Below are 57,671 nucleotides of genomic sequence, written 5' to 3' on the forward strand. Positions count from 1 at the left end.
AAGGCGCAACTGCACTTTGTTGGCCGCGGCTCGCTGCTGATTCGCTCCGCTTCCGGCACCGTCTATCCGCTGCAGGCGGGCGATGCACTGCTGATTCCGCACGGTAAGCCGCACGCGCTGATCTCCGGCGAAGATGCGGTGTGCGTGCCGATCGCTACCTTTAACAGCAAACCCATCTGCGACAGCGTGTGCGCCATCAACGATGCGCCGGATGCGGATGCCTGCCCGGATGACAGCGATGTGATTTTATTCAGCGCCTGCATGGCGTTTGAGCTGGGCGGCATGCAGCCGCTGGTGCACACCATGCCTGACGTGATGCTGGTCAGCACGCTGCTGGCGCAATACCCGGAAATCCAGCCGATTCTGGATGCCATGGAGCGTGAAACGCGTCAGCGCAAAGCGGGCTTTGCCGGCATTTTGTCGCGGCTGGCCGATGTGGTGGCGGCGCAAATTGTGCGGGGCTGGGTGGAGAATGGCTGTGGTCAGGGCAGCGGGCTGGTGCAGGCCCTGCGCGATCCGCGCCTCAGCCTGGCGATGGCGGCCATGCACCGCGCGCCCGGCGAAAACTGGACGGTGGAGCGGCTGGCGCGCGAATCCGGCAGCTCACGCTCGGTGTTTGCCGCGCGCTTTCAAAACGCCACCGGCATGACGCCGCTGCGCTACCTCACCGAACTGCGCATGCGTCTGGCGGTTGAGCGTATTGTTAACGATGGCGAAGCGGTGGAAAGCGTGGCGTTCCACCTCGGTTACGGTTCACTGGCCGCCTTCAGTCGCGCTTTCAAACGCATTGTCGGCACACCGCCCGGCGCGCTGCGCGCCGGACGTGAAGCGTCGTGAAACTTAGCGAAACACGCTGATCGCTTCAACCAGCCGGTTGGCCTGATGCGCCATTCGGCCGGAGGCTTCTGCGCCTTCCGCCACGCGCGCCGCGTTCTGATGAGTGATGTCGTCGAGATCCTCCACCGCGCTACTGACTTCGCTCAGCGCGATGGATTGTTCGGCCGTCGCCGCGCTGATTTGCGCGATCAGGGCGGTGACATTCTGCACCTGATCGACAATCGCCTGCATCGTGTGGCCGGCCGCATCGGCGTGATCGCTGCCCGACTGCACGCGACCTGCGCTGGTTTCCACCAGGTTTTTGATCTCGCTGGCGGCTTTGGCGCTGCGCTGTGCCAGACTGCGCACCTCGCCCGCCACCACCGCAAAGCCTTTACCCTGCTCACCGGCACGTGCCGCTTCCACCGCCGCGTTCAGCGCCAGAATATTGGTCTGGAAAGCGATGCCGTCGATCACGCTGGTGATGTTGGCGATACGCTTCGAGCTGTCGGCAATTTCTGCCATCATGCCGACCATCTCCTGCATCACTTCACCGCCTTTGATCGCCGCTGCGCTGGTGCTGGCCGACAGCGTATTCACTTCGCTGGCAGTTTCCGTGTTGCTTTTGACCGTGGCGGTCATTTCGTTCATGGTCGCTGCCGTTTGCTGCACGTTCGCCGCCGCCTGCTCGGTGCGACGGCTCAGTTCATCATTGCTGCGCGCGATGGCGTCGCTGGCGCTCAGGACGTTGATCGCCTGGCCGCTGACGTCATCCACCAGCCAGCGGAACATCAGGCCCAGCTGGCCGATAGCGCGCTGCGTCATGCCGATCTCATCCACCCGATCGATGTGCTCGACTTTGTGGCTGGCGCCGGTGGCCACGCTCAGCGCCTGGCGGCACATGCGCTCCATCGGGCGCGAGATTTGATGCTCCAGCCACAGGCTGGCCAGCAGCAGCAGTCCGGCCATGCCGCCGCTGAAGCAGCCGATCGCCAGCGGTGCCATGCCCAGCAGCCAGACGCTCAGCACCGACAGCGGCAGCAGCGCGATCAGCGTACTGCGGATGCGCCAGCGCAGCGGCAGCGTTTTCAGCACTGAGGTCAGCCGCCGCCAGCCGCTGCCAACAATCAGTCCCTTATGAAAGCGACGCCCTTTGGCACGTCCTTCACGAAAATCACGGTACAGCGCCTCGCACTGACGGACCTCCTCCGCCGACGGTTTGGTGCGTACCGACATATAGCCCTGCAGCTTGCCCTCGCGCACCACCGGAATGGCATTGGCGCGCACCCAGTAGTGATCGCCATTCTTGCGCCGGTTCTTGACCAGCGCGGTCCAGGGTTCGCCCTGCTTCAGCGTGCTCCACATATCGGCGAACGCTTCCGGCGGCATATCCGGATGACGCACCATGTTGTGTGGCTGGCCGTTGACCTCCTCCGGGCTGAATCCGCTGACCTCAATAAAGGCGTCGTTGGCGTAGGTAATGTGGCTGTTGAGATCGGTGGTCGACATCAGCGTGGCGCGATCGTCAAAGACGAATTCACGCTGGGTGATGGGCTGGTTATTACGCATGTGTGAGTCCTTGCAAAACGCAGGCTGAAGAGAAATCGATAATACTTTTTTACCTTTTCGGCAGCACAATGGCCTGGCTTTAGCGCGGCTATTTAATTTTTGTTCTTAATAAAGCCGGAGTGCGCGGCGCTTCACAGTTCTGGCCGCGGGCGGGATCGATAAAAAATCATTTAGGGTAAATGAGATCGAGCTTTGGCTGAGTACGATAAGTTTGTCAGTTGAACCTCAAACTGTTCGACAATCGTTGCACATTTGGTAGCGGCGCAATTTATTGCGCGACAAATCGCGCCGCTACAAATTTTGTGCGATTTGCGGCTGCCCTGACCGGTCGGCATTACACCGTTCACGGCGACCGCGTCATGCGCACATACTGTCAGAACTGCCAGCGCACGCCGAGGTTGTAACGCCAGCCTCTGGCGCCGTTGCCGTCGATCTCCTTGCGGTAATCCGCTTCGGCGTACAGCGACACATCCTGCTGCAGCGTCACCGTGCCGCCAGCCCCCACTTCCCACATCTGGCCAAAATTACCGCTGCTGAAGCTGGCCCCGAGCGCCGGGTTATCGGCTGCCGACACCGATGTCTGCGCCGTGCCGCCCCAGCCTTTGTAATAATTCGCGCGCAGATAAGGCGTGTACTGGCGGTTGCTGTCATCGGTCCAGCTGCGGTCGAGACGCGCGCCGAGACGGCCAATCGTCTGGTGATAATCGCCATAGCGCACCTGGTTATTGTCCTCATCCGTGAAATCGTTCATGTTCAGTTTCAGGTACATCAGCTGCGCCTGCGGCTCCAGCTTGTAGCCCTCGCCGAGTTCAAACGGATAACCGCTCTCCAGCGAGGCGGTCCAGCCGTGGCCCTTCAGCTTTGCCTCGCGCTGCTGGCGCGCAATGTCGGTTTCACCACGATGCCAGTCAAACGACAGCACGCCGTCAAGGTAAAAGCCGCTCTGGCGCTGCCAGGTGCCGTACAGCGCCAGGCTGTCGCTGTCAAAACTGGTGCTGCTGTAACCGTCTGCCGCCTGCGGACGGATGCGCGTATTGCCGCGCGTGTAGGCCACGCCGCCGCGCAGGCTGTCCTGCTCACCGTCGAGACGCAGCAGGTTGCCGCCAAGCTGCACCGCGCTGTAGTCGAGGTCAAACCCGTAGCCGTAATCGCTAAAGCTGCGGTCGCTTTTGTATTTCAGATTCGAGCCGATGTAGCGCAGGAACATCTCACCGCCGTTACCCGCCGGGCGCGTCTGCTCGTGACGCAGTTCGCCGAGACGCTTGTGCAGGTCATCAATAATCGCGGCGGTGTAATAGGCGAGGCCAACCGGTGCCGAAATGTACGAAGGCACCTGCGGCACCACCGCCGGACGCGCATTGTAGCGCTGTGGCGTGCCAAATCCGCTGGTCACCAGCGCCGGCTGGCAGCTGTCGCTGTCCTCGCACACGTAGTAGTTTGCCAGCCGGTAATCCCAGTAATTGTTGCCGCTGCCGCTCAGCAGGCGCTGGGCCGGATCGCTGCTGCCCGGCGCGAAGCTATACAGCCGGTACTGCCACGGTCCGGCGCCGAGATAGCCATCCCTGAGCGCAAAGCTGTTCTGGCCGGCGTTGCCGCCCACCTGCGCCAGCGAAATGCCTTCATTGCCCTCAATGCCGCCGTTGCGGTTGCGATCGGTGAGCGCCGCACTGCTTGCCGCATCGAGCCTGACGTTGAGCAGCGTGGTGCCGCTGGCGTTACCGCTGACGTTGATGTGGTCGGTAAACTGGTTGCTCAGCGCGCCGCCGTCATTGAGGCGCGTCACCAGATTCGCCTGACCGCCCATCGACGCCAGCGAGCCGTTGATGTCCAGCGTATTACCCGGCGAACCGCCGCCATTGGTGAGGTCCAGCGTACCGCTGTTATTCACCTGCAGCGAATCCGCTGTGCCGCCCGCCAGTGTGGGATGCACGTTGTCACCGGCGTACAGCGTTGAGCGCCCATCAATGTTGATGGTGCTGTGCGCCAGCTGCAGGTTGTCGGTCAGCGTCCAGCGGCTATCCGCGAAGTTAATGATGCTCCAGCCGCTGCCGAGGTTAACGCCTTTACTCAGGTCATCCGCGCTGAAGCTGCCGCCGCGCGCCGTAATCTGGTCAAAGGTCAGGCTGTTACCGGTGCCGTTGCCGCTGGTGAGATGGTAAGTAGTGCTGAGATCGACGCCGCTGACCTCGGCGATATTGTTGTTGTCTGCGCCCATGGTCAGGCTGCCGTTGAGCGTGCCGCCGGTCCAGCGGAACGTATCGCTGCCGCCGCCAGGATTGATGTCGCCCAGCACGTCACCCTGGGTCAGCAAAATCACATCGTCGGCGTTACTGCCCGCCACCGCCACGCTTTGCGCCGTGGCCGTCACGATAGTACCGAGGTTCTCGAATACCGTTTTGCCGCCGCGCAGATCGACCACCGGTGCCGTCAGGCTGCTGGAGCGCAGCGTGCCGCGGTTGACGATGGTGCCGGCAGTGCTGGAGACCAGTGCCGAACCGCCTGCCGCATTAGTGATATTGACGCTGGCGGCGGTGACGATATTTCCCGTGGTGTTGGCGCGAATCCCGGAGCCGCCGGCGCCGGTGACATTGAAAACGTAACCCGAACCCAGCGTCAGATCGCCGCCGGTGGTCGATCCATCGGCGTTGGCGATAGTCAGGCCGTTACCGCTGCCGGATACATTGGTGGTCACGGTGGAGGCGGGATCGAACGCGACGGCAGTGCGGATGCCGTTGCCATCGCCAACGTTGAGTGTCAGGTTGCTCAGGCTAACGTTGCCCAGCTCCGCGCGGTTTTCGATGCCGTTGCCGCTGCCCAGTACGTTGATGGTGGCGTCGCGCGCGCTGAGCGCCGCCGCGCCGCTGTCGAGCAAAATGCCATGCGCCGTGCCGCGCGTGGTGATCAGCGTATCGCTGCCGGTCAATGCCAGCTGCGCGCCGTCGCTGATGCGCACGCCGGCCACGCCGTTATCGACATTGATGCTGCCGCCCTGCGCCAGCGTGGTGCCGCTGCCGCCGACATCTAACCCGGTGCCGTTGCTGACGTTAACCACGCCATTGTTGGTCAGCGTGCTGCCGGCGCGCGAGCGCATGCCGATGCTGTTGCTGCCGGTCAGCGTCAGTGCGCCATTGTTCTCCAGCGCCGCGCCGTTGGTCAGGTCAAAGCCAACGGCACCGTTGCCAGCGCCGCTGATGCGGGCGTTGCTGGTGACGCGGGTGGCGGCAGCGCTGCCGTCCAGCGCATTACTGAGATCGCTGCGCAGCGTATTCACCAGCACGCCCACCGCGTTGTTGCCGCTGAGCGTGATGGTGCTGCTGCCGTCGAGCGTTGCCGCTGCGCCGCCCTCGACGCGCACGGCGGTGCTCTCCTCGCCGCTGGCGGTCAGATTGAGGTTGGCGCTGTTGAGGCTGCTGCCGCTGCCGGAAACAATCACGCCGGTGCTGCTGGCGGCGCTGGCGCTCAGACTGTTCGGCGTGCTGAAGCTCAGCGCCGCGCCGTCGTCAAGGCGGTAGCCGGTCGAGCCACGTGTGCTGACATCCAGCGCGCTGGTGGCGGCGCGAATGCGCGAACCGTTACCCGCAGCGTGATAGGCGATCTGGTCGCTATTGTTAAAGATCGGCGTCGATCCGGCGGCGATATTCACCAGCGCACCGTCCAGCGCTTCGGCGCCGATGGCACCACTGCCGTTGAGCGTGAGCGTGCCGCCGTTGAGGTTCGCCACCGCCTGGCTACCGCTGGCGCTGACGCCGCGCGTACGGCGGGAGCTGCTGCCGCCATTGACGTCGATGTTGCCGCTGTTGCTGGCGGTGGTAGCGAAGGTGCTGCCCGCGCTGTTCACCGCGATACCGGTGCCGCCGTCGCTGATGCTGATGTTGCCGCTGTTGCTGCCGGTCGCCCCGCTCTCCACGCGCAGGCCGGTGGTATTGGCCCCGCTGAAGTTAATGTTGCCGCTGTTGCTGAGCTGCGCGCGGTTGCGCGCCAGATAGCCGGTGATGCCGTTCTGCGCCGAATTGAGTTCTGCGGCGGAGGTCAGCCGCGTGCTGGCGACCGGCGCACGGCTGTTGGCACCGGTCAGCGTATGTTTCTGCCCGTCGGCAATCGCGCCCGTGGCGTTGCTGCCACTGAGGGTAATGGTGGTCGCCGCGTCAATGTTGCCCTGCGCACCGCCCTCGATATTGACGCCGGTGGCGCCGGTGCCGCTGACGTTAATCGTGGCGTTGTTGGTCTTCACCAATGTTCCGCCACCGCCGGTGCCGTTCACCGCCACCGCACCCGTGCCGGAAGCGGTCAGCGTGGTATTCGTACCGTCAAACGTCGCGCCCTGTTCGATGCGGAAGAGCGTCGAGTTAGTGGTGGTGACGTCAAACGCGTTGTTATCGTCTACGTTGATCAGCGCATTCGGGCCATAGGCAAAAAAACCAATTTGATTGCTGCCGGTGCTGAAGCGGGGAATGGCATTCTGCGTGACGTTAACCGTGGCGTTGCCGCGCGCGTGCACGCCAATCGCGCCGTTGCCGGTGAGGTTAATCGGCCCGTCCACGTTCGCTGCGGCAGTGCCGCTGCCCTGGCCTTCCACCCACACGCCAAAGTTGCGCGTGCCGCTGGCCGGATCGGCTCCGCCTGCCACGTTGATGGTCCCGGTGGAGCTGGCGGCGGCGCTGTTACCACTGGTGGCCAGCACTTTCAAGCCGGTGCCGTTAACGCCGTTGAGGTTGATGGTGCCGCGATTCTCCAGCGTACCGTTGCTGTTAGTGACCAGCATGCCGGCGTTCTCGCGCGGCACGCGCGCAGCGCTGCCGTTGACGTCGATGGTGCCGCTGTTGATCAGCGTGGCATTGCTGGCACCGCTGACCGACATCCCGGCGGCGTTCTGTACGCGCGAGCCAATCACAATCGCCCCGTCGTTGGTGGCGCTACCGTTGGCCAGCAGCGCAATGCCGCTGGTCAGCCCGCTCTGGTTCAGGGCGGTCTCCGCCACGTTGTCGCTCAGGCTGTTCTGCGCGCCTCGCCCGAGATAAATCGTGCCGCCGCTGTTGTTGGTAAATCGGCTGCTGTCGGTGGTGAGCAGCACGCCGGAGGTGGTGCCGCGCGCGCTGGAACCGTTGACGCCCACGTTGATATTGCCGCTGTTGCTGGCCTGCGCATTGGCATCAAGGCGGATGCCCGCCACGCCGTTGGTCAGATTGCTGCCGGTGGTACCGAGGTTAAGCACGCCATTGTTAGTGAAATCGCCGCCGTTTTGCACCGTTACCGCCGTGGCGTTGTTGCTGGCCGCGCCGACGCCGGTGCCATCAATACGGTTGAGGAAGCCACCGTTGATGACGCCACTGCTGCTATTGGTAGCCGTCGCGCCATCCAGCGCCAGCGCGGTGCCGCGGCTCGCCAGTTTCCCGTCGATGGTGGCATTGGCCCCGCTGGCCACGCGTACCGCGCCATCGCTGGCCCCTACCACTTCCAGCGTTTTACCGGTGGCGATAGTAACCTGCGAACCGGCGCCTTCGGCATTGATCACCACGCGGCTACCTATCGGCTGCGTCACTTCATCCGGCGCAGTGGCGCTGACGTTATAGACAATATCGCCGTTGGTGATAGTGACCGCCTGATTGAACGCGCTGAGGTAGCTGGCCGGCGCGAGATTGCCGGCCTGCAGCTGGCTCACCAGCCAGTTATTGTAGCTTTGCAGCTGGCTGGCATTGGTGACGTTGAAGGCGGTGGTTTTGCCGTCCAGCGTCTGCACGCTAAAGCTGCCGTTATAGGTCGCGAGATTTTGTACCGCCAGGCTATCGGTCACCTGGCCGCCGGAGATGTTGGCTGCAGAACCGTTAAAGGTGATGCGGTTGTTGTTGTTCCAGTTGAGGGTGCCGCCGTTACTGACCTGAAACAGCGTGGTGTTTTTGGCCGCCATGGTCCAGGCGTTGGTGCTGGCGCTGCTGTTGGCGTTAGCCTGACCAATGCTGACATCCAGCGAACTGCCGCTGCCGCTGACGTCGGCGATGCGCGCGTCGATATACTGATTGTCATTCACATTTTGCAGATCCGGCACCACCGTGCTGGCGGTAACCGGTGCCTGCGCCACCAGGCTGGCGGAATCAAAAACCTGAAAGGTGGTATTGCCGCCGGTAGTGGGATCCGGCACGGTGATGGCGAGGTTTTGCGGACCGGGATCGAGCCGTGCCTGATTAAGGTATTGTGCGCCCGCCGCGATGGTCACCTGGCCGAGCGTGGTGTTGACCGCCCCGTCAATGCCCGGCTCAAACGCCTGATTACCGGTTAAGGTTGCGCTACCGCCGTTAACGATCAGCGCGCCGCTCTGCTGGTCGTTATCGCGCGGATTATACGCGCCCAGCGTTGCCGCTTCCCCTAAGCCGGGGAAATAAAACACCGCCTGCGCAGCGACGATCCCTAACGCAATGGGATTCAGGGTGAATCTCATACAACCTCCAGTAACAAGCAATCAGCGACGCTGTGAAAGCACAGCGAAAAAAGAACAAAGGGGCAGATGGGCGAACTCTATTTTCACAAAACGAATCAAGTGGTTAATTATGGGCACAGAGGGTGCCGCTGATGCGTGAAAATCAGGAGAAAGCTGTTGCTTATATAGACTTTATGGCTGCACAGATCAAAAGCGAGCCCGGAGATATTTATCGGAATGAAATAAGAATTTCGCAGGAAATGAAAGGATTTAACCCTGGTTTAAATAAGGCTTATAGTGATAACGCATTAATATCACGTCATTTATTTTCAGCCACTCCAGTTAAGTCTGGACGAGTGATAATTCTCACGCTCAATAATAAGCAGCGCTAACGAAATGCTGCAATTGTGAGCCAGCCCACAATTGCAGCAAAATCATCCATTTAATGACATCAGACCTCTTGACGGTCTGCTGACGCAGGCTTTTTTAACTTAAATCGACGTTTTTGGTGCCGCCCCACCAGGTAAAGACAAAGCCGCCGATCCACGCCACGATCAGCCCCACCAGATAGACCGCCATACCGGCAAAGATGCCCTGCGATGAGGTCATCAGCGGCAGCGTCACCAGTCCTGACGGGCCAAACACCGTGTTCATGCCCACCGGCAGACCGAGCCACGCCACCAGCCCGATAAAGAAGCCGCCCAGCGCACCGCCGAAGCAGGCGGTGATAAACGGTTTAAGACGCGGCAGCGTCACACCATAGATAAGCGGCTCACCGACGCCCAGCAGACCTGGCACGATGGCGCCTTTAATCTGGCTGCGCAGCAGCGAGTGCTTGTCGGCTTTGCACCACAGCGCCAGCGAAGCGCCGACCTGACCGGCACCGGCCATGGCGAGTATCGGGAACAGCGAATTGAAACCCTGGGTTTCCATCAGCGCAAAATAGACCGGAATAAAGCCCTGATGAATGCCGAACATCACCGCGATCAGGAATAAGCCGGCCAGAATGGCACAGCCGAACGGGTTATTGTTCAGGTGGATAAACAGCCACGACATGCCTTTAAACAGCTCGCCGCCAATCGGCATGATCACCAGGAACGTCACCGCGCCGGTAATTAACAGCGTCAGCAGCGAGGTGAGGATCATATCAAGATTATCCGGGATAATTTTGCGCAGCTGTTTCTCCAGCCAGGCACCAAATATCGCCGCCAGCAGCACGCCAATAATATTGCCGCGCGGATCGATGGTCAGGCCAAAGAAATCCTGCATGCCGCTGTAATAGCCAACGGTCGCGTTCGGGACATAACCCAGCACAAACAGCGAGGCGATGATCGCACCGTTCACGCCGGTGCCGCCAAACGCTTTCTGCGCGTTATAGCCGATTAAGATGCTGAGGAAGGTGAACAACCCTTTGCCGAACACCTTCATATAAGCCACGGTATCCAGCAGCCAGCGGGCGTGTTCCCCGGGCTGATTAAGATGGCACACCTGCTCAATCAGCGTGGCAAACCCCAGCAGTAATCCGGCACCGATAAAGCCCGGGATCAGCGGGGTAAAAATGGTGGCAAAGCAGGAGAGAAAACGGTGCAGCGCGCTGGTTTGCTTCGCTTTCATCTGCTGCTTCTGCGCGCTGGCGATGCTGTGCAGATCGCCCGGCACCTCTGGCGTGGCGCTGTTCAGCATCGCCTGCATTTTTTCCGCTGCGGTTTGCGCTTTGCCAGGACCGAGCACAATCTGCAACTGGGCATCGCTGTCAATCACGCCCAACACGCCGGGCAGCGTTTTCAGCCGGGCGCTGTCGACCCGCGCGGCATCGGCCAGCGTCAGACGCAGACGCGTCATGCAGTTACCGCAGTGCACGACGTTGCCTGCGCCGCCCACCGCCTGCAGGATATCGCGTAATAAGCTTTCAGTGATCGCCGCCATCATTGCGCTCCTGCGTGGTGTAATGCCTGGCGGATAAAGCCGTGGTTCTGCGCCAGCAGCGCCTGCGCGTCATCGGCGTTCAGGTCCGCCAGTATCATCACAATGGCGGTTTTACAGTGGCCGCCGCACGCTGCCAGCGCCTGCTGTGCGCGGGCATCGTCACATTCGGTGGCCTGCTTAACGATGTTGATTTGCCGCTGCACCAGTTTCTGATTGGTGGCTTCTACATCGACCATCAGGTTGCCGTACACTTTGCCGCTGCGGATCATGGCACCGGTGGTCAGCATATTGAGCACCAGCTTCTGCGCGGTGCCGGCTTTCATGCGTGACGAGCCGGTGACCACTTCCGGGCCTACCACCGGCGTCAGGGCGACGTCCGCCGCCTTCGACATGGCGCTGTTGGGATTACAGGTCAGCGCGGCGGTGAAGGCGCCCTGCTGCTTCGCCCAGGCCAGCGCACCGAGCACATAAGGTGTGCGGCCGCTGGCAGCAATGCCGACCAGCACATCGCGCGCCGAAAAGTCGATATCTTTTAAATCCTGCGCTCCCTGCTCGCGATTGTCCTCGGCGTTTTCCACCGCCTGTAAAATGGCGGTGTGGCCGCCGGCGATCAGCCCGACCACCTGACTGCGCGGCGTGCCGAACGTGGGCGGGCATTCGCTGGCATCGAGAATACCGAGACGGCCGGAGGTCCCGGCACCGCAGTAAATCAGACGTCCGCCCTGGCTGAATGCCGCCGTGATGGCATCCACCACCTCAGCAATCTGCGGCACGATAGCTTCCACCGCCAGCGCCACTTTTTTGTCTTCATCGTTAATGACGCGCAGCATCGCTTCCGTGTTCAGCTCGTCAATGTTCTGGCTCGCCGGGTTGCGGCCCTCGGTGATCATCTGGCTCAGATCAATGTTCATGTTCGCTCCCTTCAGGAATAATTTATTCTTGAAACTATATATCATATAGAATTGTTAATTCCTCCTGCTCAGGTCAATTTTTTTGCCTTTTGCGGCAGCGGACATAAAAAAACCCGCCAGAAGGCGGGTTCAGTCAGAGAGCGTGTCGCTTAGCTGGCATTTTGCGTGCGCAGCTGCAGCTCGTAGGCGGCGGCCTGTTTGGTATCAAACTGGTTTTCCCAGCGGGCAATAACCAGCACCGCCAGCGCGTTACCGATGACGTTGAGCGCGGTGCGCGCCATGTCCATGATACGGTCGACGCCGGCGATAAACGCCAGACCTTCCAGCGGAATACCAACGCTGCCCAGCGTGGCCAGCAGCACCACAAACGAGACGCCCGGCACACCTGCGATGCCTTTCGACGTCACCATCAGGGTCAGCACCAGAATGATTTCATCGGTCAGCGACAGGTCAATGCCGTACAGCTGGGCGATAAAGATCGCCGCAATGCTCTGATACAGCGTTGAACCATCCAGATTGAACGAATAGCCGGTTGGCACCACGAAACTGGTGATCGCCTTCGGCGCGCCGTAGGCTTCCATCTTCTGCATGATGCGCGGCAGCACGGTCTCTGAGCTGGAGGTGGAATACGCCAGAATCAGCTCATCTTTCAGAATGCGCATCAGGGTCGTAATACGCAACTTGCAGAAGCGCGCCACCGCACCCAGCACCACGAACGCAAAGAACAGAATCGCCACGTACACCAGCAGCACCAGCTTGGCCAGCGGATAGAGCGAGGCAAAACCGAAGTTAGCAATGGTGACGGCAATCAGCGCAAACACCCCGACCGGCGCATAGCGCATGATCATGTGCGTCACTTTAAACATGGTTTCGGAAATGGAACGGAATACGGTCACCAGCGGATCGCGATGCTCCGACGGCAGCGCCGACAGCCCCATGCCAAACAGCACCGAGAAGAAGATGATCGGCAGCATGTCGCCTTTGACCAGCGAGGCAAAAATATTCTGCGGGATCAGCGACAGAATGGTGGTCACCAGGCCATGTGGCGCACCCTGCACCGCTTCCGTTGTGGCTTCGTATTTAGAGATGTCCACCGTTGCCAGCGTTGACATATCAATGCCGCTGCCGGGTTGGAATACGTTGGCCAGCGTGATGCCGACCACAATGGCAATGGTGGTAATCACTTCAAAATAGATGATGGTTTTCACACCAATCCGCCCGAGCTTTTTCGCATCACCCACGCCGGCGATGCCGACAATCAGTGAGGAAATAACAATCGGCACCACAATCATCTTGATCAGATGAATAAAGATGTCGCCGGCAGGAGTAAGAATGTTAGTGATTAACCATTCACGATCGTCTGGCTGATTATGCAGCACGGTTCCGACGATAACGCCGAGAATCAGGGCAATCAGAATCTGCCACGCGAGGGTGAGTTTAAAACCTTTCATAACGCGTTATTTCCTCAGTTAAAACCCCTTTGCTCTGCTGCGAAGGTGCAGAAGACATTACACACAGGGAAGTGAGCAAAAGCCCGATAAAATAGAGGGTTATAATGGACTGCATCAATTACCGCTGCGCCGGCATTATGCGCCCGCGCGATGATGCAGCCTGAGTTGATACCTGCTGAACAGGGCCGAGATAAGTACCATTTTCACTACGGTAAATGCAACCCCTGGGGCGATAGCTTAAATCCTGCACAGCCAGGCAGCATAAAATGCTGCTGACATGCGCCTGTCATAACTCGCTGTTATGAAAAGTGTTAATTCGATAATTTTCCGCATAGCTATTCAGGATTGCTGAAAAAACGTGCCGGTCTGTTTGCTGCTTATTTAACCGACTGGTTCATAATTTTATTGATCCAGCCAGTGGTTTTGCCTCATTTCCTGCGCCGGTAAACAGATTGAATTGGGTGACTTTTCAGCCTTACACAAGGTCGTGATCCAGACTGCAAAACAGAAACAAAGCCCGGCCTCACTCTTCAATTAACCTTTGATTGACATATGATTAACATCTTCAAGGAGGTCAGCCATGAGCCAAATACACAAGCATCCCGTACCCGCTGCCATTGCAGCGAATGCCCTGATAAATGCCGATCAGTACGCGGCGCTGTATCAACAGTCGGTTGACGATCCTGAGGCCTTTTGGGGCGAACAGGGCAAAATCCTCGACTGGATGACGCCCTACAGCAAAGTGAAAAATACCTCGTTTGCCCCCGGCAATATTTCGATTCGCTGGTATGAAGATGGCGCGCTGAACCTTGCCGCCAACTGTCTCGATCGCCACCTGGCTACGCGCGGCGATCACCCGGCGATTATCTGGGAAGGCGATGACGCCAGCGAAAGCAAAACCCTGACCTTCCGTGAACTGCACGCCGACGTCTGCCGCTTTGCCAACGTGCTGACCGGCCTTGGTGTGAAGAAAGGCGATGTGGTGGCGATCTACATGCCGATGGTGCCGGAAGCCGCGGTCGCCATGCTGGCCTGCGCGCGCATCGGCGCCGTGCACTCGGTCATTTTTGGCGGCTTCTCACCTGAAGCGGTGGCCGGACGCGTAGTGGATTCCAGTGCAAAACTGGTGATTACCGCTGACGAAGGCGTGCGTGCCGGACGCAGCATTCCGCTGAAGAAAAACGTGGATGATGCGCTGAACAATCCAAACGTCACCAGCGTGAAAAACGTGGTGGTGTTCCAGCGCACCGGCAAAGAGACCGGCTGGCGCGAAGGCCGCGATCTGTGGTGGCATGAACTGATGGCGAAAGCCAGCGATCAGCATCAGCCGGTAGCGGTCGAGGCCGAACATCCGCTGTTTATCCTTTATACCTCCGGCTCCACCGGCAAGCCGAAAGGCGTGCTGCACACCACCGGTGGTTACCTGGTGTATGCTGCCACCACCTTCAAATATGTTTTTGATTATCATGACGATGATGTGTACTGGTGCACCGCCGACGTGGGCTGGATTACCGGGCACAGCTATCTGATCTACGGTCCGCTGGCCTGCGGGGCCACCACGCTGATGTTCGAAGGCGTACCCAACTGGCCCCAGCCCAGCCGCATGGCGGAAGTGGTGGATAAACATAAGGTCACGCTGCTGTACACCGCACCAACCGCTATCCGCGCGCTGATGGCCGAGGGTGATAAAGCGATTGCCGGCACCCAGCGCAGCAGCCTGCGCATCATGGGATCGGTCGGCGAGCCCATCAACCCGGAAGCCTGGGAGTGGTATTACAAAAAGATTGGCGACAGCCGTTGCCCGATCGTCGATACCTGGTGGCAGACCGAAACCGGCGGCTTCATGATTACGCCGCTGCCCGGTGCCACCGAGCTGAAGGCCGGTTCGGCCACCAAACCCTTCTTTGGCGTCCAGCCGGCGCTGGTGGATAACGAAGGTAATACGCTGGACGGTGCCACCGAGGGTAACCTGGTGATCGTCGACTCATGGCCCGGCCAGGCACGCACGCTGTTTGGCGATCACGATCGCTTTGAGCAAACCTACTTCTCGACGTTTAAAAATCGCTACTTCAGCGGCGACGGCGCGCGCCGTGACGACGATGGCTATTACTGGATCACCGGCCGCGTCGATGACGTGCTGAACGTCTCCGGCCACCGGCTTGGCACGGCGGAGATCGAGTCCGCGCTGGTCTCGCATCCGAAAATTGCCGAAGCCGCGGTGGTGGGGATTCCGCACAGCATTAAAGGCCAGGCGATCTATGCTTATATCACGCTGAATCACGGCGAAGAGCCGTCGCCAGAGCTGTACAGTGAGGTGCGCAACTGGGTGCGTAAAGAGATCGGCCCGATTGCCACGCCAGACGTGTTGCACTGGACCGATTCGCTGCCAAAAACCCGCTCCGGCAAAATCATGCGCCGCATTCTGCGCAAGATCGCCGCCGGCGATACCAGCAACTTTGGCGATACTTCAACGCTGGCCGATCCGGGCGTGGTGGAGAAATTGCTCGAGGAGAAACAGTCGATCACCATGCCATAACCGGCATTGACCCGGCGGAGAGTATCAGCCTGTCCCCGGCAGGCAGCTCTCCGCTCTTCCATCCTTACGCCGTATGCTTTTCACCATCGCACAACCTTTATAACTAGAATATTCAGCCAGTTAAATCACGTTGCCGTGAGTTTTCTGTCTGCCTTGCCTCTGGAGAAAATGTGATGAACGAAGCCCTGAACCAACAGGAAGCCGTCTGGCAACAAATCGAAAGCAATCCGCGTTTTCAGGAGCTGGTGCACAAACGTCAGTCGTTTGCGCTGCTGCTCAGCCTTATCATGCTGGTACTGTATGTCGGCTTTATTCTGCTGATTGCCTTCGCGCCCGGCTGGCTCGGCACGCCCTTGCACGCCGGCACTAATGTGACGCGCGGCATCCCCATCGGCGTCGGCCTGATTGTGGTGTCGTTTCTGCTGACCGGCGTTTATGTCTGGCGCGCCAACGGCGAGTTTGATCGTCTGACCAAACAGATTGTCAGCGAGGTGAAATCATGAAGCGCCTGCTCTCCGCCTCGCTGGCTATCGTACCAGCCAGCGTATTTGCCGCCGATGCCATTACCGGCGCGGTGCAAAAACAGGCCACCAACTACGAAGCGATCATCATGTTCGTGGTCTTCGTGGCGGCCACGCTCGGCATTACTTACTGGGCGTCCAAACGCACCCGCTCGCGCAGCGATTACTACACCGCCGGCGGCAACATCACCGGTTTCCAGAATGGCCTGGCGATGGCCGGTGACTTTATGTCGGCCGCCTCGTTTCTCGGTATCTCCGCGCTGGTCTACACCTCCGGCTACGACGGGCTGATCTACTCGCTCGGCTTCCTCGTCGGCTGGCCCATGATTCTGTTCCTGATAGCCGAACGCCTGCGTAACCTGGGCCGCTATACCTTTGCCGATGTGGCGTCCTATCGCCTGCAGCAAAAGCCCATCCGCACCCTCTCCGCCTGCGGTTCGCTGGTGGTGGTGGCGCTGTATCTGATTGCGCAGATGGTGGGTGCCGGTAAGCTGATCCAGCTGCTGTTCGGTCTCGACTACCACATCGCGGTGGTGCTGGTCGGCATTCTGATGGTGCTGTACGTGCTGTTTGGCGGCATGCTCGCCACCACCTGGGTGCAGATTATCAAAGCGGTGCTGCTGCTATTTGGCGCCAGCTTTATGGCCATCATGGTGATGAAAGCCACCGGTTTCAGCTTTAATACGCTGTTTACCGAGGCGATGGCGGTGCATCCGAAAGGAAGCGCAATCATGCAGCCAGGCGGTCTGGTGAAAGACCCGATCTCCGCGCTGTCGCTCGGTCTGGGCCTGATGTTTGGCACCGCCGGCCTGCCGCATATTCTGATGCGTTTCTTCACCGTCGCCGATGCAAGAGAAGCACGCAAAAGCGTGTTCTGGGCCACCGGCTTTATGGGCTACTTCTACTTCCTGACCTTTATTATCGGCTTCGGCGCGATTCTGCTGGTCGGCGCTAATCCGGCCTTTAAAGACGCCAGCGGCGCGCTGATTGGCGGTACTAACATGGCGGCAGTGCATCTCTCCAATGCGGTCGGCGGCAGCCTGTTCCTCGGCTTTATCTCGGCGGTAGCCTTCGCCACCATTCTGGCGGTGGTGGCCGGCCTGACGCTGGCCGGTGCTTCGGCGGTGTCGCATGACCTGTATGCCAGCGTGATCCGCAAAGGCCAGGCCACCGAGCGTGAAGAGCTGCGGGTGTCGAAAATTACCGTGCTGGTGCTGGGCGTGGTGGCGATTGCGCTGGGCATTCTGTTTGAGAAACAGAACATTGCCTTCATGGTCGGCCTGGCGTTCTCAATTGCCGCCAGCTGTAACTTCCCGATTATTTTGCTGTCGATGTACTGGTCAAAGCTGACCACGCGCGGCGCCATGGTGGGAGGCTGGCTGGGCCTGCTGACGGCGGTGGTGCTGATGATTCTCGGCCCGACCATTTGGGTGCAGGTACTGGGACACGCGACGCCAGTCTATCCGTATGAGTATCCGGCGCTGTTCTCGATGCTGGTCGCGTTTGTCGGCACCTGGCTGTTTTCCATTACCGATCATTCCCAGCAGGGGGCGCTGGAGCGGGCGAAATTCCGCGGACAGTTTATCCGTTCACAAACGGGCGTCGGCATTTCGCAGGGGAAAGCGCATTAAGATTGAGAGGGTGCGGTGACTGACCAGGTCGCCATCAACACGGTGCGGTAATTGACCAGGTCGCCATGAACGTAGTGCGGTGATTGACCAGGTCGCCATAAATGGCGACCCTACGGAATTTCGTAGGGTGCGCATTCATGCGCACCTGGTACAGTCATCAGAAACGCAGCGACGCACCGACGTACGGGCCGTCGACCAGCACGTTATCTTTACGGTCGCCTTTGTTGTTCAGCTCAATGTACTGATAGCCAACGCGCAGGTTCAGCAGTGAAATCGGCGTAAAGCTCAGGCCGCCTGAGGCTTCTTTATAGCTGTCCAGACGATCGGAGAACGCTTCCGGCGCATAGTAATATTCGCCGTACAGGCCCCACATGCTGTTAAAGTTATACTGCGCACCGGCACCCAGCGCCACGGTGAAGCCATCACGGCCATCTTCCGGATGGGTGAACAGCGCTTTTGCCGTCGGTGCCACGCGGAAATCACCCACATCCAGGTTATAACCCATACCAAGGCCGTAAGTGCTGCCGTCGTGATCGCTGCGCAGCCAGTTGCCTTTCAGAAACAGACCCGGTGAAGCGGTGCCGAGGCCAAGGTTCAGGTTGGTGCTGTGCTCACCCACGTCAACACTGCCCTCAATCGCCTGCGCGCCGCCGCTCAGCAGTGCCAGACCTAAAACGCTTCCCGTAACAAGTTGCTTAAACATAACAATCCACTCCATGAAGGACACATAATTCGGCGCAAAGGGTAAACAGCGCGGCGACGTGACACAACTTTATTTGGAAAGCTTTACGTAAAAATGGGTTACAGCGGGCAGAAAACGGCCGCGAACGGCCGTGGAGGGATCAGAAACGCACGGCAGCGCCGATAAACAGGCCATCCATCAGGCTTTGATCGGCATGGCCATAATCACCGTTGACGGAGAGGTAGCGATAGCCGCTGCTGAGTGATAACCACTTCGCCGGCTGGTAATAGACGCCCGCTTCCAGCTGATGCAGCGCATGCAGATTGTGGTTGGCAAAATCAGGCGACAGGCTGTAATCCAGATAGAGCCAGGTGGCCCCTGCCCGCGGCAGAGGTGCCATCAGACGAATCCCGCCATTCATGCCACGACTTGATGTTGAGGTGGTTTTCACATCGGCCCAGAATGCACCGATACGCGGTGCTACCTGCAGCGCGCCGAGGGAAAAGCCGTAGCCGAGGCTGGCGTCGAGCAGATGGGTTTGCTGATGACCATGCACATACTCCAGTGCTGCCTGCACGCCTGGTGCGGTGCGGTCGCTGTTAATCCGGGCTGTCCAGAAATGGCTGCCGCCCTGCCCGCCGATCTCAGCGGCACTGCTCCCGGTGGCGGCCAGCAGCAGGCCTAATGCTAATGTGGTATTTTTCATTCTCGCTTCCTTGTTGTTTGCGCGCGCAAACGGTAAGCAAAGCGAGGAAACTCTTATATGAGCCCAGGCTCAAATTTGTCCACTTAAGCATGCCACAGCAGCTGACCCAGCAGCGGGGCCAGCAGCACCGTGAGCACGCCGGAGAGCATCATTACCAGGCTGGAGACCACGCCCTCCTGCTGGCCGAGCTGATAAGCGCGTGCCGTGCCGGCACCGTGCGAGGCCGCGCCAAAGCCGGCGCCTTTCGCCACGCCCTGCTTAATCGCGATGCGTAAAAACAGCACGTCGCCCACCGCCATGCCAAATACGCCGGTAATCACCACGAACAGCGCGACCAAATCGGGCTGGCCGCCAATCGGCTGGGCCGCTGCCAGCGCAAAAGGCGTGGTGATGGAGCGCACCGCCAGGCTGCGCTGGATGCTCTCCGGTAGCGTCAGCAGCCGCGCCAGCCATACCGAACTGCACACGGCCACCAGCGTGGCGGTGATCACGCCCACGCTCAGTGACAGCCAGTGGCGGCGGATAATGTGCAGGTTTTCGTAAACCGGCACCGCAAAGGCCAGCGTCGCCGGACCCAGCAGCCACAGCAGCCAGTGGCTTTCGGCGATGTAATCCTGCCAGCTGACGTGCGTCAGCAGCAACAGCGCCACCAGCACCAGCGGCGTTAACACCAACGGCATCAGCAGCAGTGTGGGTCTGCGCCGGTACAGGCGTTTATTGAGGTAGTAAACCAGCAGCGTCAGCGCCAGACATAACAGGCTAATGATAAAGTCAGTCACGATCGCCCTGCTTACGCGCGGCGCGCGCCAGTTCGAAACGGTATAAGCGATCGACCACCAGCGAGGTGGCCGCCAGCACCATCAGCGTACTGACGGCGATCACCACACAGATGCGCCAGCCTTCACTGCGCAGCAGGTCGCTGTAATTCACCACCGCCACCACCGCCGGAATAAAAAACAGCAGCATTTCGGCCAGCAGCCAGTTGGCCCCGGCTTTAACCCAGCGCAGCGGCACGATACCGCTAACGATCAACAGTAACAGCAACACCATACCCACGACGTTGGCCGGTAACGGCAGATGCAGCCAGCTCACCAGCTGACCGCTGGCAACGAACAGGGCGATATACAGCACCAGCTGCAGCGGCACCGTGACGCGTTGCAGGATATCCGTGGTGCGCGGACGAAGCGCGGACGCCATTTCTCTCTTCCCGTTAAAAATTCAGGGTTGCAGTATAAATCCTCGCCAGAGTGTGAAAGAAATGAATTAAAATTATTCAAACTATGCCAAAAAGGAATGCTTATGGACGTGCGTGCGCTGCGTTACTTTACCGAAGTGGTGCGTCAGCAGAGCTTTACCCGCGCGGCGGAGAAGCTGTTCGTGACGCAACCCACCATCAGCAAAATGCTGCGCCAGCTGGAAGAAGAGCTGGGCTGTACGCTGCTGCTGCGCGAGGGACGCAAGCTGCATCTCACCGACAGCGGCCAGGCGGTATATCAGCGCGGCCTGGCGATTTTGCAGGAGTTTCATCAGCTGGAGGCGCAAATCAGTGACATCAACCAGCTGAAAACCGGTGAGCTGCGGCTGGGCATTCCGCCGATGGTCGGCATGCAGATTGCCGGATCGATCTCCGAGTTCCGCCGCCGCTATCCCGGCGTACAGCTGAAAATCTCCGAATTTGGTGGCCTGACGGTGCAGCAGGCGGTGCTGAGCGGCGGGCTGGATATTGCGCTGACCGCCCTGCCGATTGATGCGGAGCTGCCGCTGAACACGCTGGAACTGATGCGCCATCCGCTGTGCGTGCTGCTGCCGCGCAGCGCGCGCTGGCTCAACCGCACCAGCCTGACGCTGGCCGAGCTGGCTCAGCATCCCCTGCTGATCCTCAACGAAGAGTTTTCGCTTAACCGCCAGCTGATGAAAGCGTTTCAGCGCCAGGGAGTGATGCCGGATATCGCGCTGCGCAGCGCGCAGTGGGATTTTCTTGCCGCGATGGTGCAGGCGGATATGGGGCTGGCGATCCTGCCGGAGCCGATCTGCCAGCGGCTGGATAAACAGGCCTTGCTGTGGCTGCCGCTGGAGTCGGAGCTGCAGTGGCGTCTGGGGCTAATCTGGCGCGAAGGCAGTTATCTGTCGCGCAGCGCGCAGGCGTGGATTGCCTGCTGCCGTGAACACTGGCCGGATAACGCGCCACGGCTATCGCTGTAACAAAGCGGCCGCCCTGTCTGTCAGGCGGCCGCGGGATCGGAGAGCAGCAAAACGCGGCGGCTATTCCTCTTTTTCTATCAGCAACGCTTCCAGCAGGTCGAGATCGCGCAGCAGGCGCTGCATGGTCTCGTTGGAGATCTGCTGGGTGGCGCGCAGATGATAAACCTCGGCACGCTCGGCGCGCAGCGCGGTCAGGCGGAAACGGCGCTCCAGATTTTCCGCAAACAGCGCCTGTTCCATATCATCTTTGCCATCGACGCGACGACGCAGATTACCAATCACCCGCAGGCTGACCTCTTTCAGCAGCTCAGGATCGATGTTCTCTTCAGCGTCGTTTTCCAGTCGCTGCTCCATTTTGTGCAGGCTTTCGATCGCCACGCCGGCCATCGCGGCACGCGCGCTCTGGATTTCGCGACGGTGCCCCACTTTGTCGTGGCTCTCCATGCCGCGCAGCAGAATCGGCAGCAGAATCACGCCGACAAACAGCGAGAACAGAATCACGCCGGTGGCGATAAACACCAGTTCGTAGCGCGCCGGAAAAGGTTCGCCGTTGCTGAGGAACAGCGGAATCGACAGCACACCGGCCAGCGTGATAGCACCGCGCACGCCAGCAAAAGAGGCGATCAGCAGTTCACGCAGCGAGTAGCTGGAGAACTCCAGCGGCTTCTTCTTCAGCAGGCGCAGGCTGGTGCGCTTCATGATCCACAGCCAGCCGAAGCGCACGATCATCAGCGCCGCATAGACCAGCCCGACGTCGGCGAACAGCATCCACAGCTCGACGTTAGGATCGGCGTTCGCCTGAGCAATCGAGGTGGAGAGAATGTCCGGCAGCTGCAGGCCCAGCATCAGGAACACCATGCCGTTGAACACAAACTCCAGCATCTGCCATACGCTGTTGGCGCGCAGGCGCATCGCCAGCGGTGCCTGACGGATGATGCCGGAACGGGTGATGGTCATACCGGCCGCTACCGCCGCCAGAATGCCGGAGACGCCGAGGTGTTCAGCAATCAGATAAGAGGCGAACGGCAGCAGCAGCAGCAGTACGGTTTGCGTTGCCGGATCGTCACCACTCCAGCGGCTGAGCAGGCGCAGCGAACGGCCATACAGCCAGCAAACGGCGACACCGGCCACCAGGCCGCCAATCGCCACTTTAAGGAATTCGACGCTGGCGCCGCCCCAGGTGAACACCATGGTGCCCATCGCCACCGCGACGGCAAACTTGAGTGACACCAGGCCCGACGCGTCATTCATCAGCGCCTCGCCCTGAACAATCGACATGATCTTTTTCGGGATGCGCCCTTCGCCAACGATGCCGGAGAGCGCCACCGCATCGGTCGGAGACAGCACCGCCGCCAGCGCGAACGCCGGAATCAGCGGAATGCCCGGCACCAGCCAGTAAATCAGGTAGCCGATACCGACCACGGTAATAAGCACCAGCACCAGCGCCAGGCCGATAATTTCACGGCCGTGATGCAGAAACTCGTTGATCGGTGTTTTCCAGCCATCGGCAAACAGCAGCGGCGGAATAAACAGCACGAGGAACAGTTCGGGGTCAAAATCGACGTGCAGACCAAAGGTTGGCCAGGCCAGCAGCGCGCCGGCCGCGATCTGTACCAGCGGGAGCGGGATCTGAAACGGCAGGATACGTGCCGCAACGCCAGACAGCGAAACCACCAGCGTCATGATGAGAATAGTAAAGAAGATTTCCATGCTTTCCTTAGGCGAATCATATTAATCGAAGCGATGTTGCGTCGGAAAGTGTAAAACAAAACGCCGCCCGGCGGGGCTACCCGATGTGCGGCGTGTGCGATAAAGAGAATAATCCGGACTGACGCCCGGATTGCGGTCAGATAGCCCAACCGCCCGCGTAGAACGCCACCAGCGCCACAGCAATCACCACCGTGCCAGCGTTGAGCTTGCGCCACTCGCCGGCAAACAGGCGGCCAATTACCAGCGCGGCAAAGCCGAGCATGATGCCGGTGACGATGTTGCAGGTCAGTACGATGAATACCGCCGTCAGCAGGCCAGACATCGCATCGACGAAATCATTGAAGTCGATTTTGGCCACGTTGCTCAGCATCAGCAGGCCGACATACATCAGCGCGGGTGCGGTGGCATAGGCCGGAACCAGATAAGCCAGCGGCGACATAAACAGAATCAGCAGGAACAACAGACCCACGACAATCGCTGTCAGGCCGGTTTTACCGCCGGCGGCAGTACCCGCAGCGGACTCGATATACACTGCGGCGGGCGAGGCACCCACCAGTCCGGCAAACAGGCTGCTGATAGAGTCGGTGGTCAGCGCGCGACCGCCATTGATAATCTGGCCCTCTTTATCCAGCAGGTTCGCCTGCCCGGCCACCGCACGAATGGTGCCGGTGGCGTCAAACACCGCGGTCATCACCAGCGCCAGCACGCTCGGTAACACCACCGGCTGCAGCGCGCCCATGATATCCAGGCTAAACATTGCCGACTGGCCGCTGGCATCACGCAGGCTCGGCATGGCAAACAGCCCCTGCCACTTTACCGCCGGGTCGAAGATCAGCCCAAGCAGCGAAATCGCAATGATGGTCAGCAGAATGCCGCCCGGTACCCGCCGTTTTTCCAGACCAAAAATCGCCGCCAGCCCGATCAGCGCCATAATCACCGGGAAAGAGGTGAAGTGACCAAGCGCCACCGGCAGGCCTGCCGCCGGGTTTTTTTCCACCAGACCAATGCCATCGGCGGCAATCAGCAGCAGAAACAGGCCGATACCGACGCCCGTGCCGTGTGCCACGCCCATCGGCAGGTTACGCAGAATCCACGCGCGAATGCCGGTCACGGAAATCAGCGTGAACAGCAGGCCCATCAGGAAGACCGCGCCCAGCGCCACCGGCACGCTAATGTGCTGGCCCAGTACCAGGCTGAACGCGGTGAAGGCGGTCAGGGAGATGGCGCAGCCAATCGCCATCGGCAGGTTGGCCCATAGTCCCATGATGAGGGAGCCAAAGCTGGCCACCAGACAGGTAGCGACAAACACCGCCGTCGGTGAGAAGCCCGCTTTACCGAGCATGCCAGGCACCACGATGACCGAATAGACCATCGCTAAAAAGGTGGTGAGGCCAGCCAGCACTTCCTGCCGCACGCTGCTGCCGCGTGCTGAAATGTGGAACCAGGCGTCCAGTTTTCCCCTGGCCGGGCGTGATTCGCCAGACATAGTTATTCCTCTGTGTTTTTTAAGATATAGGTCACCGCGCGGCTCGCGTTTGCGCATCATCCTGGTGAAGATGTCTCAGAGAGAAAAGCAGGCAAACGATTACGTGGCCGCGTATTCCAGGTCAAAAAGGGGTGACGCGGAAAAAAGGCAAACGATTATCTGGCGTTTGGGGTGGCGTTTTCAACTGCTAATCACCTGGCAGGCAGGATAATGCGCAGCTCTGGCACCATTATGGCTGGCGTTACGCTAGCGGGAGCAGGAAATCATGGAGGAAAAAGGCTGGCATTTCAGGTGGTTTGCTGCGGTGCCGCGACAGCGCGTCGCGGCGTCCTGTTTCGTTGCGTTACCGCTGCGCCTCAGCCGTTATTGAACTGAATCGGGCCGCCCTGCTCCAGCGCGCGCTGCCACGCGGCGCGCTGCTGCATATTCTCCAGCCAGCGCGCCGTGGCGGGCATCTCACCCAGCGCGCCGCGCATCTGCAACGCCAGCAGCGGAAAACTCATCTGCACATCGGCAATACTGAAGCGTGAACCGGCAAAAAAGCGCTGCTGGCTCAGATGCTGCTCAATCACGCGCCCGTGGAGCGCCAGCTGCTTGTTCAGCCACGCTTTCTGAATGCCTTTACTCAGCGCCACGCCGGCCGGGCGCAGCAGCCATGGCACCGGCTTTTTGCCCAGTTGCGCAAACACCAGCTTCATTACCAGCAGCGGCATCAGCGAACCTTCAGCATAGTGCAGCCAGTAACGCGCCTGAATTTGCTCCTCTTCCTCATGCAGCGCCAGCAGATGCTCGCTGTCGTATTTCAGCTGCAGATATTCGAGGATGGCGCCCGATTCGGCGATCACCCGATTGCCATCGGTAATCACCGGCGATTTACCCAGCGGATGCACTTTCTTTAATTCGTCCGGTGCCAGCAGGGTATTTTCCCGCTGATAGCGTTTGATTTGATACGGCACCGCCAGCTCTTCCAGCAGCCACAGCACCCGATGAGAACGGGAGTTTTCCAGATGGTGAACGGTAATCATGCGCGATTCCTTGCTGCTAAGGGTTGGCATCTAGTATAGCGGATTAACGCTGCGGCTCGTCCTGTTGCGGATCGAGCAGGACCGCTCCGGAGCCCTGCTGCCCCAGGCGGTCACCCGGATTGCGCAGTGGACAGTCGCGCATCGACAGGCAGCCGCAACCAATGCAGCCGTCCAGATCGTTGCGCAGACGCGTCAGGGTTTCGATGCGTTTATCCAGCTCTTCGCGCCAGTGCTGCGTCAGCGCGTCCCACTCCTGCGTCGACATGCGCTTATTCGCTGGCACGTGCATCAGGCTGTCGCTGACCGTCGCCAGCGGAATCCCGATGCGCTGCGCAATTTTGATGATCGCCACGCGGCGCAGCACATCACGGCTGTAGCGGCGCTGATTACCGCCATTGCGCGTGCTGCTGATCAAGCCTTTGCTTTCATAAAAGTGCAGTGCCGATACCGCCACGCCGCTGCGTTTCGCCACTTCGCCCGGCGTCAGCACCGGTTTCGGGTAATTGCGTTCTTTTTTCATTTAGGGCCTTTACCTCAAGTTAACTTGAGGAATTATACTCGCACCCCAGCAAAACAGCGAATTTCAAACCAGGCGATAACCTTGCAGAAGGAACAGGCTATGATGCAACAGGAAATCATCCATTCACTGACTAACTGGATCGATCAGAATCTGGATAAAACATTGTCGATTGATGAAGTGGCGGCAAAATCGGGTTACTCGAAATGGCACCTGCAGCGTATGTTCCGTACGGTTACGAAACAAACGCTGGGTGGTTATATTCGTGAACGCCGTCTCACGCTGGCCGCCGAAGCCTTGCGTCAGACGCAGCGTCCGGTATTCGACATTGCGATGCAGTACGGCTACGACTCGCAGCAGACGTTTTCGCGCGTGTTCCGCCGTCAGTTCTCGCAAACCCCTACCGCTTATCGTCACAGCATGCGTCGCCAGGCGATGGTGCAGCGTCCGCGTCTGGTCAACTTTGACTGCAGCGAAGGCATGAACAGCTTTGCCCAGCGCACCACCGGCGAGTGCTGCCCGGTACGCTGAAGTCAGTGCGCCCCACGCGGGCGCGCCTTTCCCCTCCTCTTCACCTTCCTCCAGCCCTTTCTTTGCCTGCCATACCAGGTCTAAATTTTGTTCAAATTTTCAAATCCAGTGATATAATGTGACCCAAGTCACAGATTCAAGCTGTATGAAGACGACAGAAGGGCTTCCCTGACCTCCCTTTTCTGCCGCCAGTGATGTCCGATGAATGTCAGGGATATTACTGATCTCAAGAGGTTTTTCGCCGATGGCTACGTTAACTACCAGTCTGATCGTCATGCGTTGGGAACTGCTCAGCGCGGTAATGATGTTCTTCGCCAGCACCATGAAAATTAAATTGCGTCAGAACAGCCACCACGTGATGGCGCTGATGTGCGGCGGCGTGGGCGTAGCGATGTCATGCTGGTTTGTTACCGGTCTGCTCGGCATTACGCTGAGCATGGAAAACGTGCATAACTTTATGTCCATCACCAAAGAAGCGTTTATTCAGGTGATGAGCCAGACACCAGCCGACTGGCCAATGCCGTAAACGCGGTGCATAAAAAACCCCGCTAAGCGGGGTTTTTTATTTTGCTGTGTGATTTCAAATTTTCTTCAATACGGCTGGAAGTGGCACTTCCGGCACCGTGACGTCCGATCTCTGCGTATCGCGACGATCCTGAATCCACATATCACCCATCATCTGATTAAGTCCCCGATCCAACCCGGTGACCAGCCCGGCGCCTGGCGTGAACGTCAGCTCACCGAAGTAGATCTGTTCGCCATCGATATACCAGTCCACGCGCACATAATCGAAGTCGCTGGCCAGCGTTTTACTCAGCGCCAGCGCGTGCTGCAGCTGTGGCAGCAGCGGTGACACATCCAGCCCGGTATCACGAATTTTGTGATACGCCTCGTTAAGATTGTTGACGTAAAAGTTCATCGACAGCAGCGGATTACAGCGGTTGTAGATCACCTGCAGCACATATTCAAAATTGCCGTCGCGCTTGTTGAACATGTGAAACTTGTAATCGATCGGCGCGGTTTTGCCATCGCCGATGTACTTCTCTACCAGAATGCGCGGCTTAATATAGCGATAGTGAATCTCGCGCGCCTCGTTGGCGAAGTCGGTCTTCAGCCAGCGCTGGCAGTCGCTGATAATCTGCTGTTTTTTCAGCGCATCCGGTTCTTCCAGCAGGATCTCGACCATGTTGGAGCCGTGATTCGGCTTAATAACCGTGTTCTTCCAGCTCGGCAGCGTATGCAGTGAGTGCGGATCGCTGGTCTCATAAACCAGCGGAATCAGATACTCACTGCCCACCTTTTCGGCAATGTACTCACGCACCGAAAACTTGTCCGACAGGCGGCCATAACACTGGTAGTCGCCGTAGACGAATTTGCGATACAGCACTTTCTCATTGAACACCTTCGGCTGACGCAGGTTCGGCAGCTTACGGAATTTGTGAAAGTAGTAGATGCGATCCTGGTAAGCCCAGGGCATCTTTTTGATGAAATACTGTACGCTTCTTCTGAGTTCGTCTTTCAACCTGATCATATCTGACCTCATTTGTAGGTTTTGTAGTTGAGTGAGGAAACCTGAATTTTTTGGATGACGCCGTTTTTGAAGAAGTAATTCATTACGGTCAGGGACAGTAACTCCGTGATGAAGACGCTCCAGGCGGCACCCATGATGCCGTAGCCCTGGATCAGCCACCACGACAGCGGCAGGCTGATGACCATCAGACAAATGATCTTCTTCAACAGATAGTTAAACCCGCCCTCTTTCACCATGTAGCGATAAGCGACGGTCCCCATTGCCGAAAAGCAGGTTGCTAACGACAGTAACGTAATGAGACTTCCGGACTGTGTGTACTCGTGACCATATAAAGCGATGATGATTTTTTCGCCGTACAAGGCGATCACCGCTAATAACAGCAATGAAACTCCCATGACATAGCCGTTCAGCCGCGCGGTGAGCTTGATCGCGGCTGCTCCACGCTCGCGGAAAATCTCCGAGAAGCAGGAAGTGATGATGGCAACCGGGATAAAAATCCAGGAAGCCGAAATGGTATTCGCGGCGGCGAACAGGCCAAGGTCGCGCGCTGAGGCGATGCCCGCGAGGAACATCTGTGCGGCTTTCACCTGCACCGAGATAAAGATGCTGGAGATGGCCAGCGGCAGGCCGGCATACATCAGGTAGCGTAGGTAGGTAGTGCGCTTGTCCTGCGGTGGTGCCAGATCCTGATGTTCGCGATAGAAATTGACGCGCTTGATGGCGTACGGCACCAGCGTGACGGCCACAATCGAAGCGGTGAGCCACAGTGGATTGAGGTGCAGCCAGGCGATGGTGAAGCTCATGGCAAAGCCCAGCAGCAAGCCGGCCGAGTTAGCAATGGTATTGAGCCGCGACGCCAGCCGCGCATTGTTATAAACGCTGAAGGTGTCCTGGGTAACAAACACCGACGAGATAAACGAGGCCAGTGCAAACGCAAGGAAGTTTTCCTGCATGTTGTACCAGACCCAAATCAACACCGGGATTGATGTCAGCAACAGCAGCACCAGGCGCATGGTCCGCGCCACGGCCATTAACCGCAGGCCTTTCGGCGCACTTTTGCTGATGCGCTTAAACAGGATGGTTTCGGTACCAAAAATCGCCACGGTTTGCACCATGGAGAACAGCGAGGTCGAAAACGCCATTTGGCCAAACACCGTTGGGCCAAAGGATTTTGCCACGTAGGAGGTCACAAATATGACGCCGAATACCGAGACGATCTTCTCAGACATCATCCAGGCGGCATTAGACATTACGCTCAATTTCATTGACTGGTCCTTAGTATTACGTACAGCAACTGCTTTTCGGTACAACGTCCTTGAAATGAATTAACAAGCGCTCAGTGGGCCTGACACAATTTAATAACTTCAAACCAGGCTGGTCCGAAAAATGAGACTCGCGTCAGAGTTTAGCGATTAAATTCAGGAAAATTCCGATTAAACCTGGTGCGAAGCCCGATGGATGTAAACGATTTCAACCCGAATTCAGGACAAAAGTTCACAGGCATATCCTGAGTTTTTTGCAAGCAGGCTATGCCGAATTTCCAATGATTGTCGTATTTTTCTGCATTTGGGATGGAATGAATCTATATCAAAAACCCAGCACCAGGAAGGCGTTCAATGGCATTCAGAATAAAATAAGATTTATCCCATGATGATATTTATTCTAAATAACTTAATTTAACCCTCGCAATTCTAATCGCGCACTTTAATACTGCATTAATACCGTTTTTGCAGTACCAGATATTAATACAGTAATTCTCATCCACTAATTGATAAGAAAGGTAAGAGCATTTATGAGAAAGTCACGATATAGCGAAGAGCAAATCACAAATGCCATTAAAGCTTCTGAAACGGGAGTGAAAGTCAGGGAGATTTGTGAGGAGCTGGGCATTTCCGAGGCCACCTTCTATAGCTGGAAGAAGAAGTTCTCCGGGCTTTCTTCAGAGGAGGGTCGAAAAATCAAGGAGTTGGAGGATAAACTGCAGAACCTTACGCGCGAGCTGCAGACCCTGAGCTCCGACAAGGAGATGCTGCAAAGCGTGCTGAAAAACTTCTTCACTACGAATGAAAAGCGTCAGGCGGTCAACTTCCTGCAAACCACTTTCGACATCGGTACCCGTCGCAGCTGTCGTTTACTGGATATTAGCCGTAGCGTTTATCATTACCCTTCCGGTTCCGATAATCGCTAATACCATTGAGGCCGATGTTATATGACTTAATGCTGAGATTTGTTCTTACCAGAAGAGATGAAGATCATTAAATTCGGCATTCGCTACATAACAATTCGAACCACTTTTTCCTGATGAATGCCATCACGGAATCACTTCCTTTTTTGCGGTAAAATTGATTCACACCAGCAAAAGCCTCGCGTTTCAAGCCATTTAGACTTAGCCCAATCTCATTTTGGTGAGATTGGTGCTTAGTCTATTACTTCACGATTACTAATAATCAGACCTGATCACAGACAATTCTGTTAAGCGTTAATGAACAACACGGTGTAACCGCTCACACATTGGCTCAGTTTTAAACTGGATCTGGCCGCTGCGTTTATGATCGCTTTGGCGATCAGCGCTAGTCGGCTAACTCTTAAACCACACCAGGAATACTCCGGTTCAAAAACGTTATGATGTTTAAACTATAAAGCCGAAGAACGGTTATCCACGGTAAATACTGCGCTTAAATCCATCGTCATCTTTAATCTTTTTTTCTGGCAGCTGTTGGGAATCATTCTTAACAATGCCGGTAACGCTTAAGGCTAAGGTGGCTTCTCACGCTGGAATTTCAGTGCCACAGCCGGGTAAAAATCCGACTGGCGAAGAGTTTTTTACGCGCTAAACCGGCGAATTGTTGCCCGATATGCGCTTTTTTTATCCCTCCGGAACGCTAAAAGGCAGCGAGAGTCGGCCTTTTACCGCGCTGACGGCAGGGAGTTTTATAGCGGAAGAGAATGAAAACCGGGCGGCCGTAGCGCTGGTCGGTTATATAGCGTGCGCGTGGCGGCCAGTATCAGGTCACTGAGGCGGGATTATCGGCTGGTCAAATTCCTAAAATATCAGGGGAAAGCGCTGCTGAGTGGATGACTCAGCAGCGAGGCAGGGTTAAGGAAGTGCGCTCAGCCGCTGCGGTTTAATGCGCATGGCATAGATCACGCCAACGATCAGACAGCCGATACCGATGCTGGTGAGCAGCGGTGGCCAGCTCTGGCGGTAAATAAAGGTCCACAGCAGGCCAGAGAGCGTTTCGAATACGATGAGCGGCCCCATCACCACCGTTGGCAAACGCTGACTGGCGGCATTCCAGCACAGCGCCGCCAGCCATGAGCACAACAAACCAATCGCCAGCATCAGCCAGATAAAGCGCGCCGGCTGCGGGCCGAACGGCAAAGCGAAATCGGGCTGCTGCCAGTGAATCTGCAGGCTCACCAGCCCATAAAACACCAGCGCCAGCGGCAATGTCACCAGCCCCTGCGCGGTGGCCCAGCTCGACGGTTTATGCTGAGGGTGTTCGCGCAGCCAGCGCGCATTGCGCAGCGGATACCAGGTCCAGCACACCACTGCCAGCACCGCCAGCAGCAGGCCACTCAGGTAGCCCCAGAGATCAAATGCCGGCCCCTGCCCGTGCAGTTCCGCCGCGTTGACGCAGCCCAGACCGGCAGCAATGATGACCAGTGCGGGCATCAGCCGGCGCCATGGCAGGCGCCCTTCGAGATGGCCGTAACAGAGGTTAGCGGTGACGGTGATCACCACCGGCAGCGTACCGATGATCATGGTGGAGACCGGTGCGCCGGTGCGCTGAATCGCGCTGGCAAGGCAGGCGTAATAGAGCAGATTGCCCACCAGCGACAGCTTCACCGCCTCCGTCCAGTCCGGGCGCGTCAGCTGTTTTAGCCGGCGCCGGCTGAGCCACGCCAGCGGCAGCACCACCAGACCAAAGGCAACATAGCGACCCGCTGATTGCAACGTGCCCGGATAATCGGGTATCAGCAGCGGCCCGACAAAAATCATGCCCCACATCAGCCCCGCCGCGAGGGCAAACACTATTCCTGCAAACATACACCTTTCCTTTATCTTTAATCCGCCACAGTGTGGCGCAGGAAAAGGTGAAAGGCTTGTAGCAGATTGCGGTTAACGTCCGCTGAACACCTGCTTTTGATAGCGTCCCGGCGTGATGCCGTAGCGATGGGCAAACGCCCGCGTCAGATGCGCCTGGTCGGTGAGGCCAACCGCCGCCGCCACGCTCGCGGCGCTCTCGCCCTGCGCCAGCCGCTGTTTGGCTTCGAACAGGCGGAAGGCCATCAGCATTTGATGGGGAGTAACGTGAAAGTGTTGTTTGAAACTGCGCAGAAAATGCCACGGCGACAGCGATACCAGCGCCGCCAGCTCCTCCAGCCGCACCGGCTCTGCCAGATTATCGCGCAGCCAGGCTTTTACCACATCAAACCGGTGGGCGCCTTCGCGCGGCCGCGCGACGCCCTGCTGCGCCAGCGGACGCAGCCACTCCAGCAGATCCAGCAGCGCGCCCTGCCGCTCCAGCGCACTTTGCGCCTGCCACATCTGTGCCAGCGCGTGGGAGAAAGGTTGCGCCAGGCGCGCATCGGTGCGCAGCGCATCGCTAAACCACCAGTTGCGATCGCCGGTCAGCCGATCCATCTCCGCCGGATCGATATAGATCATGCGATAACGCCAGCCTTCGGCGCAGGCCGATTCACCGGTGTGCAGTTCATCGGGATTCATCATCACCAGCGAATGCACCGGCGCGACATAATTGGTGCCGCGGTAGCGAAAGCGCTGCGCGCCGGATTCAATGGTGCCAATCCCGAAGGCTTCGTGGGTATGGGGCTCAAAAGCGTAGCGGGAGATGTGCGCCTGATAAAGCTCAATGCCCGGCAGCTCAGCAAAGTGCTGAAACTGCGCACGATCCTGCTCACAGGGAAAGACTTCGGGAACCACCGTCACCACACACCTCCATACGCTATCAGGCAGTAAGCATGCGCGGCGCGCACAAAAAAAGCAAAGCCCAATCGCTTTACGCGCCTACCCGTTCAGCGCGACACTGGGGCCTGACCTATAAAGGAGGCGACAATGGCACAACGGGTGGTAATGGTAGTGGATATGCAAAATGGCGTGCTGGCAACGCCGCGTTACGACCGCGCCGGACGCTGCGCGCGCATTAATCAGCTGATGGCCGCCGCCGATCTGGTCATTTTTATTCAGCATAGCGGGCCGGATTTAGCCGCTGACTCCGCAGACTGGCAAATAGTCGCCGAACTGGAACAACCCGCCGACGCGCTTTACATCACCAAAACCGCCTGCGACAGCTTCTGGCAAACCGGGCTCGCGGCGCAGCTTGAACAGCATCAGATTGAAAGTTTTGTCATTTGCGGCTGCGCCACAGATTATTGTGTCGATACCACCATCAAAGTCGGGGCCAGCCTTGGCTATCACATCACCGTGGCGGCCGACGCGCACACTACCGCCGATCGCACTTATGTGTCAGCGCAGCAGCTTATTAATCAGCACAACGAGGTGTGGGCGGATTTGATCATGCCGGGCAATCCGGTGCGGGTTAAAACCACGGAAGAATTACTGCGGGAGTGGCGCGCGCATTAAGGGTTGCGCTATTGAAATAATCTGACAAGTGTCAATAATAGAGCATGACACTTGTCTGTATGGAGTTTCTCACATGCGAGCTTATATTCCTCAGCCTGGAGCCAATGACAACACGCTGTGGCGGGTTGCAGGCCTGCCTCCACGTGGTATTGAGTTAACGCGTATGCTGGAAGCCGGTTTGCCGGTGGCCGTCATTGATGATATCCGTCACTGGTCGGCCATGACGCGCGCCGAAATCATGAAGGTCACAGGGATTAATGAACGCAACATTGCCCGTCGTAAAAGCACGGGTAAAAGTCTGTCACCCGACGAGAGTGAACGTGTCGCCCGCTTCGTCCGCGTGATGGATGCCGCCGTTCAGCTTTTTGCTGGTAATAAAGAAGAGGCCACCCAGTGGCTGAGCCGACCGGTGAAAGGGTTAGGCAATGTTGCGCCCATCACCTTACTGACGACGGAGAGCGGTGCGCTGGATGTGCTCGATCTGATCGGCCGTCTGGAGCACGGTGTTTTCTCGTGATTTTTTATCGGCTGACGAAGAGCCAGTATGCGGCTGAAGCCTGGTCCGGTTATGGGGCAAAACAGTATGGTGGACGCTGGAATCATAAAGGCTATCCCACCGTTTATGTTGCCACGTCGGTGTCACTCGCAGCACTGGAAGTGCTGGTCCATATCGGAAGAGAGTCGGTGCTGGATGAGTACACCTTATTCAGTATCGACATCCCGGATGCTGAAGTTGCCTATCTTGCTGAAGCATTTTTACCGCCGGACTGGCGTCATGATCCCGCGCCACTGTCGACAATGGATCTCGGCACCGGCTGGCTGCAATCCGCTGAAGGTGCCGCGCTGATGCTACCTTCCACGATTATCCCGATGGAAAACAACGCCATTCTGAACCCTCTTCATCCTGCCTTTAGTGACTATCTGCCGGGCGTGAAAGCGTTACCGTTTATGTTTGATCGCCGGCTTATCAGGACATAAAAAAACCCTCGCAGAAGCGAGGGCTGGATAACGCATTGATCGGTACGCCAATCAGAACGGGATATCGTCGTCGAAATCCATTGGTGGTTCGTTGTTCGCCGGTGCGCTCTGCTGCTGTGGACGCTGCTGCGCGCCGCCGCTGAACTGGTTACCCCCACCCTGCGGCTGCTGCGGCTGGCCCCAGCCGTTATTGTTGCCGCCGCCCTGGCCGCCCATGGGTGCGCCACCGCCGTTGCCGCCCTGCTGACGACCACCCAGCATTTGCATGGTGCCGCCCACGTTCACCACCACTTCGGTGGTGTATTTGTCCTGGCCGCTCTGGTCCTGCCATTTACGGGTGCGCAGCTGGCCTTCAATGTAGACCTGCGAACCTTTACGCAGATATTCGCCGGCTACTTCGGCCAGCTTGCCGAACAGCACGACGCGGTGCCATTCGGTGATCTCTTTGTTTTCACCGGTTTGCTTGTCGCGCCAGCTCTCTGACGTGGCCAGCGTAATGTTGGCTACCGCGCCACCATTCGGCATGTAGCGCACTTCCGGATCCTGACCCAGATTCCCGACAAGAATCACTTTGTTTACGCCACGACTGGCCATGTTGCTGTCTCCCGATGAGTTGATGCTAAAAGTCTAAGCGAAAAATTGTATCACGTCACAATGACGCTTCCCACTTTCGAGCGGGATTCCAGTTTTTCGACCGTGACAGGATAGCAAAAACACTGGATATTTATTCAGTTTATTTTTTGTGCCATAATGATGCGTTTCTGCTGGTCGTGCTGGCAAGGCATGGCGAGCGTTGCCTAATCCGGGAAAGGTGAATGGATAAGATTGAAGTCCGCGGTGCTCGCACCCATAATTTGAAGAATATCAACCTGATCATCCCACGCGACAAGCTCATTGTAGTGACCGGTCTGTCGGGTTCCGGTAAGTCTTCGCTGGCGTTTGATACGCTGTATGCCGAAGGCCAGCGCCGCTATGTTGAATCGCTTTCTGCCTATGCGCGCCAGTTTCTTTCCTTAATGGAGAAACCGGACGTAGACCACATCGAGGGGCTGTCGCCTGCCATTTCCATTGAGCAGAAATCGACGTCGCACAACCCGCGCTCGACCGTCGGCACCATCACTGAAATTCATGACTATCTGCGTCTGCTGTTTGCCCGCGTGGGTGAGCCGCGCTGTCCGGATCATAACGTCACGCTGGCGGCACAAACCGTCAGCCAGATGGTCGATCAGGTCCTGGCGCAGGAAGAGGGTCGGCGCCTGATGCTGCTGGCGCCGGTGGTAAAAGATCGCAAAGGCGAGCACACCAAAACGCTGGAAAATCTGGCGGCGCAGGGCTACATCCGCGCACGTATCGATGGCGAAGTGTGCGATCTGTCGGATCCACCCAAGCTGGAGCTGCAGAAGAAACACACCATTGAGGTGGTGATCGATCGTTTCCGCGTGCGTGACGATCTGGCGACCCGTCTGGCCGAATCCTTTGAAACGACGCTGGAACTGAGTGGCGGCACGGCGATCGTCGCGGATATGGACGATCCCGATACCGAAGAGATGCTGTTCTCGGCTAACTTTGCCTGCCCGGTGTGCGGTTATAGCATGCGTGAGCTGGAGCCGCGCCTGTTCTCGTTCAATAACCCGGCCGGTGCCTGCCCGACCTGTGACGGCCTCGGCGTTCAGCAATATTTCGATCCCGATCGCGTGGTTCAAAATCCGGAGCTGTCGCTGGCCGGTGGCGCCATTCGCGGCTGGGATCGCCGTAACTTCTACTATTTCCAGATGCTGCGCTCGCTGGCGGAACATCTGGATTTCGATGTTGAAGCGCCGTTCAATAGCCTGAGCGACAAAGCGCGCGAAGTGATTCTGTACGGCTCCGGCAAAGAGAACATTGAGTTCAAATATATCAACGATCGCGGCGATACCTCGGTGCGTCGTCATCCGTTCGAAGGCGTGCTGCATAACATGGAGCGCCGCTACAAAGAGACGGAATCCAACGCGGTGCGCGAAGAGCTGGCGAAGTTTATCAGCAACCGCGCCTGCGCCAGCTGCGAAGGGACGCGCCTGCGTCGTGAAGCGCGCCATGTGTTCGTGGAAGATACCAACCTGCCGACCATCTCGGATATGAGCATCGGCCACGCCATGGACTTCTTCCGCAATCTGAAGCTGAGCGGCCAGCGCGCCAAAATCGCCGAGAAAGTGCTGAAGGAAATTGGCGACCGTCTGAGCTTCCTGGTCAACGTCGGCCTGAATTATCTGTCGATGTCGCGTTCAGCGGAAACGCTGTCCGGCGGTGAAGCACAGCGTATTCGTCTGGCGAGCCAGATTGGTGCCGGTCTGGTTGGCGTCATGTACGTACTGGATGAACCGTCCATCGGTCTGCATCAGCGCGACAACGAGCGCCTGCTGTCGACGCTGATTCACCTGCGCGATCTCGGTAATACCGTGATCGTGGTTGAGCATGATGAAGACGCGATTCGCGCCGCTGACCATATTATTGATATCGGTCCGGGCGCTGGCGTGCACGGCGGCCAGGTGGTAGCCGAGGGCGATGTGCATGCCATCATGGCGCACGAAGATTCTCTCACCGGTCAGTTCCTCAGCGGCAAGCGTGAAATCGCGGTGCCGGCAGAGCGGGTGAAAGGCGATCCGTCCAAAGTACTGAAACTGAGCGGCGCGCGCGGTAATAACCTGAAGGATGTCACGCTGACGGTTCCGGTTGGGCTGTTTACCTGTATCACCGGCGTGTCCGGTTCCGGCAAATCAACGCTGATTAACGATACGCTGTTCCCGATTGCGCAGCGCCAGTTGAATGGTGCCACCAGCGGTGAAGCTGCGCCGTATCGCGAGATCGCCGGGCTGGAGCACTTCGATAAAGTGATCGACATCGATCAGAGCCCGATCGGCCGGACGCCGCGCTCAAACCCGGCCACCTACACCGGGATTTTTACCCCGGTACGTGAACTGTTTGCCGGCGTGCCGGAAGCGCGTTCGCGCGGCTACAATCCGGGCCGCTTCAGCTTTAACGTGCGCGGCGGCCGCTGTGAAGCCTGTCAGGGCGACGGCGTGATTAAGGTCGAAATGCACTTCCTGCCTGACATTTATGTACCGTGCGATCAGTGCAAAGGCAAACGCTATAACCGCGAAACGCTGGAGATTAAATACAAAGGCAAGAGCATTCACGAAGTGCTGGAGATGACCATCGAAGAGGCGCGTGAGTTCTTTGATGCGGTACCTGCGCTGGCGCGTAAGCTGCAGACGCTGATTGATGTCGGTCTGTCGTACATTCGTCTTGGCCAGTCGGCAACCACGCTGTCCGGCGGTGAAGCGCAGCGCGTTAAGCTGGCGCGTGAGCTGTCGAAGCGCGGTACCGGTCAGACGCTGTACATTCTCGATGAACCGACCACCGGCCTGCATTTTGCCGACATCCAGCAGCTGCTGGAAGTACTGCATCAGCTGCGCGATCAGGGCAATACCATCGTGGTGATTGAGCACAACCTTGACGTGATCAAAACCGCTGACTGGATTGTCGATCTCGGTCCGGAAGGCGGCAGCGGCGGCGGTGAAATTCTGGTGGCCGGCACGCCGGAAACCGTTGCACAGTGCGAAAAATCGCATACTGCACGCTTCCTCAAGCCGATGCTGAAAAAGTAGGTTTAACGCGCCGCACCCGCTGTTGCGGCGCGTTTTTTCTGATCTCGCCACGGCTTACCGCTCCGGTTACTCGCCAGCCGGTGCCATTGTCTGAATGCCTTAGCAAATGCAGAAACAGGCAAGAAACAGACAACTTCAGGCATATACGCATCGCGTCCCGCTGACTATTCTTACTGCGTTCCTTTTTGGCGCCGCTGACGCGCCTCTGTCCTTCAGTGTCATCACTGAACGGACCCCTCGCAAAAAATACTCACGACACATCTGACTGGAGACACCATGAATATTACGCATGCCTATGCCGCACAGGACGCGAAAGCCAAACTCGCCCCGTTCGATTATAAGCCGCGCGAACTGCGCGCTCATGATGTGCAGATTGAAGTGTTGTACTGTGGCGTCTGCCACTCGGACCTGCACCAGGCGCGCAACGAATGGCGCAACACCGTATTCCCGGTGGTGCCAGGCCATGAAATCGTGGGTCGCGTCACCGCCGTTGGCGCGCACACTCACCAATATAAAGTGGGCGATTTAGTCGGCGTCGGCTGTATGGTCGACTCCTGCCGCAGCTGCCCAAGCTGTCAGGAAGGACTCGAGCAGTACTGTGAAAACGGCTTTGTTGGCACTTACAACGGCCAGGATCGTGAAACCGGCGCCATCACCTACGGCGGCTACTCCACCAGCATGGTGGTTGATGAAAGCTTTGTGCTGCGCGTACCGGAAAACCTCGATCTGGCGGGCGTTGCGCCGCTGCTGTGCGCCGGTATAACCACCTATTCCCCGCTGCGTCACTGGAATGTCGGTCCCGGCAAAAAAGTTGGTATCGTCGGTCTGGGCGGCCTCGGCCATATGGGGGTGAAGATCGCGCATGCGATGGGCGCGCACGTGGTGCTGTTCACCACGTCACCGTCAAAAATTGAAGATGGCAAACGCCTCGGCGCTGACGAAGTGGTGATTTCGAAAGATGCTGACCAGATGGCGCAGCACGCCAACAGCTTCGACTTCATCTTAAATACCGTCGCCGCGCAGCACGATCTCAACCCGTTTATCGCCCTGCTGAAGCGCGACGGCAACATGACGCTGGTTGGCGCGCCGGAGCACGATCACCCGGCACCGCAGGTGTTTAACCTGATCCTCAAGCGTCGCAGCATTGCCGGTTCACTGATTGGCGGTATCGCTGAAACCCAGGAGATGCTGGATTTCTGCGGCAAGCACGGTATCACTTCGGATATCGAGCTGATCGCCATGAACCAAATCAACGACGCCTACGAGCGCATGCTGAAAAGCGACGTGAAGTATCGCTTCGTGATTGATATCAACACCCTGCGTGAAGAGTCTGCGGCTTAATCAGCGCGTCTCATCATCATGGCTGACGCCCGCCGCGCGCGTGGCGTCAGCCTGTTGCCATGACGCATCAACCAGATAGTAAATCTGCGAATCTTTCAGCGATCCATCCAGCCACAGCGTGCTCCAGTGCGACTTATTGAGATGTTCACTGGGAAACACATCGTGGTGTTCATCGCGCAATAACTCCGCCAGCGCGGGCGAGGTCTTCAGCGACAACGCCGGTCGCCCTTCAACGTCATGCACCATGGCAAACAGCACGCCATCGCTCTTCACCTGGGTTGCGTCCCACTCATCTTTATAACTTTGTGAAGCGCCCGGTTTGCTCATGCAGTAGGTCAGTAAATCCGACGTGTTCATGTTTTATTCCCCTTGTAAGGTGGCGACGATGCGCCGCGCGCCGCCGTGTACCCGATGTTCACCCAGCCAGATCCCCTGCCAGGTGCCGAGCAGCAGTTTGCCGCGGCTGACCGGGATCAGCAGCGATACGCCAAGCAGTGACGATTTGATGTGCGCCGGCATATCTTCAGCGCCTTCATAGTCGTGCTGATAGGGCGCATCCTCTGGAACGTGCCGCAGAAAGTGCTGCTCCATGTCGCTGCGCACCGTAGGATCGCAATTTTCATTGAGCGTCAGCGACGCTGAGGTGTGCTGCAACAGCAGATGCAGCTGGCCGATGCGCAGGTCCGTTAAGCCCTTAAGCTGGCCGACAATTTCGTCGGTGATCAGATGAAAGCCGCGCGCCTTCGCGCTCAGCGTGAGAGTTTGTTGCTGCCACATGCCACATTCCTGGGTTAAACCGTTTACTTAAGTGTGCAGCATGTCGGCGAAAGGTAAACCCTTCAGCGGGAAAAAGCGGCAGAGCGCTTGCTCTGCCGCCGGCACATCAGTCGCTCAGCTTGTCAGCCAGCGCTTTTACCGTGGTGATATCGTCCTGCGTTACCGCCGCCAGACGCGTGCCGTACTCGCTATCGGCCTTATAAAAGAACGAGAGCATCGCCAGCCGGCTTTGCGCGTCGGCGCTTTTCAGCGCGCCACCGAGCGAGGTGATCAGATCGCCCCGCTCTTTCGCGTTAAAGGAACGATACAGCTCCCCTGCCTGGCGGAAATTCTGCGGTTTGGCGATTATCGCCTGCTGCGTACTGCCGCTAAGCGGCGTATGGCTGTAACGCGCGCTTTGCAGCTCTTCACGCGGATAGATGCGGCTTGGCTGGTAATTAACGCCCTTGTCATCGGCGTTACCGCTATCCATCAGGCCATCCTGATTGCCGTTGCTGACCGGTACGCGCGGCGCGTTGACCGGCAGGCTAAGGCCGTTAGTGCCCACGCGGTACAGTTGGGTGTCAGCATAAGAGAACAGGCGGCCCTGCAGCAGGCGATCTTCAGACGGCTCAATGCCCGGCACCAGATTGGACGGCGCCATTGCCACCTGCTCGGTTTGCTGGAAGAAGTTGTCGACGTTGCGATTCAGCACCATCTGCCCCACTTTCACCTCGGGCACGTTCGGCCAGATTTTGGTGGAGTCGAGCGGATTGAAATCGAACTTATCCAGTTCGCTGGCTTTAATGGTCTGAATGTAGAGATCCCACTTCGGAAACGCTTTGCGGTTAATCGCCGCCACCAGATCTTCTGTCATGTGGCTGTAGCTGCGGCCCTGGATCGCTGCCGATTCAGCCGGATCGAGGTTGCGTTCGCCCTGCAGCGTTTTCCAGTGAAACTTCACGTAGTGCACTTCGCCTTTGCTGTTCACAAATTTGTAGGCGTGCACGCTGTTACCGTCCATTTCCCGATAGCTCGCCGGCGTGCCCATGTTGGAGAACAGCATGGTGAGCGCGTGCGTGGCTTCCGGTACGTGGGAGAAGAAATCGAAGGTGCGCGCATCGTTATCGAGGTTAGTGCGCGGATCCGGTTTAAACGCGTGCACCATATCAGGGAACTTGATCGCATCGCGGATGAAGAATACCGGCAGGTTGTTGCCAACCAGATCCCAGTTGCCCTGGCTGGTATAGAATTTGGTGGCAAAACCACGCGGATCGCGCAGCGTTTCCGGCGAATGCTTGCTGTGCACCACGCTGGAGAAGCGCACGAAGACCGGCGTTACCGTTCCCGGTTTAAACACCTCAGCGATAGTCAGATCGCTGATATCTTTGCTGGCGCGAAATTCACCGTGCGCGCCGGTGCCACGCGCGTGCACCACACGTTCCGGAATACGTTCACGATCAAAGCGCTGCAGCTTTTGAATCAGCTGCACGTCCTGTAACAGCACCGGGCCATTGGCACCGGCAGTTTGTGAATTCTGGTTATCGCCGACCGGCGCGCCGTTATCACGCGTCAGCTCAACGGCCGCAGCAGGCAGTGCGAGCGCCAGCGTCATGGCAATGCAGAGGGGTTTCAGTGCGGAGGGGAAATAGCTCATGGGCGGTTCCTTATTGTGATTGGCGAGCGCTCTGGCAGTGCGCCAAAGCGCGCCGGCAAAAAATAGCGCCCTCACTAACAGGAACACACAAGACCCGTCCCGATTACCCGGAGTTAAGGTGTTATACCCATGCGGAATGCGGCCACCAGCCAGCATGGCCGGCAAAGAGAAGCGTGGAAAAGCGGGGTGCGGCAGAAGGTACAGCGGGAACAGACAATGCGTGGATGACTGAAACGGGTGCCTGCCAGCCGCGGGCTGACAGGCACCGCATCGGTTACATTACGGCAGCAAACGCCTCAGCTACCTGATTGACGTTGCGGCTGTTGAGACCGGCGACACACATGCGGCCGCTGGCGATCAGGTACACGCCGAACTCTTCGCGCAGGCGGTCTACCTGCTGCGCGCTCAGGCCGGTGTAGCTGAACATGCCGCGCTGTTTCAGCAGATAATCAAAGTTTTTGCCGGGCAGTTTACTGTTCAGCACATTGACCAGCACCTGGCGCATTTCGATGATGCGCAGGCGCATCGCTTCCACTTCCGCCAGCCAGTTGTTGAGCAGCGCTTCGTCGTTCAGCACGCAGGAAACCACCTGAGCACCGAAGTTCGGCGGGCTGGAGTAGTTGCGACGTACGGTCGCTTTCAGCTGACCCAGCACGCGTGCCGACTCTTCTGCGCTGTCGCAGACAATCGACAGGCCGCCAACGCGCTCACCGTACAGCGAGAAGATTTTCGAGAAGGAGTTACTCACCAGCGCTGGCAGGCCCGCCGCGGCAATCACGCGAATCGCGTAAGCGTCCTCTTCCATACCGGCACCAAAGCCCTGGTAGGCGATATCGAGGAACGGAATCAGCTCCTGCGCTTTCAGGACCTCAACGGTTTGATCCCACTGCGCGTTGGTCAGATCCGCACCGGTCGGGTTGTGGCAGCACGGATGCAGCAACACGATGGATTGCTTCGGCAGCGTTTTCAGTTTGGCGATGAATGCATCGAACTTCACGCCGTTGGTGGCGTCGTCGTACCACGGGTAGGTGTTAACGTTAAAACCGGCACCGTTAAAGATCGCCACATGGTTTTCCCATGTCGGATCGCTGACCCATACGCTGGCGTCCGGGAAGTAACGCTTCAGGAAATCTGCGCCCACTTTCAGCGCACCGGATCCGCCCAGCGTCTGGATGGAAGCAATGCGCCCCGCCTGCAGCATCGGGTGCTCTTTACCAAACAGCAGCGGCGCAATGGCGTTACGATACGGACCCAGCCCTTCCATTGGCAGATAGAGCGAAGCCTGATGTGGCTGCGCCTGCAAACGCTCTTCCGCGGCGGCCACCGCCTGCAGCTGAGGAATGATGCCAGCTTCGTTGTAATAGAGGCCGATGCTCAGATTCACCTTGTGGTCACGCGGGTCCTGTTTGAAGGTTTCCATCAGCGACAGAATCGGATCGCCAGCATAGGCATCAACGTTTTGAAACACGGTGCAGATCTCCATGATTATTCATAAATGTGTGGGTCGACGTCATCAAACAAAATAGCGGCCGGGACGGTGATTCATGGCGATGATGAGATTGAGCATCACCGCGCCGGCGATGGAGGCCAGCAGCATCGGCAGCGATACCACAAAAAGCGAGGCCAGTACCACACAGGTATCCAGCGCCATTTGCAGTTTGCCGGCGCGCAGACCAGAGCGATCCTGCAGCCAGAGCGCCAGAATATTGATACCACCGAGGCTGGCTTTGTGACGAAACAACACTATAAACCCAATCCCCATCACCACGTTACCGAACAATGTCGCATAAAACGGATTTAGCGCAGAAAAATGGATAAACAGCGGGTGCAAATGGGTGAACAGCGATACCAGCCCCACCGCACAGAAGGTTTTCAGGGTAAATTCCCAGCCCATGCGACGAATGGCCAGCCAGTAAAACGGCAGGTTAATCAGAAAGAAGGCGCTGCCGAACGAGAGCGGCGACAGGTAGCTGATGAGAAAAGCCACGCCCGCCGTACCGCCGGTCAGCGCGCCCGCCTGTTTCAGCAAAATGACGCCAAACGACACCATCAGCGTGCCAAGCACGATAGCCAGCGCATCTTCTGTACGGGTGTGGGGAATGCGGGAAGGTTGTACAGCGTTATCCATGGCGCGATCTCTTTGCAAATGATGGCGTTCATTTGCAAAAAACGCACCACATCGGCGGCTTCCTGTCGCCGCCGATGGGTGCCAGCGATTATCCAATTGATAACTAAGGCGCTTTATTGCAGGTTTATGTGCATCAATCTGCTGTAAAATAATCGATTCATGCACAAATTCGGTTTCTGGTGCGCGCTTTGCGCGAAAAACGGCACAAATCTGCACCACACTGGCACATCATGCACTCTTTTGGCGCATTTTGTGCTCGGGGATCATCATCAAGCCGTTCTCTTTTAAACGGTTGAGTACCACCGAGGTTTTCACGTGGGCCACGCTTTGATGGCCAGCGACGAGCTGACTGATCAGCGCGCTCAGCGCCGCTAAATCGGCCACCGCGACTTTTAACAGATAGTCGGCGTCACCAGTGGTTTTGAACGCGTCGACAATCGCCGCTTCCTGCTCCACCATGCGGTGAAAACTCTCTTCGTAATCGGGCGTGTGATTTTTTAGTCGCACCTCGATCAAGCCGACCATACCCAGCCCTACCGCGTCCGGCGAGAGCCGCGCGTGATAGCCGAGAATAAGATTTGCCTGTTCGAGATTAATGCGCCGGCGTGAACATTGCGACGCCGAAAGTCCGACTAAATCACTGAGTTCCTGGTTGGTAAGGCGGCCGTTAGATTGTAGTAGTGTCAGTATCTTAAGGTCGTAATCGTCTACCTGAGTCATTCTGTGTCCACAGCGTTATAGGATTCGCTTTGCTACAGATAACCTGATAATTGACGAGGTTGTCCAACACTATTTTCTGATGACGTGAAATGCATGCACAAATCGTGCATGCAACTGTGGAAGCGCGATTATTCGTCGTCGTATTGCGGTCCGGCGTAGTTATCAAAGCGTGACCACTGGCCGTTGAACGTCAGACGTACTGTGCCGATCGGACCGTTACGCTGTTTACCAATGATGATCTCGGCGATGCCTTTCAGATCGCTGTTTTCGTGATATACCTCGTCACGATAGATGAACATGATCAGGTCCGCATCCTGCTCGATCGAGCCCGATTCACGCAGATCCGAGTTAACCGGACGCTTATCGGCGCGCTGCTCCAGCGAGCGGTTAAGCTGCGACAGCGCCACCACCGGTACATTAAGCTCTTTCGCCAGCGCTTTAAGCGAGCGTGAGATCTCGGCAATCTCCAGCGTACGGTTGTCGGAGAGCGCCGGTACGCGCATCAGCTGCAGGTAGTCGATCATGATCATGCTCAGGCCGCCGTTTTCACGGAACACGCGGCGCGCGCGTGAACGCACTTCGGTTGGCGTCAGGCCGGACGAGTCATCGATGAACATGTTCTTCTTTTCTAACAGGATGCCCATGGTGGCCGAGATGCGCGCCCAGTCTTCATCCTCCAGCTGACCAGTACGGATGCGCGTCTGATCAACGCGCGACAGCGAGGCCAGCATACGCATCATCAGCTGTTCGCTGGGCATCTCGAGACTGAAAATCAGCACCGGTTTGTCTGTCAGCATGGCGGCGTTTTCGCACAGGTTCATGGCGAAAGTGGTTTTACCCATCGACGGACGCGCCGCGACAATGATCAGATCTGAGCCCTGCAGACCGGCGGTTTTCTTGTTGAGATCCTGATAGCCGGTATCGACGCCGGTCACGCCATCGTGCGGCGTTGACACCAGCGCTTCAATGCGCGATACCGTCGCTTCGAGGATTTGCTCGATATTTTGCGGGCCTTCATCCTTATTGGCGCGCTGTTCGGCAATTTTAAAAACGTTGGATTCAGCGAAATCCAGCAGCTCTTCGCTACTGCGGCCCTGCGGATCGTAACCGGCGTCAGCGATCTGATTGGCCACCGAAATCATCTCACGCACTACCGCACGTTCACGCACGATGTCGGCATAAGCACCGAGGTTTGCCGCACTTGGAGTATTTTTTGCCAGCTCGGCCAGATAGGCAAAGCCGCCCGCCATCTCCAGCTCACCGCGCGTTTCCAGCGACTCTGACAGGGTGATCAGATCGATAGGCTGACCGGCTTCCAGCAGGCGCTGCATTTCGGAGAAAATCATGCGGTGCGAGCGGTTGAAGAAATCTTCCGCGACCACGCGCTCGGAGACGTTATCCCAGCGTTCGTTATCCAGCATCAACCCACCGAGCACCGACTGCTCCGCTTCGAGAGAGTGCGGCGGCATTTTCACGCCTTCGAGCTGCCGATCGCGGGGTTCGTTCGATTTGTTGGTGGGTTTATTTCCTGCCATAGTGAATGCATTACCGATCGTGAAAGGGACGCGCAAGTATACCGTCCCAGGATGAACAATCACAGGAGTCAGAATGGCAAAGCGAATTCAGTTCAACCAGCACGGCGGCCCGGAAGTATTGCAATGGGTCGATTTCACACTAGCCGATCCCGCCGACCATGAAGTTCAGGTGGAGAACAAGGCGATTGGTATTAACTACATCGATACCTACGTGCGCAGCGGATTGTATCCGGTCTCCTCGCTGCCGTCCGGCCTGGGCACTGAAGCGGCAGGCATCGTGAAAAAAGTGGGCAGCGCGGTTTCGCGTTTCAAGCCGGGCGATCGCGTGGTGTACTGCCAGGCCGCGCTGGGCGCCTACAGCGAGCTGCACAATGTGGCGGAAGATCGGCTGGTGATTCTGCCGGACAGCATCAGCTTTGAGCAGGCTGCGGCCTCCTTCCTCAAGGGCCTGACGGTGCAGTATCTGCTGCGTCAGACGTACAAAGTAAAAGCCGATGAAATTTTCCTGTTTCATGCCGCCGCGGGCGGCGTGGGCCTGATTGCCTGCCAGTGGGCGAAAGCGCTGGGCGCGCATTTGATTGGCACCGTCGGTTCTGCGGAGAAAGCGCAGATCGCCAAAGATGCCGGTGCCTGGGCCACCATCAATTATCGCGAAGAGGATATCGCCCAGCGCGTCAGCGAACTGACCAACGGTGAAAAAGTGGCGGTAGTGTACGACTCAGTGGGCAAAGATACCTGGGAACCCTCCCTCGACAGCCTGCGCCGCCACGGCCTGATGGTGAGCTTTGGTAATGCCTCCGGCCCGGTGACCGGCGTTGACCTCGGCATTCTCAACAAGAAAGGCTCGCTGTTTGTCACCCGCCCATCCCTGTTTGGCTATATCACCAACCGTGAAGAGCTCGATCGCGCCAGCGGCGAACTGTTTTCGCTTATCGCCAGCCGCGCTATTCAGCTTAACGTGCCGGAGCAGCAGAAATTTGCCCTGAGCGATGCAGTGCGTGCGCATCAGGTGCTGGAGAGTCGTGCCACTCAGGGTTCCAGCCTGTTGATTCCCTGATAGCAGAAATGATGAAGGGCTTCCCGAAGGAAGCCCTTTTCTTCTTTTTTATAGTTCGCGCTGGTGTAGGGACAGCGGCGATGAATTCGTCTGAATTTCTTTACCTATCCTGACAGAAAACATAAGTAAAAAATATGTTTAATTGCGAATTCGTACTAAGCAATCACCAACTCTGTGATCGTAACCGCATTTAGCGCCAGCTTCTCTTCTCTAAGTCGCTGATTTTCCTTTTCAGCCGGTTAAGTTTCACTTCTCCCTGCGGCGTGGTAAATGCGCGATACAGCCACACGGCGACCACCGCCAGCACCAGCCACGGCAACAATTTTATAACAAGCGCAAACAGCCCACCGAGAAACATCACCACCGTGGCCACCAGCAGCGCGGCGATCACGCCCAGCAGCGATACGCCTGTCAGCAGCAGCATCATAAAAAAGCCGATAACGAATAATATTTCCACGAGCGCTCTCCTGTATCAGTAATGCAGAAGGTATTACAAGATACGTGCCAGGTCGTAACGATCGCTAAGCCATTGAATTATCGCTTAGATGCAAGACGGAGGGGACGTTGATTTGGTGAAATTGACTAACTGCTGGTGAATTAAAAACCGCACGACGAAACCGTGCGGTTTAAACCGTCCTGCCAGCCTGACCAGGCCCGCTCGCGGGATCAGGCTTCCTGCACGATGCGGTCAGCCACCAGCGCCAGCGCCGCTTCCAGCACGCGGACGTCTGCGCCCGGTTTGTGGGCATTTTCGCTCAGATGACGGCGCCACTGGCGCGCGCCGGGAATGCCCTGGAACAGGCCCAGCATGTGGCGCGTAATGTGTCCCAGATAGGTGCCCTGTGCCAGTTCGGCTTCGATGTAAGGGTACATGGAACGCACCACGGCGACCGGATCGGCCACCGGTGTCTCGCGGCCAAACAGCTGGCGATCAACCTGCGCCAGAATGCCGGGATTTTGATAGGCCTCGCGCCCCATCATCACGCCGTCCAGGTGCTGCAGATGCGCTTTGGCCTCATCGAGCGTCTTAACGCCGCCGTTAATGGCTATGGTCAGCGCCGGGAAATCCCGCTTCAGCTGATACACGCGCGGATAGTCGAGCGGTGGAATTTCACGGTTCTCTTTCGGGCTGAGACCCGATAGCCACGCTTTACGCGCATGAATAATGAACGTATCACAACCGCCCTGCTGCGCCACGGTGCCGACAAAATCGCACAGGAAGGCGTAGCTATCCTGGTCGTCAATACCGATGCGGGTTTTCACCGTGACCGGAATGCTGACCACATCGCGCATCGCTTTGATACAGTCCGCGACCAGCGCCGCCTCACCCATCAGGCACGCGCCAAAACGGCCGTTCTGTACCCGATCGGACGGACAACCGACGTTCAGGTTGATCTCATCGTATCCGCGCGCTTCTGCCAGCTTTGCACAGGTTGCCAGCGCAGCCGGATCGCTACCGCCCAGCTGCAGCGCCAGCGGATGCTCCGCCTCGCTATAGGCCAGATAGTCGCCTTTGCCGTGGATGATGGCCCCGGTGGTCACCATTTCGGTGTACAGCAGCGTGTCGCCGCTCAGCTGACGGTGAAAATAGCGACAGTGACGGTCGGTCCAGTCCAGCATTGGGGCGATGGAGAAACGTTGCGAAGAGAATGTATCGGTCATGAAACGCAGTAAATCCGCAGTTAAGTGATGAGAAACTGCGCAATGATATCACAGCTGTGACGGGCGACACAGCCGCCCGTCATCGTGTGGTCAGAAGTTAAACCCGAGCTGCACCATGGCCCCCCAGGTATTGTCTTTGCCGACCGAACCGGCCAGGTCCAGATGCACCGCGTTGTTGAACGGCGACACGCCGAGACCGGCCGTAAACACATCGGTGTCATTCGACTTCATATCCGCGCGATAGCCGGCACGCAGCGCCAGCCAGTCCAGCACGCGATATTCACCACCCACGCCAGCGTACTGACTGCTCTCCTGCGATTTAAAACGTTTGGTTTCGGTCAGATCGACATCGCCGGTCAGAGTAAAGGGTCCGCGATTCCACGCCAGTCCGGTGGTTACCAGTGGGCGAATCTGATACGTATCGCGATAGCCGTTAACCTCTTTGGTGTCGATATCGCGCGAGACCAGGTTCTGCCCGGTCACGCCGAAGGTCCAGTTCTCCGCGAAGTCGGTAGCGATACCGGCATCGACGTTGAAACCGGTATCGGTGCTGCGATAGCGGCTGTCGTTAATATCATTCTTGTCGTAGTTATAAACGCTGGCGGTGTAGTTATACAGCCAGGTTTTCTGCAGCTTCGGCGTGACGCCAACGGAGACTGGGTGACCGGCGATGGTGAACTCATGTGCCATTGCGACACCGTAATCGGTGATCAGCGCAGCCAAGCCGTTGGCGCTGGATCGCAGATTATTTTGGTCGCCCGGCAAAGGAATGCGGCCATTTGCGACCTGATCCAGATAATCAATATCGCTCTGTACGACGTTAGCGCGGATGTGCGCCGTGCCGTAGGCTTTGGTGATGAAGGCGAAAGGAAGGGTCTCGTTGGGAATGCTGACGGCTAACGCCACGCCTGCGGTGCCATTCGCTTTATCACCGCGCAGATCGCGCAGCTGATTGGCCATATCACCTGCCGCGGCTCTGACCTGAGGCGCGCCATTGATGATCTCCGGCAGCGTGATGTTGTTGATCACGTCACGATAGCGGTCCACCGTATCAGTAATTTCGTCTACGCGATCCACTAATTTGTCTTTGTCAGTAATCTGCACACCTGCTGAAGGAAAAATGATGCTGACGTTATCTTCAGGCTGCGCTTTGGTCATCAATGCCGGGTTAGCCAGCACTGCCGAGCTCCAGGTTGAGGAAGCGACACCGGTTCCCCCCATGGCATCGTTACGCGCATCGTACCAGGTGCCAGCAGCAAATGCTGATGAGGTAACAAATACCGCATTAAAACCAACAACATAAGCAATTTTCTTGCGTCTGAATAATGTCTTCACCATGAGTCTGCCATCACCTTTTAATTGTCGTGGACTGTCTCTACGACGGAATAGTTTATTAGCCCTATTCTGAACGCTGGCTAACGCTTTATTGCTGTGAATTGAAAGGAATTAGCATTGCTATTCGCAGAATTGGTCACGCCCGCACCATTCTGCTGTTGTTTTATGCAGAAATATGAACGTCAGCTAAATTGATGCCAGAAATTACTTAAAACCTTTTGAACCATAGCCACTAAGTCAGTGAGTTGCAAAGCAAAAAGATGGGTTAACCTGTGAGAAAAAACTCGGGAAGGAAAAGCATGGCTTAACAGAAGGACGTACCAAGGGCCAACGCGGCAGATAAGTGGCTGAAAGCCAGACATTTCCTGGATGATATAAGGTAAAAAAGCAATGGCAGCAGCGTAAAAGTTTGTGTGATAAAATAACATCACCCATCACCTGGAGAATGCTTATGCCAAACCTCACGCCCGAACAACTGCTCACGCAGGCTGAATCTCTGTGCCTTGACCGTGGCGTGCGCCTCACTACGCAGCGCGCAGAAGTGCTGCGCCTGATGGCGGAGCAGAACGGTTCCATTAGCGCTTACGATTTGCTGGACCAGCTGCGCATCAGTGAACCCCAGGCGAAACCACCGACTATTTATCGCGCGCTGGATTTCCTGCTGGAGCAGGGGTTTATTCATCGGGTGGAGTCAAATAACAGTTATGTGGTGTGCCACCATTTCGACGAGCCGGCGCACACATCGGTGATGCTGGTGTGCGACAACTGTGCCGCCGTCAGTGAGAAGCACGCGCACGGCGTGGAAAAGATCATCGCCGGGTTGGCCGATCAGGCGGGTTTTACCTTACGTCATAGCGTTATTGAGGCGCACGGCCTGTGTGAAAACTGTGCCGAAGTGGCGGCCTGCACACAGCCGGGTAGCTGTCAGCACGATCATGAAGTGGAAAGTAAGAAGAAGGTGCGTAAAGGGTAACTGGCACGTCCGTGTGCCAGGCCGATCGTAACGATCAGCGGGTAGGAGCATCATCCTTAAAGCGGGAGACTTACCAGCGGTAATCTTTGTTTTGACTTTCCCAGTCTTTCAATTCACGTTCAGCTTCATCTTTGGCGTAACCGTAACGTTCCTGGATTTTACCCACCAGCTGATCGCGTTTCCCTTCGATCACGGTCAAATCGTCATCGGTCAACTTGCCCCATTTCTCTTTAAACTTCCCTTTAAACTGCTTCCAGTTTCCGCTCGCTTCGTCTTTGTTCATAACAATCCTCCACGTCTTCCTGAGTGAGATGGTTTATTTCTCATGTAATGCCGGAAATAACCATATAACGCGCTACTTATCTGCGCCGTTTGAGATAATTATAGTAGCCGCTTCGGATTGTGCACGGAATTACAGATTATTCTGGTGCCTGCGCTGCGCTTATGGCTGACTAAACCAGCTGTCACGCTGCCAGTGGCGGCGCCACATCCATCCCAGCGTCAGGCCGCGCAGCGCCAGAAACACCGTGATCGCCAGCCATAAACCGTGATTCCCTAACCACGGCAGCGTTAGTAAAGTGATGCCAAAACCGGCTGCGGCCATGATCATGCTGTTACGCATTTCGCGGCCGCGTGTCGCGCCGATGAACATACCGTCCAGCAGATAACACCAGACGCCGATCAGCGGTAAAATTACCTGCCACAGCAGAAAGCGATCGGCCATCTCACGCAACGGCTGCAGCGAGGTAAGCAGCGCAACAATGTGCGGGCCGCTGAGCGCATAAATAAGCGCAAACAGCAGCGCAACGATACCCGCCTGACGACAGGCGGCATGCCAGATCAGCAGCAGCCGGCTGCGATCTTTTGCCCCTACCGCTTCACCCGAGCAGGCTTCCACCGCGTAAGCAAAGCCGTCCAGCGCATAGGCAGTAAACGTCAGGAACATCAACAGCACCGCATTAACCGCGACCACATCCGGTCCGATGCGTGCACCCAGCAGGGTCAGCGAGGCGAAGCAGATCTGCAGCATGAGCGAGCGCAGCATGATGTCGCGATTAAGGCGAAATAACCGCGCCGCGTCACCGCGCCAGCTGTTTTTCAGTAGTTTGAAATCGATGCCGCGCAGTTTCAGCACACGCGCCACCATCCATAATCCCACTGCCAGCGTCACGTATTCGGCCAGCGCCGTGGCGGCGGCGGCACCGGCAACGCCCCAGTGCAATTTCAGCACCAGCAGCAGATCGAGCAGGATGTTGACCAGGTTTCCGACAATCAGCAGAACCATCGGCGCACGCGCATACTGCACGCCCAGCAGCCAGCCGAGAATCACCAGGTTAGCCAGCGTAGCCGGTGCGCTCAGCCAGCGGATTTCAATGAAGATCTGCGCCTGCTGCTGGACTTCCGCGCTGCCGCCCATCAGCGTTGCCGCCAGGCTACTGGCAGGAGAACGCAGCAGCGCCAGCAGCAACCCGACGGCAAGAGCGATCAACAGCGGCTGCATCAGTGCGCGCGCCAGTGCCTGTTTATCGCCGGCCCCGAACGCCTGCGCGGTTAAACCGGTGGTGCTCATACGCAGAAACAGCAGCAGCATAAAGATGAAGCTGGTTGCCGTGGTGCCTACGGCCACGCCGCCGAGGTAGATCGGGCTATCAAGATGGCCAATCACGGCGGTATCGACCACGCCGAGCAGCGGCACAGTGATATTGGAGAGGATCATTGGCAACGCCAGTCGCCACAGCGTTTTATCAGAAGAGGAAAATAGCTGCATCAGCCCCATCCCGAGGGTTACGGTAGTCGGCCTGAGCGAGCGCCTTACGGGCCGGGAACAAAAGTATGATTAAAGCAGACTGCGGCCAGCGCGCGAGCGCCGCCGCAGCGGGGGAGATCAACCGGGTTTCAGAGCCACTCGCCGTTGCGCACGATGCCAACGGCCAGCCCTTCCACGGTTAGCGACTGTTCACGGGTATCCACAACAATCGGCTGGAAATCATTGTTTTCCGGCAGCAGCTGGACAATCGCGCCCTGCTTCTTCCAGCGTTTCACCGTGACTTCATCATCAATACGCGCAACCACCACCTGGCCATTGCGCACTTCCTGCGTTTTATGCACCGCGAGCAGATCGCCGTCCATAATGCCGATATCTTTCATCGACATACCGCTGACGCGCAGCAGGAAATCGGCAGAGGGTTTGAACAGGTTGGCGTCGACCTGATAGTGGGCTTCAATATGTTCCTGCGCCAGCAGCGGTTCACCGGCGGCGACGCGACCGATCAGTGGCAGCCCTTCACTCGCCTCTTCTTCCATCAGCAGGCGGATACCGCGCGATGCACCGGAGACGATTTCAATGACACCTTTACGCGCCAGCGCTTTCAGGTGCTCTTCAGCAGCGTTAGGCGAGCGGAAGCCCAGTTGCGAAGCAATTTCAGCACGCGTTGGCGGCATGCCGGTCTGATTAATATGGTCGCGAATCAGGTCATAGACCTGTTGCTGCCTGCTGGTTAACGCTTTCATCCCGCCCCCTGGTTGTTTATACAGTCGCTGTGAGTATATACAGGTATTGGCGAAATGAAAACCGAAACAGAGGGAAAAATCAGCGGCTTGATGAATGTGGAATGTTTATCGCAAATGCGACCAAAGCAGCGCGATCCAGACAAACAGAGCCAGTAAGATAGCCAGCAGTACCGCCGCCGAGCCCATGTCTTTGGCGCGTCCCGCCAGCGGATGGCGCTCCTGACCGATACGGTCCACCACGGCTTCGATGGCACTATTAAGGATCTCAACAATGACTATCAGCACCACCGAGCCAATCAGCAACACACGCGTGATGGCATCGACATCCAGCCAGCAGGCGATGGCAACCGCGACCAGTGCGGCAATCGCTTCCTGGCGAAAAGCGGCTTCATGCTGCCAGGCGGCACGCAGCCCCTGCCAGGAATAACCGGCGGCTTTAATGATTCTCAGGAAACCGGTGACGTTATTTGCCATGTTGTGGAACCCTTAACTGTTTTTGACGTCAATGTCTGGGCGCGCGAGGTGGCACAGCCACAGATCTTCGCCGCACTTTCTGGTATGCTTGCCGCGCTTTGCTAACAAGAGGCTTCAAGTTGTCTATGTCAGGTTGGCGTAAACTCTATTACAAATTGTTGAATTTACCACTCTCTATTTTGGTAAAAAGTAAGGTCATTCCGACCGATCCGATCTCGGAACACGGTATCGATCCGACCCGTCCGGTGATGTATGTTTTGCCTTATGATTCAAAGGCGGACCTGCTCACGCTACGCGCACAGTGCCTGAAGCACGATCTGCCGGATCCGCTGGCGCCGCTGGAGATTGACGGCACCCTGCTGCCGCGCCACGTATTTATTCACGATGGGCCACGCGTCTTCCCCTATTTCGTGGCGAACCCGGAGTCGGTCAAGCTGTTCCATGACTACCTCGATCTGCACCGCAACAATGCGGCGCTGGACGTACAGATGCTGCCGGTTTCCGTGATGTTTGGCCGTGCGCCAGGCCGTGAAATTCAGGGCGAACCGACGCCACATCTGCGTATTCTTAACGGCATACAGAAGTTCTTTGCCATCCTGTGGCACGGTCGCGACAGCTTTGTCCGTTTCTCGCCCACGGTTTCGCTGCGTCAGATGGCCACCGAACACGGTACCGATCAGTCGATCGCGCAGAAACTGGCACGTGTCGCGCGCATTCATTTTGCCCGCCAGCGGCTGGCAGCCGTCGGCCCGCGTCTGCCGGCACGCCAGGATCTGTTCAACAAGCTGCTGCAATCCAAAGCGATTGAGAAAGCGGTTGAAGACGAAGCGCGCAGCAAGAAAATTTCGCATGAAAAAGCGCAGCAGAACGCCATCGAAATGATGGAAGAAGTGGCGGCGGATTTCTCGTACGAAGCGATCCGCGTGACTGACCGTGTGATGGGCTGGCTGTGGAGTCGGCTCTATCAGGGCATTAACGTGCACGGCGGCGAACGCGTGCGCCAGCTGGCGCAGGATGGTCACGAAATTGTTTACGTGCCCTGCCACCGCAGCCACATGGATTATCTGCTGCTGTCCTACGTGCTTTATCATCAGGGCCTGGTGCCGCCGCACATTGCTGCCGGTATCAATCTCAACTTCTGGCCAGCCGGACCGATTTTCCGTCGCCTCGGTGCCTTCTTTATTCGTCGTACCTTTAAAGGCAACAAGCTCTACTCCACGGTGTTCCGCGAGTATCTGGGCGAGCTGTTCAGCCGCGGCTATTCGGTTGAGTATTTTGTTGAAGGCGGGCGCTCACGCACTGGCCGTCTGCTCGACCCGAAAACCGGCACGCTGTCGATGACGTTACAGGCGCTGCTGCGCGGCGGCAGCCGTCCTATCACCTTTGTGCCGATCTACATCGGTTATGAGCACGTGATGGAAGTCGGCACTTATGCCAAAGAGCTGCGCGGTGCCGCGAAAGAGAAAGAGGGCTTCATGCAGATGGTGCGCGGCCTGCGCAAGCTGCGTAACCTCGGCCAGGGCTATGTGAACTTCGGTGAGCCGCTGTCGCTGGTTAACTATCTCAACAAACAGGTTCCGGAGTGGCGCGACGCGATTGACCCTATCGATCCTCAGCGTCCGGCGTGGATGACGCCGGTAGTGAACGATATCGCGGCACGTCTGATGGTACGCATCAACGAAGCCGGCGCGGCTAACGCCATGAACCTGTGCGTGACCGCGCTGCTGGCATCGCGCCAGCGCTCGCTGACGCGTGAACAGCTGACGGAACAGCTGGAGTGCTATACCCAGCTGCTGCGCAATGTGCCGTATTCACCCGAGTCAACCGTGCCGGATCTCAGCGCTGAAGCGCTGCTCGATCACGCCATGGGCATGAACAAGTTCGAGACCGAGCAGGACAGTATTGGCGAGATCATCATTCTGCCGCGCGAGCAGGCGGTGCTGATGACCTACTATCGCAACAACATCCACCATATGCTGGTGATGCCGTCGCTGATTGCCGCTATCGTGCAGCAGCATCGGGAGATCAGCGAGGCGGAACTGCTGCGTCAGGTCAGCCTGGTCTATCCGATGCTGAAGAGCGAACTGTTCCTGCGCTGGGACAGTGCCGAGCTGCCGGCCCTGCTGAATGCGCTCTGCGCCGAAATGGCGCGGCAGGGGCTGATCACCGTACAGGAAGGCCAGCTGAAAATGAGTGCGGCACGTTACCGTACGCTGCAGCTGCTGGCGGCCGGGATTCGTGAAACGCTGCAGCGTTTTGCCATTACCTTCGCCATTCTCAGCGCCAAGCCGACCATTAACCGTGGCACGCTGGAGAAAGAGAGCCGCACGCTGGCTCAGCGTCTATCAGTGCTGCACGGTATCAATGCGCCGGAGTTCTTTGATAAGGCGGTCTTTACCGCGCTGGTGCTGTCGCTGCGTGATGAAGGCTATATCAGTGATTCCGGTGATGCGGATGCTGAACGTACCAATATGATGTGGCAGATGCTGGCCGAACTGGTCACCAGCGATGTCCGTCTGACCATTGAGAGTGCCGTGGCGCACGACTAATGGGCGACTGAAAATCGCGGCGCATCTGTAACACGCCAGATTGCGCCGCGGTTTTCGTTGTCAGAATTCAGACGCGGAAAGAACGCGCTTCCCACTGCGACGACCGGCGCGCCGCCGGGGTTAATCACCCCGTCATCAGAACAGCGCAACAAACGGCTGGGTATTGAGCAGCACGCCAATAAACAGCACCAGGCCAACGTAGTTGTTGTTGAGGAATGCCTGGAAGCACAGCTCACGTTCACGCCCGGCGATCAGCTTCTGCTGATGCACAAACAGCCCGCCCGCCAGCAGCAGCGACCAGTAAAACGCACCGTTCAGATGCAGTAAAATGCCCACCAGCGCCATCAGGCCCAGCGCGGCCAGCTGTAACAGCCCGATAATCAGCTTGTCGTAACGCCCGAACAGAATCGCCGTCGATTTCACGCCAATCTTCAGATCGTCGTCGCGGTCAACCATGGCGTACTGGGTGTCATAAGCCACCGTCCAGCAAATATTGGCAAGAAACACCAGCCAGCAGACAAAGGGTAAGGACTCACTAACCGCCGCCCAGCCCATCGGAATCGCCCAGCCAAACGCCGCG

50 protein-coding genes and 1 pseudogene (2 of these 51 only partly in view) are annotated in these 57,671 nt (G+C 57.7%); 17 read left to right on the forward strand and 34 right to left on the reverse strand.

Annotated elements, in window-relative coordinates; translation table 11 throughout:
- Positions 1-837, forward strand: partial view of an AraC family transcriptional regulator gene (locus AC6I79_RS18160; protein ID WP_021507815.1) — the 3' portion only. The gene continues 120 nt to the left of window position 1, outside the view; 837 of the gene's 957 nt are visible here — the last part of the coding sequence; the start codon falls outside the window, past its left edge; its stop codon occupies positions 835-837.
- A 3-nt stretch (positions 838-840) separates the two neighbouring features.
- On the opposite strand, the gene AC6I79_RS18165 is transcribed toward AC6I79_RS18160, so the two are convergent.
- Together AC6I79_RS18165 and AC6I79_RS18170 are read right to left on the reverse strand one after the other, a co-directional pair.
- Positions 841-2,385, reverse strand: a complete 1,545-nt coding sequence (locus tag AC6I79_RS18165) for a methyl-accepting chemotaxis protein (RefSeq protein WP_159377376.1) — start codon at positions 2,383-2,385, stop codon at positions 841-843.
- A gap of 373 nt (positions 2,386-2,758) precedes the next feature.
- Positions 2,759-8,818 carry an autotransporter outer membrane beta-barrel domain-containing protein gene (locus tag AC6I79_RS18170; protein WP_159377377.1) on the reverse strand — a complete coding sequence of 2,020 codons (6,060 nt, stop codon included), beginning with the start codon at positions 8,816-8,818 and terminating at the stop codon, positions 2,759-2,761.
- Positions 8,819-8,949: 131 nt separating this feature from the next.
- Here AC6I79_RS18170 and AC6I79_RS18175 point away from each other — a divergent pair, with 131 nt between their 5' ends.
- A complete protein-coding gene (locus tag AC6I79_RS18175) occupies positions 8,950-9,189 on the forward strand; it encodes a hypothetical protein (RefSeq protein WP_159377378.1) in 240 nt (79 codons plus the stop codon).
- Between the two features lie 94 nt (positions 9,190-9,283).
- Here the strand turns inward: AC6I79_RS18175 and murP are convergent, their stop codons facing one another.
- The 3 genes from murP to gltP form a co-directional block, all read right to left on the reverse strand.
- The gene (murP, locus tag AC6I79_RS18180; RefSeq protein ID WP_141496280.1) at positions 9,284-10,723 is read right to left on the reverse strand and encodes a PTS N-acetylmuramic acid transporter subunit IIBC; all 1,440 of its coding nucleotides are present in this window, start codon (positions 10,721-10,723) and stop codon (positions 9,284-9,286) included.
- On the reverse strand, positions 10,723-11,634 hold the full coding sequence (gene murQ / locus AC6I79_RS18185; protein WP_159377379.1) for an N-acetylmuramic acid 6-phosphate etherase: 912 nt from the start codon (positions 11,632-11,634) through the stop codon (positions 10,723-10,725). Before murQ ends, murP begins: the two co-directional genes overlap by 1 nt.
- Positions 11,635-11,783: 149 nt before the next feature.
- Positions 11,784-13,085, reverse strand: a complete 1,302-nt coding sequence (gene gltP, locus AC6I79_RS18190; RefSeq protein ID WP_021507820.1) for a glutamate/aspartate:proton symporter GltP — start codon at positions 13,083-13,085, stop codon at positions 11,784-11,786.
- 580 nt (positions 13,086-13,665) lie between these two features.
- Between gltP and acs the strand changes: the two genes are divergently transcribed.
- From acs to AC6I79_RS18205, 3 genes are all read left to right on the forward strand, one after another.
- The gene (acs, locus tag AC6I79_RS18195) at positions 13,666-15,621 is read left to right on the forward strand and encodes an acetate--CoA ligase (RefSeq protein WP_058774926.1); all 1,956 of its coding nucleotides are present in this window, start codon (positions 13,666-13,668) and stop codon (positions 15,619-15,621) included.
- A 173-nt stretch (positions 15,622-15,794) separates the two neighbouring features.
- Complete coding sequence (locus tag AC6I79_RS18200) at positions 15,795-16,124, forward strand: DUF485 domain-containing protein (protein ID WP_021313201.1); 330 nt, start codon at positions 15,795-15,797, stop codon at positions 16,122-16,124.
- Entirely contained in the window at positions 16,121-17,773 is a 1,653-nt protein-coding gene (locus AC6I79_RS18205) for a cation acetate symporter (protein WP_021507822.1), read from the forward strand. The genes AC6I79_RS18200 and AC6I79_RS18205 overlap by 4 nt, the downstream gene beginning before the upstream one ends.
- A 157-nt stretch (positions 17,774-17,930) precedes the next feature.
- On the opposite strand, the gene AC6I79_RS18210 is transcribed toward AC6I79_RS18205, so the two are convergent.
- The 4 genes from AC6I79_RS18210 to AC6I79_RS18225 all read right to left on the reverse strand — a co-directional run bounded on the left by AC6I79_RS18210 (position 17,931) and on the right by AC6I79_RS18225 (position 20,358).
- Positions 17,931-18,476, reverse strand: a complete 546-nt coding sequence (locus AC6I79_RS18210; protein ID WP_031279754.1) for a YfaZ family outer membrane protein — start codon at positions 18,474-18,476, stop codon at positions 17,931-17,933.
- A 139-nt stretch (positions 18,477-18,615) separates the two neighbouring features.
- Positions 18,616-19,161 (reverse strand): YfaZ family outer membrane protein, encoded by a 546-nt coding sequence (locus AC6I79_RS18215; protein WP_166712224.1) that lies wholly within the window; start codon positions 19,159-19,161, stop codon positions 18,616-18,618.
- 83 nt (positions 19,162-19,244) lie between these two features.
- Positions 19,245-19,940, reverse strand: a complete 696-nt coding sequence (locus AC6I79_RS18220) for an LrgB family protein (RefSeq protein ID WP_021507825.1) — start codon at positions 19,938-19,940, stop codon at positions 19,245-19,247.
- Entirely contained in the window at positions 19,933-20,358 is a 426-nt protein-coding gene (locus AC6I79_RS18225; RefSeq protein WP_021507826.1) for a CidA/LrgA family protein, read from the reverse strand. The genes AC6I79_RS18220 and AC6I79_RS18225 overlap by 8 nt, the downstream gene beginning before the upstream one ends.
- A gap of 102 nt (positions 20,359-20,460) precedes the next feature.
- Between AC6I79_RS18225 and AC6I79_RS18230 the strand changes: the two genes are divergently transcribed.
- A complete protein-coding gene (locus AC6I79_RS18230) occupies positions 20,461-21,363 on the forward strand; it encodes a LysR family transcriptional regulator (RefSeq protein WP_159377380.1) in 903 nt (300 codons plus the stop codon).
- 60 nt (positions 21,364-21,423) lie between these two features.
- Here the strand turns inward: AC6I79_RS18230 and AC6I79_RS18235 are convergent, their stop codons facing one another.
- The 4 genes from AC6I79_RS18235 to soxR form a co-directional block, all read right to left on the reverse strand.
- Positions 21,424-23,073 carry a Na+/H+ antiporter gene (locus AC6I79_RS18235; protein ID WP_021507828.1) on the reverse strand — a complete coding sequence of 550 codons (1,650 nt, stop codon included), beginning with the start codon at positions 23,071-23,073 and terminating at the stop codon, positions 21,424-21,426.
- 136 nt (positions 23,074-23,209) lie between these two features.
- A complete protein-coding gene (locus tag AC6I79_RS18240; RefSeq protein ID WP_159377381.1) occupies positions 23,210-24,559 on the reverse strand; it encodes an NCS2 family permease in 1,350 nt (449 codons plus the stop codon).
- A gap of 356 nt (positions 24,560-24,915) precedes the next feature.
- Positions 24,916-25,584: a glutathione S-transferase family protein gene (locus AC6I79_RS18245; RefSeq protein ID WP_021507831.1), complete on the reverse strand. Its 669-nt coding sequence runs from the start codon at positions 25,582-25,584 to the stop codon at positions 24,916-24,918.
- 43 nt (positions 25,585-25,627) lie between these two features.
- Positions 25,628-26,104, reverse strand: coding sequence for a redox-sensitive transcriptional activator SoxR (soxR, locus tag AC6I79_RS18250; protein ID WP_021507832.1), 477 nt, complete (start codon positions 26,102-26,104; stop codon positions 25,628-25,630).
- Positions 26,105-26,203: 99 nt separating this feature from the next.
- Between soxR and soxS the strand changes: the two genes are divergently transcribed.
- Positions 26,204-26,632, forward strand: a complete 429-nt coding sequence (gene soxS, locus AC6I79_RS18255) for a superoxide response transcriptional regulator SoxS (protein ID WP_058757551.1) — start codon at positions 26,204-26,206, stop codon at positions 26,630-26,632.
- Positions 26,633-26,876: 244 nt separating this feature from the next.
- A complete protein-coding gene (locus AC6I79_RS18260) occupies positions 26,877-27,158 on the forward strand; it encodes a YjcB family protein (protein WP_010618515.1) in 282 nt (93 codons plus the stop codon).
- 54 nt (positions 27,159-27,212) lie between these two features.
- On the opposite strand, the gene AC6I79_RS18265 is transcribed toward AC6I79_RS18260, so the two are convergent.
- Both AC6I79_RS18265 and AC6I79_RS18270 read right to left on the reverse strand, forming a co-directional pair.
- A complete protein-coding gene (locus AC6I79_RS18265) occupies positions 27,213-28,163 on the reverse strand; it encodes an ATP-grasp fold amidoligase family protein (protein WP_031279756.1) in 951 nt (316 codons plus the stop codon).
- Between the two features lie 8 nt (positions 28,164-28,171).
- The gene (locus tag AC6I79_RS18270) at positions 28,172-29,428 is read right to left on the reverse strand and encodes an oligosaccharide flippase family protein (RefSeq protein ID WP_058757552.1); all 1,257 of its coding nucleotides are present in this window, start codon (positions 29,426-29,428) and stop codon (positions 28,172-28,174) included.
- A 527-nt stretch (positions 29,429-29,955) separates the two neighbouring features.
- Here AC6I79_RS18270 and AC6I79_RS18275 point away from each other — a divergent pair.
- Positions 29,956-30,351, forward strand: a complete 396-nt coding sequence (locus AC6I79_RS18275; protein WP_031279757.1) for a transposase — start codon at positions 29,956-29,958, stop codon at positions 30,349-30,351.
- A 909-nt stretch (positions 30,352-31,260) separates the two neighbouring features.
- Here the strand turns inward: AC6I79_RS18275 and AC6I79_RS18280 are convergent.
- Complete coding sequence (locus AC6I79_RS18280; RefSeq protein ID WP_159377382.1) at positions 31,261-32,214, reverse strand: DMT family transporter; 954 nt, start codon at positions 32,212-32,214, stop codon at positions 31,261-31,263.
- A 72-nt stretch (positions 32,215-32,286) separates the two neighbouring features.
- Entirely contained in the window at positions 32,287-33,117 is an 831-nt protein-coding gene (locus AC6I79_RS18285; RefSeq protein WP_058757554.1) for an AraC family transcriptional regulator, read from the reverse strand.
- Positions 33,118-33,243: 126 nt separating this feature from the next.
- On the opposite strand from AC6I79_RS18285, the gene AC6I79_RS18290 reads away from it, so the two are divergent.
- The 3 genes from AC6I79_RS18290 to AC6I79_RS18300 all read left to right on the forward strand — a co-directional run bounded on the left by AC6I79_RS18290 (position 33,244) and on the right by AC6I79_RS18300 (position 34,749).
- Positions 33,244-33,771 (forward strand): isochorismatase family protein, encoded by a 528-nt coding sequence (locus tag AC6I79_RS18290; protein ID WP_238561253.1) that lies wholly within the window; start codon positions 33,244-33,246, stop codon positions 33,769-33,771.
- 73 nt (positions 33,772-33,844) lie between these two features.
- Positions 33,845-34,288: a type II RES/Xre toxin-antitoxin system antitoxin gene (gene parS, locus AC6I79_RS18295; protein WP_141496166.1), complete on the forward strand. Its 444-nt coding sequence runs from the start codon at positions 33,845-33,847 to the stop codon at positions 34,286-34,288.
- The gene (locus AC6I79_RS18300; protein WP_058774932.1) at positions 34,285-34,749 is read left to right on the forward strand and encodes an RES family NAD+ phosphorylase; all 465 of its coding nucleotides are present in this window, start codon (positions 34,285-34,287) and stop codon (positions 34,747-34,749) included. The genes parS and AC6I79_RS18300 overlap by 4 nt, the downstream gene beginning before the upstream one ends.
- Positions 34,750-34,800: 51 nt before the next feature.
- Here AC6I79_RS18300 and ssb1 read toward each other — a convergent pair whose 3' ends face one another.
- Positions 34,801-35,343 carry a single-stranded DNA-binding protein SSB1 gene (gene ssb1 / locus AC6I79_RS18305; RefSeq protein ID WP_021507842.1) on the reverse strand — a complete coding sequence of 181 codons (543 nt, stop codon included), beginning with the start codon at positions 35,341-35,343 and terminating at the stop codon, positions 34,801-34,803.
- Positions 35,344-35,564: 221 nt separating this feature from the next.
- Here ssb1 and uvrA point away from each other — a divergent pair, with 221 nt between their 5' ends.
- Entirely contained in the window at positions 35,565-38,393 is a 2,829-nt protein-coding gene (gene uvrA / locus AC6I79_RS18310; RefSeq protein WP_021507843.1) for an excinuclease ABC subunit UvrA, read from the forward strand.
- 276 nt (positions 38,394-38,669) lie between these two features.
- Positions 38,670-39,734 (forward strand): NAD(P)-dependent alcohol dehydrogenase, encoded by a 1,065-nt coding sequence (locus tag AC6I79_RS18315; RefSeq protein ID WP_150360494.1) that lies wholly within the window; start codon positions 38,670-38,672, stop codon positions 39,732-39,734.
- On the opposite strand, the gene AC6I79_RS18320 is transcribed toward AC6I79_RS18315, so the two are convergent.
- The 7 genes and pseudogenes from AC6I79_RS18320 to dnaB form a co-directional block, all read right to left on the reverse strand.
- Positions 39,735-40,091, reverse strand: a complete 357-nt coding sequence (locus tag AC6I79_RS18320; RefSeq protein WP_021507845.1) for an MmcQ/YjbR family DNA-binding protein — start codon at positions 40,089-40,091, stop codon at positions 39,735-39,737. It lies immediately after the preceding gene.
- A gap of 3 nt (positions 40,092-40,094) precedes the next feature.
- Positions 40,095-40,511 carry a secondary thiamine-phosphate synthase enzyme YjbQ gene (locus tag AC6I79_RS18325; RefSeq protein WP_159377384.1) on the reverse strand — a complete coding sequence of 139 codons (417 nt, stop codon included), beginning with the start codon at positions 40,509-40,511 and terminating at the stop codon, positions 40,095-40,097.
- A 106-nt stretch (positions 40,512-40,617) separates the two neighbouring features.
- Positions 40,618-42,075, reverse strand: a pseudogene (locus AC6I79_RS18330) (catalase); the annotation flags it as partial.
- A gap of 346 nt (positions 42,076-42,421) precedes the next feature.
- Positions 42,422-43,615 (reverse strand): amino acid aminotransferase, encoded by a 1,194-nt coding sequence (locus AC6I79_RS18335; protein ID WP_031279758.1) that lies wholly within the window; start codon positions 43,613-43,615, stop codon positions 42,422-42,424.
- 45 nt (positions 43,616-43,660) lie between these two features.
- Entirely contained in the window at positions 43,661-44,275 is a 615-nt protein-coding gene (locus AC6I79_RS18340) for a YitT family protein (protein ID WP_021507849.1), read from the reverse strand.
- A gap of 228 nt (positions 44,276-44,503) precedes the next feature.
- Positions 44,504-44,995: an Lrp/AsnC family transcriptional regulator gene (locus AC6I79_RS18345; protein WP_132465725.1), complete on the reverse strand. Its 492-nt coding sequence runs from the start codon at positions 44,993-44,995 to the stop codon at positions 44,504-44,506.
- A gap of 128 nt (positions 44,996-45,123) precedes the next feature.
- Positions 45,124-46,530 carry a replicative DNA helicase gene (dnaB, locus tag AC6I79_RS18350; protein WP_021507851.1) on the reverse strand — a complete coding sequence of 469 codons (1,407 nt, stop codon included), beginning with the start codon at positions 46,528-46,530 and terminating at the stop codon, positions 45,124-45,126.
- 73 nt (positions 46,531-46,603) lie between these two features.
- Between dnaB and AC6I79_RS18355 the strand changes: the two genes are divergently transcribed.
- A complete protein-coding gene (locus AC6I79_RS18355) occupies positions 46,604-47,587 on the forward strand; it encodes a quinone oxidoreductase (RefSeq protein WP_058774935.1) in 984 nt (327 codons plus the stop codon).
- Positions 47,588-47,777: 190 nt separating this feature from the next.
- Here AC6I79_RS18355 and pspG read toward each other — a convergent pair whose 3' ends face one another.
- The 4 genes from pspG to AC6I79_RS18375 form a co-directional block, all read right to left on the reverse strand.
- Positions 47,778-48,044 (reverse strand): envelope stress response protein PspG, encoded by a 267-nt coding sequence (gene pspG / locus AC6I79_RS18360; protein ID WP_058770016.1) that lies wholly within the window; start codon positions 48,042-48,044, stop codon positions 47,778-47,780.
- A 209-nt stretch (positions 48,045-48,253) separates the two neighbouring features.
- Positions 48,254-49,249 (reverse strand): tRNA dihydrouridine(20/20a) synthase DusA, encoded by a 996-nt coding sequence (gene dusA, locus AC6I79_RS18365; RefSeq protein WP_132465722.1) that lies wholly within the window; start codon positions 49,247-49,249, stop codon positions 48,254-48,256.
- 90 nt (positions 49,250-49,339) lie between these two features.
- Positions 49,340-50,587, reverse strand: coding sequence for a conjugal transfer protein TraF (locus AC6I79_RS18370; RefSeq protein WP_058780893.1), 1,248 nt, complete (start codon positions 50,585-50,587; stop codon positions 49,340-49,342).
- Positions 50,588-50,766: 179 nt separating this feature from the next.
- Positions 50,767-51,012: a hypothetical protein gene (locus AC6I79_RS18375; RefSeq protein WP_159377386.1), complete on the reverse strand. Its 246-nt coding sequence runs from the start codon at positions 51,010-51,012 to the stop codon at positions 50,767-50,769.
- Between the two features lie 23 nt (positions 51,013-51,035).
- Between AC6I79_RS18375 and zur the strand changes: the two genes are divergently transcribed.
- Positions 51,036-51,557 carry a zinc uptake transcriptional repressor Zur gene (gene zur, locus AC6I79_RS18380; RefSeq protein WP_088515725.1) on the forward strand — a complete coding sequence of 174 codons (522 nt, stop codon included), beginning with the start codon at positions 51,036-51,038 and terminating at the stop codon, positions 51,555-51,557.
- 70 nt (positions 51,558-51,627) lie between these two features.
- Here zur and AC6I79_RS18385 read toward each other — a convergent pair whose 3' ends face one another.
- The 4 genes from AC6I79_RS18385 to AC6I79_RS18400 form a co-directional block, all read right to left on the reverse strand.
- Positions 51,628-51,840, reverse strand: coding sequence for a CsbD family protein (locus tag AC6I79_RS18385; RefSeq protein ID WP_021507857.1), 213 nt, complete (start codon positions 51,838-51,840; stop codon positions 51,628-51,630).
- 159 nt (positions 51,841-51,999) lie between these two features.
- Complete coding sequence (gene dinF, locus AC6I79_RS18390) at positions 52,000-53,325, reverse strand: MATE family efflux transporter DinF (protein ID WP_159377387.1); 1,326 nt, start codon at positions 53,323-53,325, stop codon at positions 52,000-52,002.
- Between the two features lie 128 nt (positions 53,326-53,453).
- On the reverse strand, positions 53,454-54,068 hold the full coding sequence (lexA, locus tag AC6I79_RS18395; protein WP_031279762.1) for a transcriptional repressor LexA: 615 nt from the start codon (positions 54,066-54,068) through the stop codon (positions 53,454-53,456).
- 105 nt (positions 54,069-54,173) lie between these two features.
- The gene (locus tag AC6I79_RS18400; protein WP_058770012.1) at positions 54,174-54,542 is read right to left on the reverse strand and encodes a diacylglycerol kinase; all 369 of its coding nucleotides are present in this window, start codon (positions 54,540-54,542) and stop codon (positions 54,174-54,176) included.
- A gap of 125 nt (positions 54,543-54,667) precedes the next feature.
- Here AC6I79_RS18400 and plsB point away from each other — a divergent pair, with 125 nt between their 5' ends.
- Positions 54,668-57,091: a glycerol-3-phosphate 1-O-acyltransferase PlsB gene (plsB, locus tag AC6I79_RS18405; RefSeq protein ID WP_031279763.1), complete on the forward strand. Its 2,424-nt coding sequence runs from the start codon at positions 54,668-54,670 to the stop codon at positions 57,089-57,091.
- A gap of 135 nt (positions 57,092-57,226) precedes the next feature.
- Here the strand turns inward: plsB and ubiA are convergent, their stop codons facing one another.
- Positions 57,227-57,671, reverse strand: the 3' portion of a protein-coding gene (gene ubiA, locus AC6I79_RS18410) for a 4-hydroxybenzoate octaprenyltransferase (RefSeq protein ID WP_201449146.1). Its footprint extends 422 nt past the window's final position; only the last 445 of its 867 coding nucleotides appear in the window; its start codon lies beyond the right edge, outside the window; the stop codon is at positions 57,227-57,229.

The sequence above is a fragment of the gamma proteobacterium symbiont of Scutellera amethystina genome, from assembly GCF_059730845.1.

Bases quoted from the DNA above. Each gene is read 5' to 3' on its own strand.
- AC6I79_RS18165 (WP_159377376.1), bottom strand. From the start codon at position 2,385: ATGCGTAATAACCAGCCCATCACCCAGCGTGAATTCGTCTTTGACGAT.
- AC6I79_RS18170 (WP_159377377.1), bottom strand. From the start codon at position 8,818: ATGAGATTCACCCTGAATCCCATTGCGTTAGGGATCGTCGCTGCGCAG.
- AC6I79_RS18175 (WP_159377378.1), top strand. From the start codon at position 8,950: ATGCGTGAAAATCAGGAGAAAGCTGTTGCTTATATAGACTTTATGGCT.
- murP (WP_141496280.1), bottom strand. From the start codon at position 10,723: ATGGCGGCGATCACTGAAAGCTTATTACGCGATATCCTGCAGGCGGTG.
- murQ (WP_159377379.1), bottom strand. From the start codon at position 11,634: ATGAACATTGATCTGAGCCAGATGATCACCGAGGGCCGCAACCCGGCG.
- gltP (WP_021507820.1), bottom strand. From the start codon at position 13,085: ATGAAAGGTTTTAAACTCACCCTCGCGTGGCAGATTCTGATTGCCCTG.
- acs (WP_058774926.1), top strand. From the start codon at position 13,666: ATGAGCCAAATACACAAGCATCCCGTACCCGCTGCCATTGCAGCGAAT.
- AC6I79_RS18200 (WP_021313201.1), top strand. From the start codon at position 15,795: ATGAACGAAGCCCTGAACCAACAGGAAGCCGTCTGGCAACAAATCGAA.
- AC6I79_RS18205 (WP_021507822.1), top strand. From the start codon at position 16,121: ATGAAGCGCCTGCTCTCCGCCTCGCTGGCTATCGTACCAGCCAGCGTA.
- AC6I79_RS18210 (WP_031279754.1), bottom strand. From the start codon at position 18,476: ATGTTTAAGCAACTTGTTACGGGAAGCGTTTTAGGTCTGGCACTGCTG.
- AC6I79_RS18215 (WP_166712224.1), bottom strand. From the start codon at position 19,161: ATGAAAAATACCACATTAGCATTAGGCCTGCTGCTGGCCGCCACCGGG.
- AC6I79_RS18225 (WP_021507826.1), bottom strand. From the start codon at position 20,358: ATGGCGTCCGCGCTTCGTCCGCGCACCACGGATATCCTGCAACGCGTC.
- AC6I79_RS18230 (WP_159377380.1), top strand. From the start codon at position 20,461: ATGGACGTGCGTGCGCTGCGTTACTTTACCGAAGTGGTGCGTCAGCAG.
- AC6I79_RS18235 (WP_021507828.1), bottom strand. From the start codon at position 23,073: ATGGAAATCTTCTTTACTATTCTCATCATGACGCTGGTGGTTTCGCTG.
- AC6I79_RS18240 (WP_159377381.1), bottom strand. From the start codon at position 24,559: ATGTCTGGCGAATCACGCCCGGCCAGGGGAAAACTGGACGCCTGGTTC.
- AC6I79_RS18245 (WP_021507831.1), bottom strand. From the start codon at position 25,584: ATGATTACCGTTCACCATCTGGAAAACTCCCGTTCTCATCGGGTGCTG.
- soxR (WP_021507832.1), bottom strand. From the start codon at position 26,104: ATGAAAAAAGAACGCAATTACCCGAAACCGGTGCTGACGCCGGGCGAA.
- soxS (WP_058757551.1), top strand. From the start codon at position 26,204: ATGATGCAACAGGAAATCATCCATTCACTGACTAACTGGATCGATCAG.
- AC6I79_RS18260 (WP_010618515.1), top strand. From the start codon at position 26,877: ATGGCTACGTTAACTACCAGTCTGATCGTCATGCGTTGGGAACTGCTC.
- AC6I79_RS18265 (WP_031279756.1), bottom strand. From the start codon at position 28,163: ATGATCAGGTTGAAAGACGAACTCAGAAGAAGCGTACAGTATTTCATC.
- AC6I79_RS18270 (WP_058757552.1), bottom strand. From the start codon at position 29,428: ATGAAATTGAGCGTAATGTCTAATGCCGCCTGGATGATGTCTGAGAAG.
- AC6I79_RS18275 (WP_031279757.1), top strand. From the start codon at position 29,956: ATGAGAAAGTCACGATATAGCGAAGAGCAAATCACAAATGCCATTAAA.
- AC6I79_RS18280 (WP_159377382.1), bottom strand. From the start codon at position 32,214: ATGTTTGCAGGAATAGTGTTTGCCCTCGCGGCGGGGCTGATGTGGGGC.
- AC6I79_RS18290 (WP_238561253.1), top strand. From the start codon at position 33,244: ATGGCACAACGGGTGGTAATGGTAGTGGATATGCAAAATGGCGTGCTG.
- parS (WP_141496166.1), top strand. From the start codon at position 33,845: ATGCGAGCTTATATTCCTCAGCCTGGAGCCAATGACAACACGCTGTGG.
- ssb1 (WP_021507842.1), bottom strand. From the start codon at position 35,343: ATGGCCAGTCGTGGCGTAAACAAAGTGATTCTTGTCGGGAATCTGGGT.
- uvrA (WP_021507843.1), top strand. From the start codon at position 35,565: ATGGATAAGATTGAAGTCCGCGGTGCTCGCACCCATAATTTGAAGAAT.
- AC6I79_RS18315 (WP_150360494.1), top strand. From the start codon at position 38,670: ATGAATATTACGCATGCCTATGCCGCACAGGACGCGAAAGCCAAACTC.
- AC6I79_RS18320 (WP_021507845.1), bottom strand. From the start codon at position 40,091: ATGAACACGTCGGATTTACTGACCTACTGCATGAGCAAACCGGGCGCT.
- AC6I79_RS18325 (WP_159377384.1), bottom strand. From the start codon at position 40,511: ATGTGGCAGCAACAAACTCTCACGCTGAGCGCGAAGGCGCGCGGCTTT.
- AC6I79_RS18340 (WP_021507849.1), bottom strand. From the start codon at position 44,275: ATGGATAACGCTGTACAACCTTCCCGCATTCCCCACACCCGTACAGAA.
- AC6I79_RS18345 (WP_132465725.1), bottom strand. From the start codon at position 44,995: ATGACTCAGGTAGACGATTACGACCTTAAGATACTGACACTACTACAA.
- dnaB (WP_021507851.1), bottom strand. From the start codon at position 46,530: ATGGCAGGAAATAAACCCACCAACAAATCGAACGAACCCCGCGATCGG.
- AC6I79_RS18355 (WP_058774935.1), top strand. From the start codon at position 46,604: ATGGCAAAGCGAATTCAGTTCAACCAGCACGGCGGCCCGGAAGTATTG.
- dusA (WP_132465722.1), bottom strand. From the start codon at position 49,249: ATGACCGATACATTCTCTTCGCAACGTTTCTCCATCGCCCCAATGCTG.
- AC6I79_RS18370 (WP_058780893.1), bottom strand. From the start codon at position 50,587: ATGGTGAAGACATTATTCAGACGCAAGAAAATTGCTTATGTTGTTGGT.
- AC6I79_RS18375 (WP_159377386.1), bottom strand. From the start codon at position 51,012: ATGTTATTTTATCACACAAACTTTTACGCTGCTGCCATTGCTTTTTTA.
- zur (WP_088515725.1), top strand. From the start codon at position 51,036: ATGCCAAACCTCACGCCCGAACAACTGCTCACGCAGGCTGAATCTCTG.
- AC6I79_RS18385 (WP_021507857.1), bottom strand. From the start codon at position 51,840: ATGAACAAAGACGAAGCGAGCGGAAACTGGAAGCAGTTTAAAGGGAAG.
- dinF (WP_159377387.1), bottom strand. From the start codon at position 53,325: ATGCAGCTATTTTCCTCTTCTGATAAAACGCTGTGGCGACTGGCGTTG.
- lexA (WP_031279762.1), bottom strand. From the start codon at position 54,068: ATGAAAGCGTTAACCAGCAGGCAGCAACAGGTCTATGACCTGATTCGC.
- AC6I79_RS18400 (WP_058770012.1), bottom strand. From the start codon at position 54,542: ATGGCAAATAACGTCACCGGTTTCCTGAGAATCATTAAAGCCGCCGGT.
- plsB (WP_031279763.1), top strand. From the start codon at position 54,668: ATGTCAGGTTGGCGTAAACTCTATTACAAATTGTTGAATTTACCACTC.